This is a genomic window from Streptomyces sp. NPDC029674 (assembly GCF_044903205.1).
Classification (GTDB): Bacteria; Actinomycetota; Actinomycetes; order Streptomycetales; family Streptomycetaceae; genus Streptomyces.
This window is the reverse complement of the sequence record NZ_JBJDPY010000007.1, coordinates 1-42,322: the sequence shown is the minus strand read 5'-3', so window position 1 is coordinate 42,322 and position 42,322 is coordinate 1. Positions and strand designations below refer to the sequence as shown.

The 42,322-nt window shown below is 72.9% G+C and carries 40 protein-coding genes; 19 read left to right on the top strand and 21 right to left on the bottom strand.

Features of this window, described 5'->3' with window-relative positions; all coding sequences use genetic code 11:
* Positions 1–113 precede the first annotated feature (113 nt).
* From ACI2L3_RS18165 to ACI2L3_RS18155, 3 genes are all read right to left on the bottom strand, one after another.
* The gene (locus ACI2L3_RS18165; protein ID WP_404753354.1) at positions 114–569 is read right to left on the bottom strand and encodes a hypothetical protein; all 456 of its coding nucleotides are present in this window, start codon (positions 567–569) and stop codon (positions 114–116) included.
* A gap of 26 nt (positions 570–595) precedes the next feature.
* Positions 596–1,759 carry a hypothetical protein gene (locus ACI2L3_RS18160; RefSeq protein WP_404753353.1) on the bottom strand — a complete coding sequence of 388 codons (1,164 nt, stop codon included), beginning with the start codon at positions 1,757–1,759 and terminating at the stop codon, positions 596–598.
* Positions 1,760–1,825: 66 nt separating this feature from the next.
* Positions 1,826–2,131 (bottom strand): hypothetical protein, encoded by a 306-nt coding sequence (locus ACI2L3_RS18155; protein WP_404753352.1) that lies wholly within the window; start codon positions 2,129–2,131, stop codon positions 1,826–1,828.
* 226 nt (positions 2,132–2,357) lie between these two features.
* Between ACI2L3_RS18155 and ACI2L3_RS18150 the strand changes: the two genes are divergently transcribed.
* Positions 2,358–3,815 carry an alkaline phosphatase PhoX gene (locus ACI2L3_RS18150; protein ID WP_404753351.1) on the top strand — a complete coding sequence of 486 codons (1,458 nt, stop codon included), beginning with the start codon at positions 2,358–2,360 and terminating at the stop codon, positions 3,813–3,815.
* Here the strand turns inward: ACI2L3_RS18150 and ACI2L3_RS18145 are convergent.
* Positions 3,784–6,714, bottom strand: a complete 2,931-nt coding sequence (locus ACI2L3_RS18145) for a protein kinase (RefSeq protein WP_404753350.1) — start codon at positions 6,712–6,714, stop codon at positions 3,784–3,786. The two genes, ACI2L3_RS18150 and ACI2L3_RS18145, sit on opposite strands and share 32 nt — an antisense overlap.
* Before the next feature lie 73 nt (positions 6,715–6,787).
* Positions 6,788–9,226, bottom strand: coding sequence for a protein kinase (locus tag ACI2L3_RS18140; protein WP_404753349.1), 2,439 nt, complete (start codon positions 9,224–9,226; stop codon positions 6,788–6,790).
* Between the two features lie 607 nt (positions 9,227–9,833).
* Between ACI2L3_RS18140 and ACI2L3_RS18135 the strand changes: the two genes are divergently transcribed.
* Entirely contained in the window at positions 9,834–11,417 is a 1,584-nt protein-coding gene (locus ACI2L3_RS18135; RefSeq protein WP_404753348.1) for a TROVE domain-containing protein, read from the top strand.
* Between the two features lie 160 nt (positions 11,418–11,577).
* Positions 11,578–11,805 (top strand): CarD family transcriptional regulator, encoded by a 228-nt coding sequence (locus ACI2L3_RS18130; protein WP_030784272.1) that lies wholly within the window; start codon positions 11,578–11,580, stop codon positions 11,803–11,805.
* 158 nt (positions 11,806–11,963) lie between these two features.
* On the opposite strand, the gene ACI2L3_RS18125 is transcribed toward ACI2L3_RS18130, so the two are convergent.
* The 8 genes from ACI2L3_RS18125 to ACI2L3_RS18090 all read right to left on the bottom strand — a co-directional run bounded on the left by ACI2L3_RS18125 (position 11,964) and on the right by ACI2L3_RS18090 (position 19,591).
* On the bottom strand, positions 11,964–13,184 hold the full coding sequence (locus ACI2L3_RS18125) for a TerD family protein (protein ID WP_404753347.1): 1,221 nt from the start codon (positions 13,182–13,184) through the stop codon (positions 11,964–11,966).
* A gap of 74 nt (positions 13,185–13,258) precedes the next feature.
* Positions 13,259–13,480, bottom strand: coding sequence for a hypothetical protein (locus tag ACI2L3_RS18120; protein WP_404753346.1), 222 nt, complete (start codon positions 13,478–13,480; stop codon positions 13,259–13,261).
* 40 nt (positions 13,481–13,520) lie between these two features.
* Complete coding sequence (locus ACI2L3_RS18115; RefSeq protein WP_404753345.1) at positions 13,521–14,510, bottom strand: zinc-dependent alcohol dehydrogenase family protein; 990 nt, start codon at positions 14,508–14,510, stop codon at positions 13,521–13,523.
* A gap of 16 nt (positions 14,511–14,526) precedes the next feature.
* Positions 14,527–15,357: a carbohydrate ABC transporter permease gene (locus ACI2L3_RS18110; RefSeq protein ID WP_404753344.1), complete on the bottom strand. Its 831-nt coding sequence runs from the start codon at positions 15,355–15,357 to the stop codon at positions 14,527–14,529.
* The gene (locus ACI2L3_RS18105; RefSeq protein ID WP_404753343.1) at positions 15,357–16,310 is read right to left on the bottom strand and encodes a carbohydrate ABC transporter permease; all 954 of its coding nucleotides are present in this window, start codon (positions 16,308–16,310) and stop codon (positions 15,357–15,359) included. The genes ACI2L3_RS18110 and ACI2L3_RS18105 overlap by 1 nt, the downstream gene beginning before the upstream one ends.
* Positions 16,307–17,689 carry an ABC transporter substrate-binding protein gene (locus ACI2L3_RS18100; RefSeq protein ID WP_404753342.1) on the bottom strand — a complete coding sequence of 461 codons (1,383 nt, stop codon included), beginning with the start codon at positions 17,687–17,689 and terminating at the stop codon, positions 16,307–16,309. Before ACI2L3_RS18100 ends, ACI2L3_RS18105 begins: the two co-directional genes overlap by 4 nt.
* 105 nt (positions 17,690–17,794) lie before the next feature.
* Complete coding sequence (locus ACI2L3_RS18095; RefSeq protein ID WP_404753341.1) at positions 17,795–18,565, bottom strand: DeoR/GlpR family DNA-binding transcription regulator; 771 nt, start codon at positions 18,563–18,565, stop codon at positions 17,795–17,797.
* 216 nt (positions 18,566–18,781) lie between these two features.
* On the bottom strand, positions 18,782–19,591 hold the full coding sequence (locus ACI2L3_RS18090) for an NAD-dependent epimerase/dehydratase family protein (protein WP_404753340.1): 810 nt from the start codon (positions 19,589–19,591) through the stop codon (positions 18,782–18,784).
* A gap of 243 nt (positions 19,592–19,834) precedes the next feature.
* Here ACI2L3_RS18090 and ACI2L3_RS18085 point away from each other — a divergent pair, with 243 nt between their 5' ends.
* The 3 genes from ACI2L3_RS18085 (at position 19,835) to ACI2L3_RS18075 (ending at position 23,403) form a co-directional block, all read left to right on the top strand.
* Positions 19,835–20,800, top strand: a complete 966-nt coding sequence (locus ACI2L3_RS18085; protein ID WP_404753339.1) for a 5-dehydro-4-deoxyglucarate dehydratase — start codon at positions 19,835–19,837, stop codon at positions 20,798–20,800.
* A complete protein-coding gene (locus ACI2L3_RS18080) occupies positions 20,797–21,975 on the top strand; it encodes a hypothetical protein (protein WP_404753338.1) in 1,179 nt (392 codons plus the stop codon). Before ACI2L3_RS18085 ends, ACI2L3_RS18080 begins: the two co-directional genes overlap by 4 nt.
* An 81-nt stretch (positions 21,976–22,056) precedes the next feature.
* Positions 22,057–23,403 carry a S28 family serine protease gene (locus ACI2L3_RS18075; RefSeq protein ID WP_404753337.1) on the top strand — a complete coding sequence of 449 codons (1,347 nt, stop codon included), beginning with the start codon at positions 22,057–22,059 and terminating at the stop codon, positions 23,401–23,403.
* Here ACI2L3_RS18075 and ACI2L3_RS18070 read toward each other — a convergent pair.
* Entirely contained in the window at positions 23,378–24,598 is a 1,221-nt protein-coding gene (locus ACI2L3_RS18070; RefSeq protein ID WP_404753336.1) for an MFS transporter, read from the bottom strand. The two genes, ACI2L3_RS18075 and ACI2L3_RS18070, sit on opposite strands and share 26 nt — an antisense overlap.
* 134 nt (positions 24,599–24,732) lie before the next feature.
* Here ACI2L3_RS18070 and ACI2L3_RS18065 point away from each other — a divergent pair, with 134 nt between their 5' ends.
* The 5 genes from ACI2L3_RS18065 (at position 24,733) to ACI2L3_RS18045 (ending at position 28,291) form a co-directional block, all read left to right on the top strand.
* Complete coding sequence (locus tag ACI2L3_RS18065) at positions 24,733–25,323, top strand: TIGR03086 family metal-binding protein (protein WP_404753335.1); 591 nt, start codon at positions 24,733–24,735, stop codon at positions 25,321–25,323.
* Positions 25,324–25,436: 113 nt separating this feature from the next.
* Positions 25,437–26,228: an HAD family acid phosphatase gene (locus tag ACI2L3_RS18060; RefSeq protein ID WP_404753334.1), complete on the top strand. Its 792-nt coding sequence runs from the start codon at positions 25,437–25,439 to the stop codon at positions 26,226–26,228.
* 144 nt (positions 26,229–26,372) lie between these two features.
* Positions 26,373–27,116, top strand: a complete 744-nt coding sequence (locus ACI2L3_RS18055) for a CPBP family intramembrane glutamic endopeptidase (protein WP_404753333.1) — start codon at positions 26,373–26,375, stop codon at positions 27,114–27,116.
* A gap of 27 nt (positions 27,117–27,143) precedes the next feature.
* On the top strand, positions 27,144–27,485 hold the full coding sequence (locus ACI2L3_RS18050; protein WP_404753332.1) for a PadR family transcriptional regulator: 342 nt from the start codon (positions 27,144–27,146) through the stop codon (positions 27,483–27,485).
* Positions 27,482–28,291, top strand: a complete 810-nt coding sequence (locus tag ACI2L3_RS18045; RefSeq protein WP_404753331.1) for a hypothetical protein — start codon at positions 27,482–27,484, stop codon at positions 28,289–28,291. Before ACI2L3_RS18050 ends, ACI2L3_RS18045 begins: the two co-directional genes overlap by 4 nt.
* Positions 28,292–28,298: 7 nt before the next feature.
* On the opposite strand, the gene ACI2L3_RS18040 is transcribed toward ACI2L3_RS18045, so the two are convergent.
* From ACI2L3_RS18040 to ACI2L3_RS18015, 6 genes are all read right to left on the bottom strand, one after another.
* Positions 28,299–29,747: a peptidoglycan D,D-transpeptidase FtsI family protein gene (locus tag ACI2L3_RS18040; RefSeq protein ID WP_404753330.1), complete on the bottom strand. Its 1,449-nt coding sequence runs from the start codon at positions 29,745–29,747 to the stop codon at positions 28,299–28,301.
* 63 nt (positions 29,748–29,810) lie between these two features.
* Entirely contained in the window at positions 29,811–30,470 is a 660-nt protein-coding gene (locus tag ACI2L3_RS18035) for a response regulator (protein ID WP_404753329.1), read from the bottom strand.
* Entirely contained in the window at positions 30,467–31,723 is a 1,257-nt protein-coding gene (locus ACI2L3_RS18030) for a sensor histidine kinase (RefSeq protein WP_404753328.1), read from the bottom strand. The genes ACI2L3_RS18035 and ACI2L3_RS18030 overlap by 4 nt, the downstream gene beginning before the upstream one ends.
* Positions 31,720–32,718 carry a hypothetical protein gene (locus ACI2L3_RS18025; RefSeq protein WP_404753327.1) on the bottom strand — a complete coding sequence of 333 codons (999 nt, stop codon included), beginning with the start codon at positions 32,716–32,718 and terminating at the stop codon, positions 31,720–31,722. Before ACI2L3_RS18025 ends, ACI2L3_RS18030 begins: the two co-directional genes overlap by 4 nt.
* Positions 32,719–32,809: 91 nt before the next feature.
* Positions 32,810–33,286, bottom strand: coding sequence for a GNAT family N-acetyltransferase (locus tag ACI2L3_RS18020; RefSeq protein ID WP_404753326.1), 477 nt, complete (start codon positions 33,284–33,286; stop codon positions 32,810–32,812).
* Between the two features lie 3 nt (positions 33,287–33,289).
* Positions 33,290–34,063 (bottom strand): IclR family transcriptional regulator, encoded by a 774-nt coding sequence (locus ACI2L3_RS18015; protein ID WP_404753325.1) that lies wholly within the window; start codon positions 34,061–34,063, stop codon positions 33,290–33,292.
* A 122-nt stretch (positions 34,064–34,185) separates the two neighbouring features.
* Here ACI2L3_RS18015 and ACI2L3_RS18010 point away from each other — a divergent pair, with 122 nt between their 5' ends.
* Together ACI2L3_RS18010 and ACI2L3_RS18005 are read left to right on the top strand one after the other, a co-directional pair.
* Positions 34,186–35,718 carry an aldehyde dehydrogenase (NADP(+)) gene (locus tag ACI2L3_RS18010; RefSeq protein WP_404753324.1) on the top strand — a complete coding sequence of 511 codons (1,533 nt, stop codon included), beginning with the start codon at positions 34,186–34,188 and terminating at the stop codon, positions 35,716–35,718.
* A gap of 4 nt (positions 35,719–35,722) precedes the next feature.
* Positions 35,723–36,331 carry a DUF1349 domain-containing protein gene (locus ACI2L3_RS18005; protein ID WP_404753323.1) on the top strand — a complete coding sequence of 203 codons (609 nt, stop codon included), beginning with the start codon at positions 35,723–35,725 and terminating at the stop codon, positions 36,329–36,331.
* Here ACI2L3_RS18005 and ACI2L3_RS18000 read toward each other — a convergent pair.
* Positions 36,328–37,452: a Gfo/Idh/MocA family protein gene (locus tag ACI2L3_RS18000; protein ID WP_404753322.1), complete on the bottom strand. Its 1,125-nt coding sequence runs from the start codon at positions 37,450–37,452 to the stop codon at positions 36,328–36,330. The genes ACI2L3_RS18005 and ACI2L3_RS18000 overlap by 4 nt on opposite strands.
* A gap of 63 nt (positions 37,453–37,515) precedes the next feature.
* Between ACI2L3_RS18000 and ACI2L3_RS17995 the strand changes: the two genes are divergently transcribed.
* The 6 genes from ACI2L3_RS17995 to ACI2L3_RS17970 all read left to right on the top strand — a co-directional run bounded on the left by ACI2L3_RS17995 (position 37,516) and on the right by ACI2L3_RS17970 (position 41,914).
* Positions 37,516–37,896 (top strand): winged helix-turn-helix transcriptional regulator, encoded by a 381-nt coding sequence (locus ACI2L3_RS17995; RefSeq protein WP_404753321.1) that lies wholly within the window; start codon positions 37,516–37,518, stop codon positions 37,894–37,896.
* 48 nt (positions 37,897–37,944) lie between these two features.
* The gene (locus tag ACI2L3_RS17990) at positions 37,945–38,226 is read left to right on the top strand and encodes a peptidylprolyl isomerase (RefSeq protein ID WP_365356868.1); all 282 of its coding nucleotides are present in this window, start codon (positions 37,945–37,947) and stop codon (positions 38,224–38,226) included.
* A 144-nt stretch (positions 38,227–38,370) separates the two neighbouring features.
* Positions 38,371–39,087 carry a DsbA family oxidoreductase gene (locus ACI2L3_RS17985; protein WP_404753320.1) on the top strand — a complete coding sequence of 239 codons (717 nt, stop codon included), beginning with the start codon at positions 38,371–38,373 and terminating at the stop codon, positions 39,085–39,087.
* Positions 39,088–39,109: 22 nt separating this feature from the next.
* Positions 39,110–40,165, top strand: a complete 1,056-nt coding sequence (locus ACI2L3_RS17980) for an aminotransferase class V-fold PLP-dependent enzyme (RefSeq protein ID WP_404753319.1) — start codon at positions 39,110–39,112, stop codon at positions 40,163–40,165.
* A gap of 136 nt (positions 40,166–40,301) precedes the next feature.
* Positions 40,302–40,892 carry an RNA polymerase sigma factor gene (locus tag ACI2L3_RS17975; protein ID WP_404753679.1) on the top strand — a complete coding sequence of 197 codons (591 nt, stop codon included), beginning with the start codon at positions 40,302–40,304 and terminating at the stop codon, positions 40,890–40,892.
* Complete coding sequence (locus ACI2L3_RS17970) at positions 40,889–41,914, top strand: maleylpyruvate isomerase family mycothiol-dependent enzyme (RefSeq protein WP_404753318.1); 1,026 nt, start codon at positions 40,889–40,891, stop codon at positions 41,912–41,914. Before ACI2L3_RS17975 ends, ACI2L3_RS17970 begins: the two co-directional genes overlap by 4 nt.
* The last annotated feature ends 408 nt before the right edge of the window (positions 41,915–42,322 follow it).

Below are 42,322 nucleotides of genomic sequence, written 5' to 3'. Positions count from 1 at the left end.
TGGCTTGGTCGCCCCGCTGGGGGGTTTACTGGGGTTGGCGGCTGCGGGGGGGGGGCGGGGTTTGGGGGGGGGGGGGGGGGGGGGCGCCGCCCCCCCCCCCCCCCACGCTCACCTCAACACTCGTACCGCGTCGTGTGCTTGAACGACGAAGACGCCCCGTCGAACCCATAGGTCCCCCGGTAAGCCGGAGGATTCTGGTACTCGCCGACGATCGTGATCGTCGTCGCGCACGACCCCTGCCCGGCGCGCTTGGCGTCGAGCCGGATCGTCTCGCCGATCGTGCCGCCCGTGATGTCCCACGGCGCGCCACAGATGCCGGACGTGATCTGCCCACCGGTCACCACGTGCGGGTAGGTGGTGGGGTTGTACTTCACCTCGATGCCGAACGTGACGGCGCCGCTGTGCAGCGTCAGTTTGCACGCCGTCGACAGGGCCTCGGCCGACACGTCGGCGGCCGGCGCGGCGAACGCCTCGTCGCGCGTCTTGACCTCGGCGCCCTGCGGATTGTGGAAGCGGTGCTCCGACATCCGCGGCTGGCCGCCCTTCTGCTTACGTGCCTGAGTGGTCATGGGAAACCCTCCTTCCGTCCTGACCGTCAGGCCAGCAGCTCGGCGATCTCCACACGCAGCAGCGCGCGGACGTGCTCGATGTGGTTGACGATGGTCGCGACCGACGAACCGGCGAAGAGCAGCCCCACCGCGACGTCGTCCTGCGAGGTCACCAGCGAACCGGAGTCGCCGCCCGCCGAGATGTTCGTCGTGACGATCTGGTCCTTGAACCGGGCCGTGCCGGCCGTGCCGTAGTTCACGTCGACCGTCGCGTCGACCGCGATGATCCGGCCGAAGCTGATGTTCGTCGTCCGGCCGCTCTTCTTCACCAGGTCGCCGACGGCCACGTTGGCCTTGCGCCGCCAGGCGCGCGGGGCGCCGCTGAAGTACTGCTCGCGCGTCGCGTCCTGGAAGTCGACCGCGCCGAGCGCCGCGTCCACCACGTTGTTGTGCCGTTCCAGCGGGATCTGCGGGGCGAACTGGATCGTGATGAACCGCTCCAGCGTCGCGATGCGGTCCGCCGGGTCCTGCCCGCCGTCGAACACGCCGGGCTGCACGATCGCGCTGCCCGGCTGCGCCCGGTTGGAGTCGGCGAGCACGTGGTTGTTGGAGAGGATGTAGAACTTCGACGGCACGCCGAGACCGGCGCCCGGCGGGTCGACGGAGGCGCCGGGCAGGAAGTCGTAGACCACGCTGCCGAGCGTGCCCGCGGTCACCCGGACGTTGCCGACCGAGAAGCCGGAGGGGCACGGGCGCATCCGCCGCTTGAGGAGCTGCGGCTCGAACGCGCCGCGCCCGGCGAGCTCCTCGAGCTGCGGCTGCCCGAGGCCCGCGAGCTGTTCGCTGACGCTGCCGTCCGGGCCGTACGTCACCGACGCGCGGTCCTCGGCACGCCGGCCACCGGGCCGGCTCTGCTGGCGCTGCGCCGCGATGTGGCCCACCGCGACGACGTCGGTCGGGGTGCCGTCGTCCATCTGGCGCGGGACGACGTCCCGCTCCGGGAGCATGGACTCCGGGACCTTCTGGGTGACGAACACGATGACGGCGGGCTCGCCGGTGGGCTCGCCGTCGCTCCACTTCACGCCGTGGCCGAAGCCGACCACGTTGGACAGCGGCTGCTGGGGCCGCAGGAAGTCGGCCATCGCCTGCTGGCGGGAGCTGTCGCTCAGCTGACCGCCGGTGGGTCCTCGCATCAGTTCGGGCTGGCTCACCACGCCAGACCACCTCTTCCCCTTTGAAGGGTGGGAGTTCCGGGCCGCGCCCGGGTGGCACTCTCGCTACGTCCCGTCGTTCTCCGCGTCGACCTCGCCGATGGCGAGGACGCGGACGGGGACTCCGTCGAGCGTGTCCGGAACCACGTCTTCGTCACGGAGGCGGTCGCGGGGCACTCGGTGGGTGACAAAGACGACGATGACGTCCTGACCCGAGTGGTCGTCCCTTCCGATGCCGACTCCGGTGACATTGGCCAGCCTCATCAGCCGGCCCTCATGGAGGCTGCGTGCCTGATGTGCGTCCACTCGGCTCGCCTCCCCGTGCGGGTGGTGCGGCACTGCCACGTAGGTGATGTCTATTGCGGTGTGCATCGCGGGTCAAGGTGTTCTGCGGTGATTCTTCGCTTTCCGGGTGATGCGCCCCTGTTGACCTTGTCATGAAAGGAGACAGGGAAGGCGGCAGAAGGCGGCAGGAAGGAGGCAGGAAGGAGGCCCCTCGGCGTCGGAAGGTGTTCAACCGCCGTTTATGCGGGGGCGGGACGGTGGCGCCGACAGCAGCCCGGTCGTCCGTACCGTCTTCGCGTCCTCAGGAGAAACGATGTCGCTCACCCGCAGGGATTTCGCCAGACGCTCCGCGCTCTCCGGTGCGGGGGTCGCCCTGGCCGGCAGCGTCGGCGCGCTCGCCACCGCGCCCGGCGCGCTGGCCGCGACGGAGGTCGAGGCGGCGGACGCCGATGCCCTCGGCCACGGCCACGGCGGCCACCACGGCCCCGGCTACGGCCCCCTCCTCCCCGACCCCGAGGGCCTCCTCGCGCTCCCCGCCGGATTCTCGTACCGCGTCCTCACGCACAGCGGGAAGACCAAGCTGGAGAGCGGCGAGTTCACGCCCTCCAACCACGACGGCACCGCCACCTTCCGCGGCCCGCGCGGCACGACGCTCCTCGTCAACAATCACGAGCTGGGCGGCCCCCGCAGCAAGTGGAAGCACCCCGTCCCCCTCACCGAGGGCCTCGTCTACGACCCCGCCGCGGCCGGCGGCTGCACCGTCGTCGAGGTCCGCCCCGACGGGCGGGTCGCCGAGTGGGTCGGCATCGCGGGCACCGCCACCAACTGCGCGGGCGGCAGCACCCCTTGGGGCACCTGGCTCACCTGCGAGGAGACCGAGGACCGGGCCGGCCAGAACGGCATGACCAAGGACCACGGCTACGTTTTCGAGGTCGACCCCCTGGACCGGCGGGCCAACCGCGCCCCCAAGCCCATCAAGGCGCTGGGCCGCTACGCCCACGAGGCCGTCGTCGTCGACCCCAAGCGCGGTCACCTCTACCTCACCGAGGACGCCTCCCGGCCGAACGGCCTCCTCTACCGCTGGACCCCGCCGCGCGGCTTCGCGCATGGCCGCGGCAAGCTGCGCACCCTCGCCGACGACGCGGGCGTCCTCAAGGCCCCCAAGTGCTTCGACTCCGGCGGCCGCTTCGTCGACGACCTCTCCCGCGCCACGAAGATCGGCACGGTCTACGGCGTCGACTGGGTCGAGGTCCCCGACCGCGACGCGCGGACCGTGCCCGTGCGCGAGCAGTTCGACGACGGCGACATCACGCGCGCCCGCAAGCTCGAAGGCATGTGGTGGGGCGACGGCGGCGTCTACATCGTCGCCTCCTTCGCCCGCGGCGAGAGCCCCGTCCCGCACGACGGACAGGTGTGGTTCTACCACCCCGGCCGCCGCACCCTGACCCTCAAGGTGCTGCTCGGCGTCAACCCGGACCCCGGCAAGGACGGCGCCTTCGACGGCCCCGACAACATCACCGTCTCGCCCTACGGCGGACTCGTCATCGCGGAGGACGGCGACGGCGTCCAGCACCTCTTCGGGGCGACGGAGAGCGGCCGCACGTACCCGATCGCCCGCAACGAACTGAACAACGGCACGGAGGACGACCCGCAGTACAGCGAGTTCGCGGGCGTCACGTTCTCGCCCGACGGCAGGACCCTGTACGCCAGCATCCAGACACCCGGCATCCTGCTCGCCATCACGGGCCCGTGGAAGCGGCAGCGGCGTTGACCGCCCGCAGGGAGGAGGTGCCGACCCTGGCGTACCAGCCGTCGCCGTCGGCGGCGAGCCAGGTCACGGCCTCGTCCACGGGCCACTCCCGCAACATCCTGCCCGTACGCAGACTCAGCGCCCGGCACACCTGCCCCGCGGTGACATAGACCGTGCCGCCGCCGATGGCGGGCGGGCAGCGCGCGATGGCGTCGAACGACGTCCGCCACAACTGCTCCCCGCCACGGCCGTCACCACCGCTCTCGGCGAGGTCGATGGCCTGCAGGGTCCTGGCGTCCAGCCAGTTCAGCAGCACGCCGTCCCGGGCGACCGGGCCCCGCCTGCCGCCGCCGGGCAGCGGCGGCCAGCCGGTGTCGAGCCCGGCGGTCGGGTGGCTCCACAGCCGCTTACCGCTCTCGGGGCTGAACCCGATCAGGTCCTCCCCGGCGGCGAGCAGCAGCCCCGTGCCGGAGGCGTGCCCGAGGGCCGTGGCGCCGCTCCCCGCGGTCAGCCCCAGCGGCTCCTTGCGCAGCCGGTCGCCGGTGCGTGCGTCGATGAGGTGCAGCTCGGCGGTGCCGCTCAGGAGGGCGAAGCGGTCGCCGCCGCGGCCCCCCGGCGCGGGGAGCGTGACCGGCGCGGTCCGCACCTGCTCGTCCTCGCCGAGCGCGGTGTACGTCCACGGTTCGCGGCCCGTGACCGCGTCGAGGCAGAACACGCGCGGATCCAGCGCGCCGGAGTCCGGCACGAGGAGCAGCCGTGCGCCCGAGACCGCGGGCGCCCGCCAGTCGCGTGTGTCCTCCTCGCGGCGCGTGCGGGGTGAGCCGCCGCCCGAGGGCAGCGCGCGAGTGGCCAGCACGCGGTCCTGCGACGACCCGCCGCCGTCGCCCAGCGTGACGAGCCGCCCGCCCGCGACGGCGAACCACTTCACGTTCCCGCGCCACGGCTGCTCCGGCGGCCACGGGTCGCCGCCCTCCAACTCATAGACGTTGTCCATGAGCTCGGGAGCGATCAACAGGCCGTTTGCCACTCCCCAAAGGGGTTCACGGGCGGCGCCAGCGGGAGCCTTCTCGTACTGCCAGCGACTCGTCCCGTCCCTGGCGTCGACGGCCCGCACCACGCCCTGCGTGGTGAACCCGCTCTTGGGCCCGTGCACGAGCACGGTGCCCCCGACGAGCAGCGCGGCCTCGACGCCGCCCGTACCGTCCTCCGCACCGACCAGCGCCCACCGCTCCCGCCCGGCCCGCCCCGACCCCTTCCGCAGCACGGGCCCACCCTCCTCCACACCCGCCCCCGACCGCGCCTTCGGCGCCCGGGCGACAGCCCACCCGGCAATCCCGGCAAGGCTCACACCTCCGGCGGTGAGGAGGGTGCGGCGGGCGAGGGGGGAGGGGTGGAGGCGTTTGGGGCCAGGGGAGGGGACGGTTGGGGGTTCGGGGGTGGGGCGCCGTTGCGGCTGGGCCGCGCCGATATCGGCGTTGGTGCCGCTACCGCTGCCGCTGCCGTCGCGCCCGCCTCTGCCGCTGCGGTCGCGCCCGCCTCTGCTCTTGCTCGCTTCGCGCGCGGCCGCGCTGGTGCTGCTCTCGCTGTTGCTTACCTTGCCGGCTGCCCGGCTGCCGGTGCGTTTGCTGCCGACGCCGCCCCTGCCGCTGTCGGCACCGTTGTTCGTCTCCCCGGCGACCTCGCCGCTGGTGCTGTCGCCGTCGCTCGCCTTGCCGGCGGTCCCGCTATCGGTGCTGCTGCTCGTGCCGACGCCACCACTCCTGCTGTCGCCGTCGGCGCCGCTGCCGCTGCCGCCACCGCGGCTGCCGGTGCGGGCGCTGTCGCTCGCAACGCGCGCGGTTTCCCTGCCCCTGCCGCTGCCGTTGTCCGTCTCTCCGGCGGCCCGGCCATCGCTGCTGCTGCCCGTGCCGATGTCGCCGCCGCGACCGCTCCTGCTGCCGCCGTCAGTTCCGCTACCGGTGCCACGGTCGCTGTCGCTCGCCCCGCGCGCGGTACCGCCGCTGCCGCCCCCACCCGGGCCGGCGCCACCGCCACCACTCTCACCCGCGATCAGCGACCGCAATGGTTCCTCGCGCCACCACAGAGGGGCGTCCCGGGCGGCGGTGCGGGCCAGTACCTCTGTCACCGATGGGCGCCGGTGCGGGTTCTTGTGCAGGCAGTCGGCGACCAGCGCGCGCAGGCCTGCTGTCTGCGGGATGTCGACCAGGCGGGGCTCCTCGTGCGTCGCGCGGTAGAGCAGGACGGCGGCGGGGCCCGAGCCGAAGGGAGGTTCGGCTGTTGCGGTGTAGGCGAGGACCGCGCCCAGTGCGAATACGTCCGCCGCGGGGCCGACGTCGTCCCCGGCGACCTGCTCGGGGGCCATGAAGCCGGGCGTGCCGAGCATCGAGCCGGCCTGGGTGAGGCCGAGGTCCCCGGCGGCACGGGCGATGCCGAAGTCGATGACGCGCGGGCCGTCGGCGGTCAGCAGCACGTTGGACGGTTTGAGGTCGCGGTGCACGATGTCCGCCGCGTGGATGCTGGCCAGGGCCTCGGCGAGACATGCTCCGAGTGACCGTACGGCCGCGGCGCCCAATGGCCCGCCTGTCGCGACCGCGCGGCGCAGCGTGATCCCCGGCAGGAACGCCGTGGCGAGCCAGGGCACGGGCGAGTCGGGGTCGGCGTCGAGCACGGCGGCGGTGTGCGCGCCCGTGACGGCGCGTGCCGCGGTCGCCTCGCGCCGGAACCGTTCGCGGTAGAGCGGGTCGGCGGCCAGATGCTCGTGCACGGTCTTGACGGCGACGAGCCGCCCACCGGGACTGCGCCCCAGATAGACCTGCCCCATCCCCCCGGCCCCGAGCCGCCGCACGATCCGGTGTCCGCCGAGCCGCCGCGGATCACCGGCGAGCAGCGGGGTGCCCGGTATGAGGGGCGCGCCGGTCATGTCACGCCGCCGTGGGGGTGGGCGGCTTCAGCCCCTGCCGCGTGCGCGAGAGGCACGCGCGCGGCCCTGGAGGTCATGACCGCGGAGCCTTCGGGCCACGAAGCGTGTACAGGGTGCGGCCCGCGCAGACGTGGAACAGGCCGCCGTGCCCCGCCGACAGGCTCAGGTCGGACGCGGGGGCCACCGGCGCCGCCCAGGCCGCGTCACCCGTCCGTACGTCCAGCGCGTACACCCCCCACACCCCCTCGCCCGAGCCGCCCGGCTCCGGGCCCGAGACCAGCACCAGGCCGTCCGACACCAGCGGCGCACCGTCCTCGATGGGCAGGAAGCCGGGACGCGACCACCGTTTCCCGCCCGTACGGGCGTCCAGCGCCTCGACGCCGTCCGACGAGGAGGCGAGCACCAGGCCGCCCGTGGCCCGCGGCGCGACGGCCGTGAGCGCGCCCGCGGGCCGGTCCCACACGGTGCGGCGGGCCGCCAGGTCGACCGCCTCGATCCGCTCCTCCGACGCGAAGTAGCCGGTCCCCTCGGCCCCGGGGTGGGCCTGCGGGCGGCGGGCGCCGTTCGCCACCTCCCGTTCCACCGTGCCGTCGGACGCCTTGAGGACGACCAGCGGATCATGTCGCGCGTACCGGTCGGTGCCGGGAGGCCCGGAGCTCCGGGACGCCGTGGCCACCGCTATCCGGCCGCCCGCGTCAGCCACGCCGATCACCCCCGCCGCGCGCCCTTCGTGGAACCAGATCTCGCCCCCCGTACGCGCGTCGAAGCCGTACGCCCTCCAGGGCCGGTCCAGCGTGCCGCGCCGCTCCTGGAGGGTGTCGTACGAGGCGTAGGTGAGGAGGCAGGCGACGTCACCGGTCAGGGTGAACAGGCCGTTGCCGCCCTCCAGTTCGCTCGGGGGCGGGTCGAGCGGCCGGGGCGGCCGGTGCGGGTTGCGCGTCAGGACGCCCGAGGTCCAGGCCTCCCGGCCGCCGGCCACGCGCAGGGCGATCAGCTCGGGCTGGAACAGGCTCTCCCGGAGTACGTAGACCAGGTCGCCGCGCGCGTCGACGCTCCGCAGGTGCTCCTGCGGGTAGGTCCAGCGGAGCGTGTTGGTCGCCGCGTCCAGGCGGGTCAGGCCCTTGTCGTCGAGTACGTAGAGGTCCTTGCCGTTGCGCAGCAGGGCGCCGCCGTACTCCACTTCACCGATCTCGCGGCTCCAGATCACCTCGCCGGCGGGCGGTCGGGGCGTGTGGTCGCGGCGCGCGGCGCCGGGCGTGCCGCCGCTGCCGCCCCCGCCGTTGAGGACGACGGCCGCCGTCGTGCTGCCCACGGCGGCCAGGGCCGCACCACCCCAGGCGAAGAAGCGCCGCCGGGAGGCGCGGCGCGGCGGCGGGGGCGGTGGCGGGGGCGGCGGCGTGTCGCGAGGGGCCGTGGGCGGTGGAGGTGCCGCGTCGGTGGAGTCGGGGTGCGTCGGCCCCGGTGAGGGGCCAGGAGGCGTCGGCCCCTCACCGGGGACGGGAGGCGGAGGCCCGTACCCGGGACCTGGGGACGGGGGCCCGTACCCGGGGCCTGGGGACGAGGGCACGTAGCCGACCGGTGAGGGCGAGCCGTCATCCGGCGGATCCTGCCCCGCCCCCTCGTCACCGGACCCCGCCGCCCCCGCCCCCTCCAGCAGCTCCGCGACCTTGTCCTCCTGGCGGCGGATCAGTCCGGCGATCGGCTCCTGCTCCCACCACGGCTCGTCCGGCGCCCGCTCGGCGCACCAGGCGAGGACCTCCGCGACCGTGGGCCGGCCGGCGGGGTCGCGGGCCAGGCAGCGGGTGAGGAAGGCCTCCCACGCGGGGTCCGGCACGCCGAGCAGGTCCGGGTCGTCGTGCAGCGTGCGGTGCAGGACCTCGGGGGCGCCGCCCGAACCGAAGGGACCGCGCCCCGTGGCCGCCACGGCGAGGACCGCGCCGAGCGCGAAGACGTCGGCGGCGGGGCCCGGCGCGGTGGCGTCCAGGGCCAGTTGTTCGGGGGCGATGAAGCCGGGGGAGCCGATGGCCTCGCCGCTGGCGGTGAGGCTCTCGTCGGCGGCGCTCTTGGCGATGCCGAAGTCGATGATCTTCGGGCCGTCGCGCGTGACGACGACGTTGGACGGCTTCACGTCGCGGTGCACGAGCCCCGCCGCGTGCACCGCCGCCAGCGCCTCGGCCAGCGCGGCGCCCAGCGCGGCGAGCTCGGCGGGTCCGAGCGGGCCGTGCGCGGCCACCGCCTTCGGCAGGCCGGGGCCCGCGCAGAACTCGATGGCCAGCCAGGGCTGTTCGGCGTCGGGGCCGGCGTCGAGCACGGCGGCGGTGTACGGACCGGTGACCGCGCGCACGGCGGCCGTCTCACGGCGGAAGCGCTCGCGGAACTCCGGCTCCGCGGCGAGGTGCGCGTGGACCGTCTTGACGGCGACCGGCCGCCCGGACGCGGACCGCGCGAGGTGGACGCGGCCCATGCCGCCCTCGCCGAGCAGCGCGACGATCCTGTACCCGCCGACCTCCACGAACGCTCCTTCCGGCGGCCCCCGCGGGCCCTTGGGACGACAGGACGAGCTGACGCCGACGGTCTGTGCGACGCCTGTGAGGCATCGTACGGTTGCGGCCGCGGGGAGACCGGGGGGCGCGAAAAACATTTGGCGCCCCGGCAGTTCGCTCTCCTAAAGTGATGCACGTCCAGGTGCGAAGGCAGGACCTACTTCCACTCTTAATGGGGAGGCCGCGGGTTCGATTCCCGCCGCCGGCATCCACAGGCCGGCGTAGCTCAGTGGCAGAGCACCATCGTCGGTTCCGCCGAACTGAACTCTGGACACTATAAATTCATGCGTTTCGCCGCACCTCCCGGTGCGCCGGCAGCGGCTACTTCCTCAAAAGAAATCACGCCGCCGCCACCTTGATCTCGGGAGGCAGCAGCAGGTGTGTGCCCGGTGCGCAGGCAACGGTTACTTCCTGGATCAGACGGTTGCGGGTTCGAGTCCCGTCACCGACTTCGGTCGGTGTAGCTCAATCGGGTAGAGCATCCGACACAAGTCCGTCGCCGCTTCTGAACTCGGGCACACTCCTGCCGCCTGTCTCCCCCTCTCCTTTGTACACAGTGAATTCGGGGGAATTCTCATGGCGCGTTTCAACACCAAGTCCGTCAAGGCGTTTGTCACTTCTCCGGTGAAGTCGACCGGCCGCACCACCCGCACGTATCAGGGCGGCCCCGGACATCTCCGCGATGCCCGCTCCGAACTCTTCCTGCTCGCGGTCGCCAACTTCGTCTCCCAGCAGACCTTCTACGAGACCGGCGACCGTCGCGACGACCGCTTCGCCGCACTCGTCCGCCGTCTCGCCGTCGAGGACCCGCAGTGGACCGCCGGCCTGCTCGGCTGGCTGCGCGGCGACGGCAACATGCGTACGGCGTCGATCGTCGGCGCCGCCGAGTACGTCAAGGCGCGCCTCGACGCGCAGGCCACCGAGGGACCCACGGGCCGCCAGGTCGTCGCGTCCGTGCTGCGCCGGCCCGACGAGCCCGGTGAGCTCCTCGCGTACTGGACGGCGACGTACGGCCGGGCGATCCCCAAGCCCGTAAAGCGCGGCACCGCCGACGCCGTGCGCCGCCTCTACAACGAGAAGGCGCTCCTGAAGTACGACACGGCGGGCAAGGGCTACCGCTTCGGCGACATCCTCAACCTCGTGCACGCGGCGCCGGACCCGGCCAAGCCCTGGCAGGGACCCCTGTTCCAGTACGCGCTGGACCGCCGCCACCACCCCGAGACGGCCGTGCCGCCGGAGGGCGCGCGGATGCTCGCCGCGCACCGTGACTTGATGGCACTGCCCGTCGCGGAGCGGCGTGCCGTGGTCACCGGTGAGGGCGGCGCCGAGCGGCTCGCCGCCGCGGGCATCACCTGGGAGGCGCTCGCAGGATGGCTGCAGGGGCCCATGGACAAGGCTGCCTGGGAGGCCGTCATCCCGTCGATGGGCGCCATGGCGCTCGTCCGCAACCTGCGGAACTTCGACGAGGCGGGCGTCAGCGACGAGGTCGCGGCGACCGTCGCGGCCCGGCTCGCCGACCCGGCAGCCGTCGCGCAGTCGCGGCAGTTCCCCTTCCGCTACCTCGCCGCGTACCAGCACGCGCCGTCGCTGCGCTGGTCGTACCCGCTGGAGCAGGCCCTCGGCCACTCCCTCGGGAACGTGCCGTCGCTGCCGGGCCGGACGCTGATCCTGGTCGACCGGTCCGGTTCGATGTGGTCGCCGCTGTCCGAGCGCTCGCAGCTCAACCGCGCCGACGCGGCGGCGGTCTTCGGCACGGCGCTCGCGCTGCGGGCCGCCGACGCGGACCTGGTCCAGTTCGGCTCCAGCAGCGCGCGGGTGAAGTACCGCGCGGGCGAGTCCGTCCTGAAGATCCTCGGCCGCTTCGGCGACCTCGGCGGCACGAACACCACCGAGGCGGTGCGCCGCTTCTACAAGAAGCACGACCGGGTGCTGATCGTCACCGACGAGCAGGCGTCGTACAGCTACCACGGCGACCCGGCCGAGCAGGTCCCGGCGGACGTCCCCGTCTACACCTGGAACCTGGCGGGCTACCGCACGGGCCACGGCGCGTCCGGCACGGGCAACCGGCACGTCTTCGGCGGCCTCTCGGACGCGGCGTTCCGCATGGTGGCGCTGCTGGAGGCGGGGCGCGACGCGGACTGGCCGTGGGCGGCCGCCTGAGGAGCGTCACCGTACGTTTCCGCGGGGCTGCGGGCCGTCACGGAAGTAACCCGTTCGGGTCGTCCGCGACCGGGGTTTGTGTGTCTGTTCCATACCGATGTGAAAGCGGTGTGAGCTCAGAGCATGGTGCGTCGGGTGTCCGGGGGCGCATACTTCAGATATGACGAGGCCCGCCGGCTCGCGCCGCCACCTGCCGAACAGTCCCTTCAACGTGCCCGCTCCGCCCGCCCCACCCGTAGAGCAGTTCGCCGTGGGCGACCGGGTCTCCCACGACCAGTACGGCCTCGGGAGGATCGTCGGCGTCGAGGGAGAGGACGCGGTCGTCATCGACTTCGCGGGCCGTCAGGGACGGTTCCTGAGTCCCTACCCGAAGCTGGCCAAGCTCTGACGCACGACATCCTGACCTGACATACCTGAGGGGGGGGGGGGGGGGGGGGGGGCGCCGGCCGGCCCCCCGCCCCCCCCCCCCCCCCCCCCCCCCCCCCCCCCCCCCCCCCCCCCCCCACCCCCCCCCCCCCCCCTCACTCATGCCTGCTTCCGCCGCGCTTACAGCGCCTGCGCCGCGGGCTTCACCATGCCGCGCACCGTCCGGGACTTGACGAACTGCCCCATTCCGGTCATTTCCCACTCGCCGGTGAACTGCTTGATCAGCTTCGCCATCATCACGCCGGTCTGCGCCTCGGCGTTGGTCAGGTCGAAGCGGACCAGCTCCTCGCCCGACGCCGCGTCGATCAGACGGCAGTAGGCCTTCGCGACCTCCGTGAACTTCTGGCCGGAGAACGAGTTCACCGTGAAGACCAGGCCCGTGACGTCCTGCGGGAGACGGCCGAGGTCCACGACGATCACCTCGTCGTCACCGCCGCCCTCGCCCGTGAGGTTGTCGCCGGAGTGCTTGATCGCGCCGTTCACGATCGACAGCTTGCCGAAGTAGCAGCTGTCGACGTGGTTGCGCTGCGGGCCGTACGCGATGACGGAGGCGTCCAGGTCGATGTCCTTGCCGCGGAACGCCGGCTCCCAGCCGAGACCCATCTTGACCTGCGAGAGCAGCGGCTTGCCGCCCTTGACCAGGGACACCGTCTGGTTCTTCTGCAGGCTGACGCGGCCCTTGTCCAGGTTGATCTTCCCGGCGCCCGGCGCGGGCGCGGCGGGAGCCGCCGGCGCGGCGGCCGGCGGGGGCGGGCCCTGCACCGGCTGCCCCACCGGAGGTGCCATCGGGGCAGCAGGAGCCGCCGGAGCCGCGGGGGCGGCGGCGGGCGCGGCCGGGGCCGGCGCGGGCTCCTCCACCGAGACGCCGAAGTCCGTCGCGATGCCCGCGAGACCGTTGGAGTACCCCTGGCCGACCGCGCGGGCCTTCCAGGCGCCGTTGCGCAGATAGATCTCGACGATCACCAGGGCCGTCTCGGAGCCGAGCTGCGGCGGGGTGAAGGTGGCGAGGACCGAGCCGTCGTCGGCGTTGCGGATCGTGGCGGTGGGCTCGATGCCCTGGAAGGTCTGGCCGGCCGCGTCCGGGCTCGCGGTCACGACGATCTTCTCGATGCCGGGCGGCACGGCGGCCGTGTCGACGGTGACCTTGTCGGGGGTCGTACCGCCGCCCGACTGGTAGGTCACGCCCGGTCCTGAGGGCTGGTTGAAGAAGATGAAGTCGTCGTCGGAGCGCACCTTGCCGTCGGCGGTGAGCAGCAGGCCCGATACGTCGAGCCGCACCGGAGCGGCGACGTCCACCGCCACGCGAGCGGCGGTCAGCGGGATGTTCGAGCCAGGGGTCATAGCTGTCATGCCAGGGGTAACGAACGATCCCGCTTTGCCGTTCCCTTACCCGCGGAAGGATTTTTTCCGGTCTGTCAGCCGCGGTTGCGCGGGTGCGCGCGGGCCGCCCGTTCGTTGCCGTGCTTGTAGTTGCCGGTCCAGCGGGCCATCACCAGCTGCGGGTCGCCGCCCGTGACCTCGGCGAGGAACCGTTCGGCGCGGGCGCCGCGGAGCGTCCCGGCGGCGCGTCCGCCGTGGGTGATCACGAGCGTGCCGTCGGCGCGCTGTTCGTAGGTGAATCCATGAGGTCTCGGCATGGCCGGAGCGTACGTCCGGCCATGCCGCGCCGGTACCGAATTACGGCACCACGACGATCTTGCGGCCCATCCCCGCGGCGAACCGGTCGAGCGCCCGCGGGTACTCCGCCAGCGGCAGCCGGTCGCTGATGAACACGTCCGGGTCGAGCACGCCGCCCGCGAACAGTTCGGCCGCCCGCTCGTAGCTGTGCAGGACCGCCATCGAACCGGTGATGGTGATCTCCTGGTTGTAGATCCGGTAGGGATCGATCTTCACGCGGGTGGCGTAGTCGGCGACGCCGAACTGGAGGAACGTGCCCGCCTTGGCTACCCGTTCGAGGCCGTCCTGGATCGCGGCGGCGTTGCCCGTCGCGTCGATGACCACGTCCCAGCCCTGCGGACGGTCCAGTTCGTCCGCGTTCGCCGCCGACCCGGTGACGCCGAGGCGGCGCGCGGTGGCGAGCCGGTCCGCGTTCAGGTCCACCACGTCGACGCTCGCCGCGCCGGTGCGCTTGGCGAGCTCCAGCATCATCAGGCCCATCGTCCCGGAGCCGTAGATGAGCACGTGCGAGCCGAGCCGGGCCCGCAGCACGTCGTAGCCGCGCACGGCGCACGACAGCGGTTCGATGAGGGCGGCGTCCTCGGTGCGTACGTGGTCGGGAAGGCGTACGCAGTTGGCGGCGGGCGCCACCGCGTACTGGGCGGCGCCGCCCGCGGTGGTCACGCCGATCGCCGCCCACCGCTCGCAGAGGTTGCCGCGGCCGTCCCGGCAGTAGCGGCACTCGTGGCAGTGCAGCGAGGGGTCCACGGCGACCCGGTCGCCGACGGCGAGCGTGCGGACGTCGCTGCCGAGCGCGACGACCTCCCCGGCGAACTCGTGGCCCGGCACGACCGGCAGGGTGGGCGCGAACTCGCCCTGGAGGATGTGCAGATCGGTGCCGCACAGGCCGCACGCGGCGACCTCGACGACGACGTCGCGGGGGCCGGGGGAGGGGTCGGGCAGCTCCCCGACGACGGCCTTGCCGACGGACTCGATGATGGCGGCCTTCACTTGGCGGCTCCCTGGTTCATTTGACGGCTCCCAACGACAGGCCCTGGACCAGCTTGTCCTGGGCGGCGAACCCCGCGGCGAGCACCGGCAGGGAGATCACGAGCGACGCGGCGCACACCTTCGCCAGGAACAGGCCCTGGCTGGTGATGAAGCCGGTCAGGAAGACGGGCGCGGTCTGGGCGACGACGCCCGTGAGCACCCGCGCGAAGAGGAGTTCGTTCCAGCTGAAGATGAAGCAGATCAGGGAGGTCGCGGCGATCCCGGGGAGGGCGATGGGCGCCACCACGCGCGTGAGGATCGTCGGCAGCCGTGCCCCGTCGATCTGCGCGGCCTCGATGACCGGTTTCGGCACCTCGGCGAGGAACGACTGCATCATCCACACCGCGATCGGCAGGTTCATCGAGGTGTAGAGGAGGACGAGGAGCCAGATGTTGTCCAGCAGGCCGGTGTTCTTGGCGAAAAGGTAGATCGGCAGGAGGCCCGCCACGACCGGCAGCATCTTCGTGGACAGGAAGAAGAAGAGCACGTCCGTCCACTTCTTCACCGGCCTGATGGACAGGGCGTACGCGGCCGGGAGCGCGAGGACGAGGACGAGCAGGGTCGAGGCGACCGAGGCCACCGTCGAGTTGACCAGCGAGGGCCAGGGGCTGGCGCCGCCGCCGGAGCCGAAGAACTCGCGGTAGCCGTCGAGGGTGAGGGACGCGGCGAGCGAGGGCGGGTTGGTCGCGGCGTCCTCCTCCGAGTGGAAGGAGGTCAGTGCCATCCAGGCGATGGGCAGGAAGAACAGGATCCCGGCGAGCCAGGCGACGAGCCCCAGGCCGGCTCCCTTGCCGCGTGCGTTCTTCATCAGCGGGACACCTCCTCACGGAACAGGGACGAGACGACCCGCAGGGCGAACGTCGCGATGATGATCGAGCCGATGACGACGAGCACGCCCGCCGCCGAGGCCAGGCCGTTCTCGTGGGCCTGGTAGAAGCTCTGGTAGACGGTGTAGGGCAGGTTGGCCGTGCCGAGGCCGCCCGAGGTGATGGTGAAGACGGCGTCGAAGTTCTGCACGATGTAGATCGAGCCGAGCAGCGCGCCCAGTTCGAGGTAGCGGCGCAGGTGCGGCAGCGTCAGATGGCGGAAGACCTGCCAGTTGCTCGCGCCGTCCATGCGGGCCGCCTCGATCAGTTCGGGGTCGCGGCTCTGCAGCCCGGCGAGCAGGATCAGCATCATGAAGGGCGTCCACTGCCACACCAGGGACGCCTCAATGGCGAGCAGCGGGGTGTTGGAGATCCAGTCGGGCTGGGCCGCGGAGTCCCCGCCGACCCAGTGCAGCAGGCCGTTGAAGAGGCCGTACTCGGGGTTGTAGAGCACGTGCTTCCACAGCAGCGCGGCCGCGACGGGGACGAGCAGGAACGGCGCGATGAGGAGGGTGCGGACCAGCCCGCGCCCCCGGAACTTCCGGTTCAGGAGCAGCGCGAGAGCGAGCCCGGCGACCAGGCTGGTGAGGACGACGGAGGCCGTCAGGAGGATCGTGGTCAGGACGGACTTGCGCAGGTCGGGGTCGGTGAGGACCTCGTCGTAGTTGGCGAACCCGGTGAAGCTGCGGGCGTCCGGATAGAGGGCGTTCCAGTCGAAGAAGGAGATCACCAGGGTGGCCACGAACGGCAGTTGGGTCACGGCGATCATGAAGATGAGGGCGGGCAGCAGGGGCGCCCTGGTCGCCCAGGCGCGCAGCCGTCCCGTGCCGGGCGTCTTGGCGGCGGGCACGCGCGTGTGCCCCACGGGGGTGGTGGTGCTCGCGGTGGCGGTCATCGTCCCTCGTACTCCTCGGAGATCTTCTCGGCGAGGTCCTGGGACTTGTCCAGGGCCGCGTCGACGGACTGGCGTCCGGCGATGGCCGCGCTGATCTCCTGGGAGACCTTGGTGCCGAGGTCGGTGAACTCGGGGATGCCGACGAACTGGATGCCGGGCGCGGGGCGGGGCTGCACGCCGGGGTCGCGGGGCCGCGCGCCCTCGATGGCGGCGCGGGTGACGTCCTGGAAGGCGGCGGCCTCCTCGCGGTACGCGGGGTGCGCGTAGGTGGAGGCGCGCTTGCCTGCGGGCACGTCGGACCAGCCGACCTTCTCGCCGACCAGCTCCTCGTACTCCTTGCCCGACGCCCAGGAGATGAACTTCCAGGCCTTGTCCGGGTTGTGCGAGGCCTTCTGCATGCCCCAGGCCCACGTGTACAGCCACCCGGAGCTCTCGGTCCTCACCACCGGGGCGGGTACGTAGCCGATCTTTCCCTTGACCGGGGACTTGGCGGACTCCAAAGAACCCGCCGCGGCTGTCGCGTCGTACCACATGGCGGTCTTGCCCTGGGTGAGGTGGTTGAGGCACTCGGCGTAGCCGGACTGGGCGGCGCCTGACTGGCCGTGCTCGCGAACGAGGTCTACGTAGAAGCGGGTTGCCTTTTCGAACTCGGGGGAGTCCAGGCGGGCCTTCCAGCCCTTGTCGAACCACGTGCCTCCGAAGGTGTTGACCACGGTCGTCAGCGGCGCCATCACCTCGCCCCAGCCGGGCAGTCCGCGCAGACAGATGCCCTTCATCCCGGGCTGCGCGCCGTCCACCCGGGCGGCGAGCTTCGCGACCTGCTGCCAGGTGGGCCGCTTCGGCATGGTCAGCCCTGCCTTCTCGAAGACGTCCTTGCGGTACATCAGGAAGGACGACTCTCCGTAGAAGGGCTGTCCGTAGAGCTTGCCGTCGTCGCCCGTGAGGGACTGGCGCATGGGCGGCAGGATGTCCTTCTCGTCGTACGCGGTGTCCTTGCGCGCGTACGAACCGACCTCGTGCAGCCAGCCGTTCCTGGCGTAGATGGGTATCTCGTAGTTGCTGAGCGTCGCGACGTCGTACTGGCCCGCCTGGTTGGCGAAGTCCTGGCTGATCTTGTCGCGGACGTCGTTCTCCGGCAGGACGGTGAAGTTCACCTTGATGCCGGTCTTCTCGGTGAAGTGGGCGGCGGTGAGCTTCCGCAACTCCACCATCTGCGGGTTGTTCACCATGAGGACGTTGAGGGAGTCGCCGCCTGAACCGGTCCCGCCGGCACCGGCCCAGCAGCCGGCGAGCAGCGGGGCGAGCAGCGCCCCTGCGGCGGCCGCGGCGAGCGTGCGCCGCCTCGGCCTCCGTGGCCTCCGTCGGCTCGGGGTTCGCATGAATGCTCCTGGACGTAGAGGGTCATATCGGGGTGATTGGGGTGCCGCAGGGTGTGCGGAAGCCCGCGCCGACCGCAAAAGGGGAGTTGGGGACGGGGGCGGGGGTCAGACGCGCAGGACCTGCGGTCCGAGGAGGGAGTAGCGGTGCGCTTCGGACGAGGGCAGGCGGCTGCTCGTGACGATCGTGTCGAGGTCCCCGATCCCCGCGAACCGGCAGAAGCTCGTCGCCCCGAACTTGGTGTGCACGCCCAGGAACACCGTGCGCCGCGACGCCCTGATGGCCTGCGCCTTCACCTCGCTGACGGCGGGGTCGGGCGTCGTGAGGCCGTGTTCGCGGGAGATGCCGTTGGCGCCGATGTACGCCAGGTCGATGACGAACCCGGCCAGCATGCGGGTCGTCCAGTGGTCGACGGTGGCGAGGGTGCCGGGGCGCACCCGGCCGCCGAGCAGCAGCACGGTGACGTTCTCGGCCTCGGCGAGGGCGCCCGCGGTGGCCAGCGAGGCGGTGACGACGGTCAGCGGGCGGCCCGCGGCGGCCGCCGGCAGCGCCTCGGCGATCAGCTGCGGGGTGAAGCCCTCGTCGACGAAGACGGTCTCGGCGTCGCCGAGGAGTTCGGCTGCGGCGGCCGCGATGCGCCGCTTCTCCGGGACGTGCATGGTCGTGCGGAAGGCGAGGGTGGTCTCGAAGCCCGCGCTCTCCACGGGGTAGGCGCCGCCGTGGGTGCGGCGGACGAGGCCGTGGTCCTCCAGGGCCCGCAGGTCGCGGCGGACGGTCTCCTTGGCGACGCCGAGCTCGTCGGCGAGCGCCGTCACGTCGACGGAGCCGGCGTGCCGCGCCGCGTTGACGATCCGCCGCTGACGTTCTTCCGCGGTCATCGGCGCCACCTGCTTCCCCTGGGTCTCGCGGTGCCCGTTCGGGCCCTGTGGGGAAGTTCTACCGCCCGCGCAAGGGGGTGACCAGGCTCGCAGCGGGCACGATGCTGCCCGTATGTGCCCGCTTGACGGGGCGACGGCCTGTGCGGCGGGCCGCGGGCGTGCCCGTTTCGGGGGTTCGGGCCGCCCGTTCGGTGCCCGGTCGGGCGGGTGGAGCGGTCAGTACGGCCAGACGGGCGGGTTCGTGCAGAAGTGGCCGCCGAGGTGGGCGTGGTCGGGGTTGGCCGGGTCCAGTTCGCCCTGCTCGGCGATGAGCTTCTCCGCGTACCGCTCGGAGTCGTCACGCGGTTCGTAGCCGAGGGCCCGTGCCGAGGAGAGGTCCCACCAGATGCGGGTGTTGGCGGACGAGCCGTAGACCACCGTGTGCCGCACGTCGTCGGCGGTGAGGGCCGCGTGGAAGAGCCGGGCCCCGTCGTCGGGGCTCATCCAGACCGACAGCATGCGCACGCTCGACGGCTCCGGGAAGCACGACCCGATGCGGACCGACACGGTCTCGATGCCGTGCTTGTCCCAGTAGAACTGGGCGAGGTCCTCGCCGAAGGACTTCGAGAGCCCGTAGAAGGTGTCGGGGCGGCGCGGGGTGTCGACGGGGATCAGCGGGTCGTCGCCCTGCGGGCGCGGGGTGAAGCCCACCGCGTGGTTGGAGGAGGCGGAGACGATCCGCCGTACGCCTTCCTCGCGAGCCGCCTCGTAGAGGTTGTACGTCCCTTCGATGTTGGCCTTGAGGATCTTGTCGAAGGTGGACTCCAGGGAAATGCCCGCCAGATGGAGGACCGCGTCGGCCCCGCGTACGGCCTCGCGCAGGGCGTCCTTGTCGGCGAGGTCGGCGGTGACGGCGTCCGGCTCGTCCGCGACCGGGCGCACGTCGAGCAGGCGCAGGTCGTAGCCGTACGCCGGCAGGAGCCCGCGCATCAGGGTGCCGAGGCCGCCGGCGGCGCCGGTGAGCAGGACGGTGCGGGGAGCGGGCATGCGGGTCTCCTCGGGCGGCGTGTGTATGCACGTACAGAATTCACATGCGTGGACACGCTAGGGATCACTGTCGTGTCGCGTCAAGCGTTCCGGGGGCACCCGGACGCGGTAACTCCGCTCCTATGTGAGGAGTTCGCGCGCTTGACCCGGCCCAAGAGCGCGCCTTAGCGTGGACGCGTTCAGGGATATGGACGTGAATCAGAAACATGCACGCAGGTGCGCATGCACGCTAAGGGAGAGCCCGTGACGTCAGCCCCCCTCGCTTCCCGACTCCGCGTCCCCAGCGGGCCGCTGTTCTTCCCGGTCACCGCGTACGGGCCCGACGGCACGCTCGACCTGGACACCTTCCGCACGCACGTGCGCGGCGGCATCGAGGCGGGCGCGGCCGCGGTGTTCGCCTGCTGCGGCACGGGCGAGTTCCACGCCCTGACGCCCGAGGAGTTCCAGGAGTGCGTCGCCGCCGCCGTCGACGAGACGGCGGGCCGGGTGCCGGTGATCGCGGGCGCCGGGTACGGCACCGCGCTCGCCGTGCGGTACGCGCGCCTGGCCGAGGAGGCGGGCGCCGACGGGCTGCTCGCCATGCCGCCCTACCTCGTCGTCGCCGAGCAGGAGGGACTGCTCAGGCACTACACCGAACTGGCCGCCGCCACCTCCCTGGACGTCATCGTCTACCAGCGCGACAACGCCGTCCTCACCCCCGAGACGGTCGTCGAACTCGCGCGCACGGACGGCGTCATCGGCTTCAAGGACGGCCTCGGCGACATGGACCTGATGCAGCGCACCGTCAGCGCCGTGCGCGGCGAAGTGCCGGGCGACTTCCTGTACTTCAACGGCCTGCCGACCGCCGAGCTGACCGCACTCGCCTACCGCGGCATCGGCGTGACCCTCTACTCCTCGGCGGTCTTCTGCTTCGCGCCCGACATCGCGCTCGCCTTCCACCGGGCGTTCAACGCCGGTACGCCGGAGGGGGACGCCACCGCCAACCGCCTCGTCGACGGCTTCTACCGGCCCTTCGTGGAGCTGCGCGCCCTCGGCCGGGGGTACGCCGTCTCCCTCGTCAAGGCGGGCGTCCGGCTCGGCGGTCTGGACGTCGGCCCCGTGCGGCCGCCCCTGCACGAACCGGCCGGTGAACACGTCAAGCGGCTCGCCGAACTCGTGGAACGCGGCCGCGAGCTGATCGGGAGCACGCACCCCGGAGCGGGCGCGTGAAGGCCGCCGCGTTCCTCTACCCCTGGGATGTCGTCGGCGACCCCGACGCGCCCGCCCGCCTCGCCGCCCTCGGCATCCGTCAGGTCACCCTGGCCGCCGCCTACCACTCCACGCGCGCGCTGACCCCGCGCCACCCGCGCCACCGCGTCGTCACGGCCGCGCACGCCGCCGTGCTCTACCCGCCGGGCGACCGCTGGCAGGGCCGCGAGCTGCGCCCGTACGCCGCAGGGGAGTGGGCGCCGGGCGATGCCTACGGAGAGGCGGCCCGGGCCCTGAGCGACGCCGGCCTCGACGTGCACAGCTGGGTCGTCCTCGCCCACAACTCCCGCCTGGGCGACGACCATCCCGCCACCTCGGTGGTCAACGCCTACGGAGACCGCTACCCCTGGGCGCCCTGCATCGCGCAGCCCGCCACGCGCGCGTACCTGGCCGACCTCGCCGCGGAAGCCGCCGTACGCCCCGGGACGGGGACGCGCGGCACCGAACTGGAGTCCTGCGGCTGGTACGGCCTCGCGCACCTGCACGCCCACGACAAGATCACGGGCGTCGCCCCCGGCGAGGCCGGGCAGTACCTGATGTCGCTCTGCTTCTGCGTCTCCTGCCGGGCGGGGTACGCCGAAGAGGGCCTCGACCCGGACGAGTTGGCGGCTGCCGTCCGCCGCGCCCTGGAGCCCGTGTGGCGCGGTGATGACGAGGGCGAGGGGGCGGGCTGGCCGGGCGTCGAGAAGCTCATCGGCGCGGACCGGGCGGCCGCCACGCGCGCGTGGCGCGAGAAAACCGCCCGCACCCTCCAGGAGACCACCGTCGACGCCGTCCGTGCGGCGGCACCCGCCGGTTTCCAGGTGCTGCTCCACGCGGACCCGGTGCCGTACCACTGCGGCGCGAACGCGGGCGTCGACCCGGCGCACATCCTCTCCGTGGCGGACGGCGTGGTCGTGCCCTGCACGGGCGGCGCGCACCTCCTGGAGCCGTTCGCCGCGCAGGACCGGGACGGCGCGGTCCTCGCCGCCAACCTCACCGTGGTGAGCGGCATGGGCGGCAGCCCCGCCACCCTCGCCGCCGACGCGGCACGCGCCGCCGCCCTGGGCGCCACCGAACTGCGGCTCTACCACGCGGGACTGGCCTCGGACGCGGACCTCGCACAGGTCACGGAAGCCCTGTCGCACAGGGAGTGATCGCCGGTACGATCCGCGCACCACAACCGTCGCTCCCTCACCAGGGGGCAGACCCCGTACCAGGGGACAGAGGGGGAACAGGTGCGCCACAAGGGGATATCCGCGCTGGTCTGTGCCGGAGTGATGGCGGGTGCCGCGGTGCTCGGCGGCGCGACACCCGCCGCCGCTCAGCCGGCGGCCGGCGACAGCGGCACGGCGGCCGGCATCCGCGACCGCCTGGAGCGAATACCGGGCATGACGGTGGTCTCCGTGGCGGACAAGGAGGGCCACCCCCTCTACACGCTCACGTACAAGCAGCCCGTCGACCACCGCAAGCCCCACGGCGCCACCTTCACGCAGCGCGCCACGCTCTGGCACAAGGCCACGGACAAGCCGACCGTCCTGTACACCGGCGGCTACACCCTCCCCGGCGGCACCGCCTCCCTCACCAAGCTGATCGACGCCAACCAGGTCGCCGTCGAACACCGCTACTTCGCCGAGTCACGGCCCAAGGGCGCCGCGGGCGACGACTGGTCCAAGATGACCGTCCAGCAGGAGGCCGCCGACGAGCACCGCCTCACCCGCGCCCTGCGCACCGTCGAGAAGGGCAAGTGGCTGGGCACCGGCGGCAGCAAGGGCGGCATGACCGCGACCTACCACGAGCGCTTCTACCCCGAGGACCTCGACGCCGTCGTCGCTTTCGTCGCGCCCAACGACGCGAACAACCGCGACGACTCCGGCTACGAACGCTTCTTCAAGACGGTGGGCACCCAGGAGTGCCGGGACGCGCTGAACGCCGTACAGCGCGAGATGCTCGTACGCAGGGACGCGCTGCTCCCCAAGTTCGAGGCGGACGCGAAGGCCAACGGCGACACGTTCGAGGAGACCCTCGGCACCACCGACCGCGCCTACGAGTTCGCGGTCCTCGACCAGGTGTGGAACTTCTGGCAGTCCGGCACCGCCGCCGACTGCCCGACCGTGCCCGACGCGAAGAAGGCCACCGACGACGAGCTCTACGACTGGTCGAAGAAGCACGGCTTCAGCGTCTACCAGGACGAGACCCTCGGCACCAACGGCTCGGGCCCCTACTACCGCCAGGCCGCCACCCAACTCGGCTGGGCGGGCCTGAAGTTCAAGCACCTCAAGGGCGTCCGCAACCACCCCGACATCTACCAGCCGAACTCGGTGCTCCCCGCCGCCATGCGCGGCACCTACGACAACAGCACCATCGCCGACGTCGACCGCTGGGTGAAGAACCGCGGTCAGCGCATGATGTTCGTCTACGGCGAGAACGACCCGTGGAGCGCCGAGAAGTTCACGCCGAGCCGCCACGACTCGTACCGCTACGTGGTGCCCGGCGCCAACCACGGCGCATCGATCTCCAAGCTGCCCGAGGCGGAGCAGACGCAGGCCGTCAAGACCATCAAGCGCTGGGCCGACGTGAAGTAGCGCGCTCCCCGGGCACCCGCCCCCGGGACCTCAGCAGGGGCGCGGCGATCAGCAGCCGCGCCCCCGCGAGCACCGGCAGGAGGACGCGGAAGCCGACGCTCTCCACAAGGGCGGCGCCCGCCGCGATGCCGAGCGCCGTCGGCGTGAACATCAGCGTGTTGGCCGTCGCCGCCACCCTCCCGACGAGCGCGCCGGGCGTCTCGCGCTGCACCGCCGTGAGCGCCGCGATCAGCGCACAGGGAAGCCCGGCACCGTTCGCGAGACTCCCGGCGAGGACCGCCGCATCGCTCGGCAGCGCGGTCAGCGCCGCGGCCACCCCGGTCAGGGCGATGCCGGCGCCACCGAACCGCCGCGCCCCGAACCGCCGGAGCAGCGCCCCGGACGCCACGCCCACCGCGACGGAGCCGACGCCCTGCGCGGCGTACAGCACCCCGGTGTAGGCGGGAGAGCGGCCGAGTCCGTCGACGACCGCGTAGACCAGCGCGCCGCTGATCCCCGAGGTCAGCATCGTCAGTCCGGCCGCCCCCACGAGCGGCCGCAACCGCTCGTGCCCCCACAGGTACCGCACCCCCTCCGCGGTCCGCGCCCGCAACGGCGTACGGTCGGGGACCGGCACGCTCTCCCGCACCCGCACCAGCGCGAACATGCCCGCCGCGAGGACGAACGTCACCGCGTCCAGCAGAGCCACCCGGGCGCCCCCGTACGCGGCGAACAGGCCCGCCCCCGCGAGCGGCGCCACCAGCTTCAGACCCTCGTTCGCGGACATCCGCAGGCCGTTGAAGTCGCCAAGCAGCTCCTTGTCGACGGCCGTCGCGACCAGCGCGGCCTCCGCCGCGTCGGTGACGACGCCGCACGCCCCGTACACCACGAGCACGGCGAAGAGGATCCACAGCCGTCCCGCGCTGTCGACGGTGAACAGGGACAGGAGCAGCGCGCCGAGCGCGAGGTTGGTGGCGATGAGGAGCGGTCTGCGGCGGGTGCGGTCGGCGAGCGTGCCGAGCAGCGGTCCCGCGAGGGCGGGCGCCCACAGCGCGAACTGGCAGAGCGCGGCGAGCCCGTCGGACCCGGTGAGCTCCTTCACCCAGATCCCGGACGCCAGCCACAGCGCGGAGCTCCCGAAGCCGGAGACCACCACGGCACCCAGAAAGAGCCCCGCGTCGCGGTCCCGCAGGACGCGCCCGATCGTCGATGTCATGCCTGGTGATGCTGGTCCCTGAGGCCCCCGCGCCGGTATCGGGCGGTTTCCCTACCGGCCGGCGATGAGTTCGGGCCGCGCGCCGGGTCTACAAGGGGAGACGTACCGACATCGCCGACTCAGAAGGACCGCTCATGACCGACATCCTCGATCTCGGCCCGCAGACCCGCCTCGTGGCGCGGATCGCCGAAGGCATCACGGACGACCGGCTCGCGGCCGCCACACCCTGTCCCGAGTACGCGGTGCGCAACCTGCTGGGGCATGTGATCGGCCTCTCCCACGCCTTCCGGCTGGCCGCGGGGAAGGAGTTCGGGCCGACGCTCGACCGGGACCCGGGCAGCGGCACGCCGGACATCTCACCGGACTGGCGCGCGGAGCTGCCCGAGGCGCTCGACGACCTCGCCCACGCGTGGCGCGACCCGTCGGCCTGGCAGGGCATGACCCGCGCGGGCGGCGTCGACCTGCCGGGCGAGGTCGCGGGCCTCGTCGCGCTCGACGAACTCGTCGTCCACGGCTGGGACCTGGCCCGCGCGACCGGTCAGGAGTACGCCCCCGACGAGGTGAGCCTGGAGGCCGCGAAGGCGCTGCTCACGCCCACCGGGGACGAGCCGGGGGACGGGGGAGGGCTGTTCGGCCCGCCGGTCGCGGTGCCGGACGGGGCGCCGCTCCTGGACCGGGTGATCGGCCTGAGCGGACGCGACCCCCACTGGAAGGGGCAGGGCTGAGTGTGGACCAGGTATGGATCAGGTAAAGGGTCGGCCCACGGTCTCCCCACCCCCGGGTTGATGCGCGTAGACAGTCCTTGACCTGCCCGAACCCTGATGCGGAGACGCAACACATGCGGAAGTCCCTACGCGTGGCCGGCCTGGCCACCGCCTGCACCGTCGCCGGTGCCGCCCTCTACACCGCCGGTGCCGCCGGCGCCGACCAGGCCCCGCCGCGGCCCACCGAGGAGCCCCACAACATAGGCCTCCTCGTCGGCGAGATCGACGCCTACTACGGCGCGTCCAAGGGCGCGGACGGCGTGTGGAAGTCCTCGCCCGACAGCCCCTACGCCAAGGACCTGGCCCGCATCCAGGCCAAGGCGAAGAAGGACATCAGGAAGGCCGCGCACCACGCCCGGCACGGCAAGAAGCCGGCGATCGTCCTCGACGTCGACGACACGGCGCTGCTCAGCTTCGACTACGAGAAGCGCACCAACTACACGTACGAAAACGACAGTTGGTACGCCTACGTCAAGGAGGCCAAGCGCCCCGCCGTCTTCGGCATGCCCCAGCTGGTGAAGTACGCCAAGAGCAAGGGCGTCGAGGTCTTCTTCCTCACCGGCCTCGCCGAGTCGCTGCGCGAGGGTGCCGTGACCAACCTCGCCAGGGCCGGCTACGACACGCCGCTCGACCGCACGCACGTCTTCACCAAGGACAAGGCGAACCCGCCCGCCTACCTGAAGAACTGCGCGACAGCCACCGCCTGGAACTGCACCACCGTCCAGTTCAAGGAAGGTACGCGGAAGTACATCGAGTCGACCGGCTACAACATCGTCGGCAGCTTCGGCGACCAGGTGTCCGACCTGGAGGGCGGCTACGCGGACAAGACGTACAAGCTCCCGAACCCGACGTATTACGTGGGCTGAGACTCCGAGGGCCCTCTGAGGTTCGTTGAGCTACATAGGTTGCATTACTGACTAGGTCGCCATACGGTCTAGGTAGCTCAGACGCACAGGGGTGCGCGGCATGTGTGAGCACGCGCCGCGCACCCCTTCGGGAAGGGGGATCCCATGACCATCACGACGGACTTCGCGCCGGACTTCTCGGCACCGGCCACCGCCGTCGCGGCCGCGCTCGCCGGCTGTCTGCTGCTCGCCGAGCCCTGGGCCGGCCGCCGCATGTACGGGTCGCTGGCCCGGCGCAGGGACACCGAACCCCGCGCCCTCGTCCGCTACTTCGGGCTCATGCTCGCCCTCTGGTGGGCCTTCGCCGCCCTCACCGTCGCGGCCCTGCTCCTCTCACCCGGCACGACCGCCGCCCACCTCGGCCTCACCGTGCCCGAGCGGCCCGCCTACGTCGTCGCCGGCATCCTCCTCGCCGGCGCGATCGCGGTCGCCTCCGGACGGAACTTCCACGACCTCGCCAAGCGCGGCAGGCACGTGCCGGGGCTCTCCGCCATCGAGGCGATGCTGCCGCGCACCACCGAGGAGCGCCGGCTCGCGATCGCCGTCGCCGTGACCGACGGCCTCTGCGCCGAACTGGTCTACCGCGGCCTCCTCATCGCCTTCGGCGTGGGAGCGCTCGGACTCGACCTCTACGTGGCGGCGGCCCTGTCCGTCCTCGTCTACGCACTCGCCGGCCTCTACCAGGGCCGTCAGGGCGTCCTCGTCTTCGCCCTCTTCGGCGCGGTGTTCACGGGCCTCTACTTCGCCACGGGCAGCCTGCTGCTCCCCGTCGCGGTGCACGTCATCCTCTCCGTACGCGATCTGACGCTGCCCGCGCCGGAGCAGCCGCGGACCGCACCCGTCCTCTGAAAGCCCCCGCCCGAAAGGCGACCTGACATGACCGACCGCCGATCCAGCTGGTTCAAGGGCGTGCTCGACCTGCTCGTGCTGGCCGGCCTCACCGACGGTGAGAGCTACGGCTACGAGATCGCCAAGCTGCTCGGTGCCGCCGGCTTCGGCGAGATCAAGGGCGGCACCCTCTATCCGGTGCTGAACCGCCTGGAGGAGGCGGGCCTCGTCGTCGCGGAGTTCCGCGCCACCGAGAAGGGCCCGGGGCGTCGCTACTACCGGCTCACCGACGCCGGCCGCGAAACCCTCCGCGAACAGGGCGGACTCTGGCTCGCCTTCGACGGATCCGTACGACAGATGCTCGCGAAGGCGGGAGTGGAAGCACGATGACCAGCACGCAGCAGACGCAGCAGACGCAGCAAGCGCAGCAGAGACAGCAGGGGACGGACGTGCGGTACGAGCAGGACGGCTATCTCATCGACCTCGCCGAGCGGCTGCGGGCACGCGGCATGCCCGCCGACCGCGTCGAGGCGACCGTCACGGACCTCGCCGCCCACCTGGAGGAGTCCGGGGCCGACGACGCCGAGGCCGAGTTCGGGCCCGTCGCCGAGTTCGCCGCGCAGCTGGTGCCCGCCACGGGGGAGCAGGCACCGCTGGCACCGGACGAGCGCGCGGAGACGTGGCGCTGGACCGCCGACACGTACGTCGACGAGGAGCTCCTGAACCGCTTCGGCGACGAGGGCTGGGAGGTGGAGCGGGTCGACGCCCTCGGCCGCTTCGTCAGCCACCGGGACGTGGCGCAGCCGCAGCGCTGGGAGTACCGGCGCGAGCTGATCGCGCGCGGGCGCGAGGGGCTGGACGAGCGGCTCGCCCCGGACGGCTGGGAGCCGTGCGGGAGCTGGGCCGTCCACGCCTGGTACAAGCGGCCGAAGGCGGCGAGCCTCGGCCCGGCGGCGCGGGTGGACTCGCCGCCGCCGGCGCCGGACCGCAGCACCTTCCTGAGCCGGAAGTTCTACGCCCTGGCGGCGGCCGTCGTCGCCGCCGTGGTCGTCGGAGGGATCTCCGTCGCGGTCGACGACGGCGAGGCGAGCTCGGGGTTCGGCTACGCGGCGGGCCTGCTGGCGGGCGCGTGCGTGCCGATCGCGCTGGTCGTGTCCGTACAGCTGTGGCGCAACCGCCGCGGCCGGAACGTCTGACCTCGACTCAGCTCTTCAGCGCGGCGGCCATCATCGCCTTGGCGATGGGGGCCGCCAGACCGTTGCCGCTGACCTCGTCGCGGGCCGCGCTCGACGACTCGATCATTGCGGTGACCGCCACCTCCTTGCCGTCGCTGCCCTTCGCGTACGAAGTGAACCAGGCGTAGGGCGTCTTGCTGTTGTTCTCGCCGTGCTGGGCCGTGCCCGTCTTGCCGCCGACGGTCGCGCCGCTGATCTTCGCGTTCGTGCCGGTGCCCTCCTCGACGACGGTCCGCATCGCGGACTGCAGGCCCTCGGCGGTGGACTCGTCCATGACGCGCTGGGAGTCGTCGTCGCCGTACTTCTCCAGGATGTCGCCGTCGGAGTCGCTGATCTGCGAGACCATGTGCGGCTTGGCGAGGACGCCGCCGTTGGCGATGGCCGCCGACACCATCGACATCTGCAGCGGGGTCGCCGTCACGTCGAACTGGCCGATGCCGGTGAGCGCCGTCTGCGCCTTGTCCATGCCGGACGGGTAGACGCTCTTGCCCGCGCGCACCGGTACGTCCAGCTTGTCGGCGTTGAAGCCCATCTTCTCCGCCATCGCCCGGACCTTGTCCTGGCCCAGGTCGACGGCCATCTTCGCGAAGACGTTGTTGCAGGAGTACTGGAGCGCCGTGCGGATGTCGGCGTTCTCGCAGGGGGCCGACCGGTTCTCGTTCTTGAGGACGGTGCGCGTCCCGGGCAGCGTGTACGGGTTCGGGCTGCTCGTCCTGGTGTCCACCGAGCCGTAGAGCCCGTCCTCCAGGGCCGCCGCCGCGACCACCAGCTTGAAGGTCGAGCCGGGCGGCAGCGGCTGCCGCAGCGCGCGGTTGACCATCGGCTTCTCCTTGTCGGTGGTCAGCTTCCGCCACGCCTCGGAGTCCGTGGCGCCGCTGATCTTCGACGGGTCGTACGACGGGGTCGAGACCATGCCGAGGATCTTGCCGGTCTTGGGGTCGACGGCGACCGCCGCGCCCTTCGCGTCACCCAGCGCCTCGTAGCCGGCCTTCTGCACCGCGGGGTCGATCGTCGTGACGACGTCGCCGGGGTCGGCCCGCTTCCTGGTGAGCGTGTCGAGGGGGTTCTTCAGACGGTTGTCGGTGCCGTCGAGCAGGTCCTGGTAGATGCCTTCGAGCTGGGTGGCGCCGTAGACCTGTGAGCTGTAGCCCGTGACGGGCGAGTACAGGTCGCCGTCCTTGTAGGTGCGCTTGTAAGCGAGGTCTCCGCCCTTCGTCCGCTCGGAGCCGGTGATGGCCTCACCGCCCACGATGATGTCGCCCAGCGGGGCCGCGTACTGCTCTATCGCGTTGCGCCGGTTGTGCTTGTCGTCCGCGAGCGCCTTCGAGTCGTGGAACTGCACCCATGTCGCCCGCAGCAGCAGGGCGAGCACGAGCAGCAGCGCGAAGACCGAGGCGTGCCTGATCGTCTTGTTCATCCCGTGGGAGGACGAGCGGAGGGGAGGGTTTCGTTCCCTTGTGGTGTGCTTGCGACCGTTTTCTCATCGAGCCTTCATGAAACCCGCCTCGTACGCCGCGATCACCGCCTGCGTGCGGTCCCGCGCGCCCGTCTTGGCGAGGACCGACGCCACGTGGGTCTTCACCGTCGCCGCGCCCACCCCCATCCGTCCCGCGATCTCCGCGTTGGTCAGGCCCGCCGCCATCAGCCGCAGCACCTCGCTCTCCCGGCCGGTGAGCCGCGCCACCCAGGCGGGCGGCGCGGGCTCGGCGCGGCCGTACTCGGCGGCCAGGGCGCGCACGGCCGCGGGGAAGAGCAGCGAATCGCTGCGCGCCACGAGCCGGACCGCCTGCACGAGCTCGTCGGCGTCCGCCCGCTTGAGGAGGAACCCGGCGGCTCCGGCCCGCAGCGCCTCGTACACGTACGCGTCGTTCTCGAAGGTCGTCACGACGACGACCCGCGGCGGCTCGGTCATGGTCCGCAGGATCTGCTCGGTCGCGCGGATACCGTCGATCTCCGGCATGCGGACGTCCATCAGGACCACGTCCGGCTTCAGCTCCCGTACGACGGCGACCGCCTCGGCGCCCGTCGCCGCCTCGCCCGCCACCTCGACGCCGGGCTCGGCGGAGAGGATCGCGCGCAGGGCGGTGCGCACCATGCGCTCGTCGTCCGCGAGGACGACCCGGATGTCGTTCGCCGTCATTGCTGTCCTTTCAGGGGAAGTCGTACGTGGAGGCGCCACATCCCGTCGGCGGGGCCCGCCTCGGCCGTGCCGCCGAGCAGCCGGGCCCGGTCCGCGACACCGCGCAGGCCGTGGCCGCCGCCGGGCCGGGGCGCGGGGGAGCGGGGCGGCAGCGGGTTCTCCGCGGTGACGGCCAGGGCAGGGCCGTCCAGGGCGATGCGCAGCGTCACGGAGGTGGCGTCGCCGCCGTGCCGCAGCGCGTTGCTGAGGGCCTCCTGCACGATGCGGTAGGCCTCCCGGGAGACCAGCGGGGGCAGGGACTCGGGGTCCGCGGAGACGGTGGCCGTCACCCGGGGCCCGGCCGCCCTGGTGCGGCGCAGCAGGCCGTCCAGGTCGGCGGCGAGGGTGGGCGCGGGAGCCGTCGGTTCCGCGCCGCCCGCTTCCCGCAACACGCCCAGTACGGCGTCGAGTTCGCCCACCGTGCGGCGCGTCGTGTCCTCGATGGCGGCCAGCGCCTCGCGCACGAACTCCGGGTCGTGGTCGAGGACCCGGCGGGCCGCGCTCGCCTGGAGGGTGACGGCGCTCAGCGCGTGACCGACGGAGTCGTGCAGTTCGCGGGCGAGCCGGTTGCGCACGGCGAGGTCGGCGGCGCGCTGCTCGGCGGCGGCGAGCCGGTCGGCGGGCGTGGGCCCGAGCAGGCCGGGCGCCCAGCGCGCGAGCAGCCCGCCGGCGGTGGCCGCGCACGCCGCGAGCGCCACCAGCGAGGCGCAGCCGATGACCGGGGAGAGGGCCAGCAGCCAGGTCTCGCCGAAGACTTCGGGCATCCCGATGCGGCTGTCCGCCAGTACGGAGAAGAAGGGCAGCAGGATCAGGACGCACGCGAAGGGCGGCAGCGCGAGCGACATGCCGCTGATGACGCCGCCGAAGCCGAGGTGCAGCGTGAACCACGCGGCGGTGCGGGTGCGGGCGACCCGGGTGCGCGCGGGCCCCTCGGCGAGGGAGTCGGCCGGCACCCCGCACAGCGTCCGCACGGCGGCCACCGACATCGGCCGGGTCAGCGGGAACAGCGCGGTGACCGCGGCGAGCGGCAGGCCGACCGCGAACGCGGCGAGCTGGGCGCCGAGCGAGCCCAGGACGGCGGTGTCCTCGAAGAACGGCCCGACGACGACGGCGCCGACGAACACGTACGGCATGGCGAGGGCGCCGCCGAGGATCAGATGGATCCAGCGGCGGCGCGCCCGGCGCCCGAACAAGGTGGTGGCGAGTGGCCTCACGCCGTGCTTCCCGACCGCTGCCGGAGGAAGTGCGCCAGGAGGCCGGCGACGAGCGCCCCGATGATCATCTGGACAGCGTAGGTCAGGAACATCGCACCGGTGGGCTGCTTTTCGGCGTCACCGACGGCCGCGAGGGAGCCGAGGAACAGCCAGCCTCCCCAGCAGGCGACCGTGCCCGAGCCGAGCCAGGCCGCCGTGAGCGGCACCTCGAGGGGCAGGGCGCGGCCCCACGACAAGCTGAGGAGCAGCGCGCCCGCGACGGCCACCACGAGGTAGACCGCGTCCAGGGACTCCAGTACGTGGAAGTCGGTCGTACGCCCCCTGACCTGCGCCTCGTTGAGCCCGGCCGCGGAGCCGGTGGCCCACAGCACGTGCAGCGTGCCGGGGACGAGCGCGAGCAGCGCGACGGCACAGGCGACGGCCCGCGGCCCCCGCCGAGCCCCACCGCACGGCACCCGCCCCCGCCACAGGTGTCCCCAGCGGTCCCGCGCGTACAGCGCGAAGAGGGCGCCGAGGGCGACGCCCTGCACGATGAAGCCGGTGTAGACGACGGCGAACACCCAGTCGGCCAGGAACGGTTCGCCCGTGCCGCCGTCCGATCCGCCGCGGACGCTGCCGCCGAGCACCTTGACCACCAGCTGCAGCGGATATCCGGCCATGATCGGCGTCAGGAGACCGGTGGCGACCCACATCGGCACCAGCAGCAGCGGGGCCGGCACGCGCAGCCCCCAGGGCCGGGTCAGGAGCAGCGCCAGCACGATGACGGACGCGTCCATGAGGACGGTCAGCCCGTTGACGAAGATCATCGGCACCCGGTGGTCGAGCAGCGGGCTGCCGTCGGGGATCCCGAGGTGACTCCCGGAGATCCAGGCGGCCTTGAGAGCGAGATACGGCACACAGGCGACCTGCGCGACGATCCGCAGCGAGCGGCGGGAACGGCTGAGGGCGGGCGCGGCGGCCGGCGGGGCGGGAGACGGGAACGCTGTCTGCGGCATACCTCCAAGCTCCCGCCCGGACCGCCCCGACACCTCCTGCGCGAAGACGATCCGCCTCCGCCGCGCGGCGGAGGCCCGGGCGGCGTGAGGTTCAGGCCTCGTGCAGGACGAGGACCACCTCGTCGATTTCCTTGCCGCGGGCCTGGGCGTAACCCCGGTCCGTCGCGGAGACGCGGAAGCCGCACTTCTCCAGGACGCGGATCGAGCCCGCGTTGTCCGCCGCCGCGCGGGCGTAGAGCGGGCGCTCCGGCTCGAGTTCGAGGAGGCCGCGGAGGGCCGCCGTGGCCAGGCCCCGGCCCCAGTACGCGCGGTCGATCCAGTACGTGACCTCGCGCTCGCCGGGCGCCCCGTACACCCCCGCGTTGCCCACCACGTCCCCGTCCGCGAGGACCGTGCGGATCTGGATGTCCGCGGCGGCCCGCATCCTCGTCCAGTGCGCGTCGAAGGCGTCCCGGTCGGCGGGGTCCTCGGAGGTGAACGCGGCCATGTGGGTCGACTCGGGGTCGTTCATCTGCCGGAAGAAGACGGGCAGATCGCTGTCGTGGACTGCGCGCAGGGTGACATCCATGCGTCAGAGCCTACGAGTCGCCAGTGTCAGCCGGTCCCGCGCGTCGAAGAGGGCGTCCTTGACCAGCTGTTCGTGCGCGGGCGTGAGCCGCGCCACCGGCACCGAGCAGCTGATCGCGTCGCGCGCGGGGGTGCGGTAGGGGATGGCGACGCCGAAGCAGCGCAGGCCCAGCGTGTTCTCCTCGCGGTCCACCGCGAAGCCCTGCTCGCGCACCGCGCGCAGCTCCTCGATGAGCTTCTCGCGGTCGGTGATGGTGTGCTCGGTGAGCGCGGGCAGCGTCTCCGGGAGCAGCGCGCGGACCTGTTCGTCGGTGTGCGTGGCGAGCAGCGCCTTGCCGAGCGAGGTGGAGTGCGCGGGGAGGCGGCGGCCGACGCGTGTGAAGGGGCGCAGGTAGTGCTGGGACTGGCGGGTGGCGAGGTAGACGACGTTCGTGCCGTCGAGCCGGGCGAGGTGGATGGTCTCCGTGGTGTCGTCGGAGAGCCGGTCCAGGGTGGGCCGGGCGGCGGCCACGACCTCGTCGCCGTCGATGTACGACGTACCGACGAGCAGGGCGCGCACCCCGATCCCGTACCGCGTGCCGGTGGCGTCCGTCTCGACCCAGCCGAGCTCGACCAGGGTGCGGAGCAACATGTACAGGCTCGACTTGGGGTAGCCGACGGCCTCCTGGACCGCGGCCAGGGAGTGCATTCCGGGGCTGCCCGCGAAGTACTCGAGCAGTTCCACCGTGCGCACGGCGGACTTGACCTGCGCACCGCCTCCGGTCTCGCCAGCCGACATCGCCCTTGACCCCTTTGAACGCCGAGAAATAGTCTCAAGTCCCCGCCGTTCATCAACGGAGACAGTGTTCAGCATATCGAACAGCCCTGGTGAGTGGCATACGTCTGGAAAGGGAATCCGCGGTGGCAGCAGCACCAGTCTGGAGTGTCGACCCCCGAACCGGGAAGCAGCGCGAGCAGGTTGCGGTGGAGGCCACGGCCGAGGAGGTCGACCGCGCGGTCCGCGCCGCCCGCGACGCGGCGCCCGCCCTCGCCGACCGCGCGGTGCGCGCCGCCTTCCTGCGCACCGCGGCCGACCTCCTCGAAGAGTCGAAGGACCACCTCGTCGAGGCCGCGGACGCGGAGACCGCGCTCGGGCCCGTCCGGCTCGCCGGCGAACTCGCCCGCACCTGCTACCAGTTGCGCACCTTCGCCGACATCGTCGACGAGGGCGCCTTCCTCGGTGTCGTCATCGATCACCCCGACGCCACGGCGACTCCGCCCATACCGGACCTGCGCCGCTACAAGATCCCCCTCGGCGTCGTCGCGGTCTACTCCGCCTCCAACTTCCCCTTCGCCTTCTCCGTGCCCGGCGGCGACACCGCGAGCGCGCTCGCCGCGGGCTGCCCCGTGGTCGTCAAGGCCCACCCCGACCACCCGGGCACCTCCGAACTGGTCGCCTCCGTGCTGCGCAGGGCCGCCGCCGCGCACGACATCCCCGAGGGCGTCCTCGGCCTCGTGCACGGCTTCGAGGCGGGCGTCGAACTGGTCAAGCACCCGCTGGTCGCCGGCGCCGGCTTCACCGGCTCCATCCGCGGCGGGCGCGCCCTCTTCGACGCGGCCGCCGCCCGGCCCGTCCCGATCCCCTTCCACGGCGAGCTCGGCTCCCTCAACCCCGTCGTCGTCACCGAGGCCGCGGCCGCCGAGCGCGGCGAGCAGATCGGCACCGGACTCGCGGGCTCCGTGACGCTCGGCGTCGGCCAGTTCTGCGTCAAGCCGGGCCTCGTCCTCGCCCCCGAGGGCGCGGGCGGCGACCGCCTCGTGAAGTCCCTGACCGAAGCGGTGAGCGACACCGAGGCCGGGGTGCTCCTGGACCACCGGATGCGGGACAACTTCGTCGCCGGGGTGCGCGAGCGCGCCGGACTCCCCGACGTCGAGGCCCCCGTGACCCCCGGTGCGGGCAGCGAGCACACCGTCAGCGCGGGCTTCCTGACCGTCCCGGCCGAGCGCCTCGCCGAAGAAGGGGCGTACGACCTGCTCCTGGAGGAGTGCTTCGGCCCGGTCACCGTCGTCGCCCGGTACAGCGACGCGGCGGAGATCACCGCCGTCCTCTCCCGGCTGCCCGGCAACCTCACCGCCACCGTGCAGCTCTCCTCCGAGGAGGCGGCGGGGGAGAGCGGCCGGGGCGCCGAGCTGCTCGCCGAGCTCACCCCGCTCGCGGGGCGCGTCCTCGTCGACGGCTGGCCCACCGGCGTCGCCGTCGCCCCCGCCCAGCACCACGGCGGCCCCTACCCCGCGACCACGTCGACCTCGACGTCCGTGGGCGGCACGGCCGTCGAGCGCTGGCTGCGCCCGGTCGCGTACCAGAACACCCCCGAGGCGCTGCTCCCGCCGGAGCTGCGCGACGACAACCCGCTGGGCCTGCCGCGCCGTTACGACGGGCGCCTGGAACACTGACCGCATGGACGTCACCATCGGGCACCTCCCGTTCTCGCTGCGCACATACGGCCCCGACGGGCACTGGTCGTACGAGGACGGGGTGCTCACCGGCTGGGCGGGCGCCCGGCAGGACCGCTTCGTGCCCCCGACGGGCGAGGCGCTCGAGCCCGCCTCCGACGCGCCCCGCCTGCTCGGCGCCCCCGAGGGCGACTTCCAGCTGATCGCCCGCGTCACGGTCGGCTTCGCCGCCGCCTTCGACGCGGGCGTGCTGTACCTCCACGTGAGCGAGCGGGAGTGGGCCAAGCTCTGCCTGGAGCGCTCCCCGGACGAGCCCACGGTGTGCACGGTCGTCACCCGCGGCCGCTCCGACGACGCCAACGCCTTCGTGGTGGACGGCAGCAGCGCCTGGCTGCGCGTCAGCCGTACGGGGTCGGCGTTCGCGTTCCACGCCTCGACGGACGGCGAGCGGTGGACGTTCGTGCGGATCTTCTCGCTCGGCGACGAGAAGACGGCGGGCGCCGCACTCGTCGGCTTCATGGCCCAGTCACCCGTCGGCGAGGGCTGTGTGGTGACGTACGACCACATCGAGTTCCGCCCCAACTGGCCGGAGGGGCTGCGCGACGGTTCCTAGCTCTCCTGAAGGCCGACGCGGGTGCCGGTGGCCGCCGCGCGTTCGATGGCGTCGAGCAGTCGCTGGCGCCGCACCGCGTGCGCGAAGTCCGGCGCCGACGAGCCGCGTTCGGCCGGTCCGGCGAGCATCCGGGCGTACTGCATCCCCACGTTGTAGGCGGGCAGGCCGCGCACGTCGTCGAGCTCGGGGACGTCGAAGTAGCGGGCGGGCACGGGGAGTTCGGCGGTCTCCGGATCCGTGCCGCGCCCGCCGCGTACGGTCAGGGACGCCTGCTGGAGGTGGCCCGAGTCACCCGTGATCACGAGGTCGCCCTCCGTGCCGTTGATCTCCCAGTGGAAGTTCGTGCCACGGGAGAGACCGCCCCGGAAGTGCACCGAGGCCACGGCCCCCGAGTCGAGCCGCCCGCTCACCGCGATCTGGTCGTCGACGGTCATCGCCGCCGCGCGGCCCGTGCCCTCCTCGCGCACGAGGGGACGCCGGGTCGCCAGGGTCGCCGAGACCTCGGTGAACTCGCCGAGCACCATGGCGACGGCGTCGACGGTGTGCCCGAAGGGGATGGTCAGCATGGTCCCGCCGTTCCGCCGGTCCAGGAGGTACTCCCCGGACGGCTCGAAGACGGGGCCCCAGCGCCGCCCCGACGCGACGAGAGTGGTCGACAGGACCTCACCGGCGTACCCGTCGGCGACGAGATCGCGGACGAACCGCACGGCGGGCGCCGAGCGGGCCTGCAACCCCGCGAACGTCCGCACCCCCGCCCGGTCCGCGGCCGCCGCCAGCTCCTCGGCCTCGGAGAGGCCGTTGCCGAGCGGCCACTCCGAGAGCACCGCCTTGCCCGCGCCGAGCGCGCCGAGGATCACCTCGCGGTGCAGCGGCACCCGCACGCTCACCACGACGAGGTCGACCTCGTCGCTGCGGACGAGCTCGGCGGCCGAGCCGAACGCCAACGGCACCCCGTACTTCTCACCCGCGGCCCGCGCCGACGCAGCACTGGAAGCGGCCAGGGCGCGCAGCTCGTATCCGTCGAGGCGGGCCAGCGCGGGGACGTGGGAGCGGGGCGCCCAGCCGCCGCGGGCGGAGAGACCGACGAGGCCGACACGGACGGGTGCGGTGGTGGAGTTCATGAGCGGGACGGTAGGCGGGAGGCCCTGATCACCCGCAAGGGCACCAACTATATTTTGGAAACCATGACTGGTCAGAGCCGCGAGGGCGCCCGTAACCGGCACGACATCTACGGCCTGCTCTGCCCCGGCCGCGCGGTCTTCGAGCTGCTCGTCCACAAATGGACCGGCCTCGCCATCACCGCCCTCGCGGACGGTCCGCGCCGCTTCGGTGAGCTGCGCCGCAAGCTGGAGGGCGTCAGCCCCAAGGTGCTCACCCAGACCCTGCGCCGCCTGGAGGAGAACGGCCTCGTGACGCGCACCGTCCACGCCGAGGTCCCGCCCCGCGTCGAGTACGAACTCACCGAGCTGGGCCGCGGCGCCCTGGAACCCCTCGCCCACCTGCGCACCTGGGTCAGGGCGAACACGGGCAGGTTCGCGGCCGCGGAGTCACCGACAGGGGAATGAGGTGCTTACCCTTGGCGGCGTTCATGTGTATTCGAGAAGGAGTGAAAAATGGCTAGGGCCACTGCGCGACACATCTTGGTCGCAACCGAGACGGAAGCGCTCCAGCTGAAGGAGCAGATCGAGGGCGGGGCGGACTTCGCCGAGCTGGCCAAGAAGCACTCCTCGTGCCCCTCGTCGAGCGCCGGCGGGGACCTCGGCTCGTTCGGCCCCGGGCAGATGGTGCCCGAGTTCGACCAGGTCGTCTTCTCCGCCCCGGTCGGCGAGGTCCAGGGCCCGGTGAAGACCCAGTTCGGGTCGCACCTCGTCGAGGTCACCAGCCGCCAGGACTGACGCGGTGTACCGGGCCGCGCCGCTGAGGCGCGGCCCGGTTCCGGCGCGAGGGGAATGAGACGCTCCGGGCGTACGTTGACGGACTGAGCGGAGGCAGCCTCCGCACCGACTGCTTCGTACCGTACGACCTGGAAAGAGCCACACATGCGCGTCGAGATCTGGAGCGACATCGCCTGCCCCTGGTGCTACGTGGGCAAGGCCCGCTTCGAGAAGGCCCTCGCCGCCTTCCCGCACCGTGCCGGCGTCGAGGTCGTGCACCGCTCCTTCGAGCTGGACCCGGGGCGCGCCAAGGGCGACACCGGGCTCGTCCTGCCGATGCTCATGCGGAAGTACGGCATGAGCGAGCAGCAGGCCCGCGAGGGCGAGCGGCGGCTCGGGGAGAACGCGGCCGCCGAGGGCCTCGACTACCGCACCGAGGGCCGCGACCACGGCAACACCTTCGACATGCACCGCCTCCTGCACCTCGCCAAGGAGCGGGGCAGGCAGGACGAGCTGATCGGGCTGCTCTACCGCGCGAACTTCGCCGAGGAGCGGTCCGTCTTCACGGACGACGAGCGCGTCGTGGAGCTCGCCGTCGAGGCGGGTCTGGACGAGGGCGAGGTGCGGGCCGTCCTCGCCGACCCGGAGCGGTACGCCGACGACGTCCGCGCCGACGAGCGCGAGGCCGCCGAGCTGGGCGCGAACGGCGTGCCGTTCTTCGTCCTCGACCGCAAGTACGGCATCTCCGGCGCCCAGCCCGCCGAGGTCTTCACGCAGGCCCTGGAGCAGGCGTGGGGCGAGCGTCCGCCGCTCACCACCCTCGCGACGGCCGACGGCGGCGACGCCTGCGGGCCCGACGGATGCGCGGTTCCGCAGGCCTGAGCCGCCGCATAGGTTGATCCCCATGGAGTCCATGGGGATCAACAACGGCAACGAATTCGCTCCCGCTTCGACTTACCTGAACACCGCGAGCTGCGGTCTGCTGCCCCGCCGCGCCGTCGACGCGGTGTGCGCGCTCGCCGCCGAGAACGGCGCGGGACGGCCGGGCGGCGCGGGCGACTTCGAAGTGGTGGACGAGGCCAGAGCCGCCTTCGCCCGGCTCGTCGGCGTCCCGGACGGCCGTGTCGCGACCGGCGGTTCGGTCGCGGTGCACGCCGGGCTGATCGCCGCCTCGCTGCCGCCCGGCGCCGAAGTACTCGCGCCCGAGGGCGAGTTCGCGTCGATCGTGAACCCCTTCGTGCTGCGCGGCGACCTCAAGATGCGGTACGCGCCCCTGGACGAGCTCGCCGCGGCCGTCACCCCGACGACGACGCTCGTCTCCTTCTCGGCCGTCCAGTCGGCCGACGGCCGCGCCGCCGACCTGCCGGCGGTCCGCGCGGCGGCGGCCGCCCACGGCGCGCGCACCCTCCTCGACGCGACGCAGGCGGCGGGCTGGCTGCCCCTCGACGCGGGCGCGTACGACTACACCGTGACCGGCGCCTTCAAGTGGCTGCTGTGCCCGCGCGGCGTGTCGTTCCTGACGGTGCGCGAGGAGGCACAGGAGTCCCTGGTCCCGCTGCACGGAGGCTGGCTCGCGGCGGCCGACACCTGGAACTCCACGTACGGGCCGCTCGCGCAACTCGCCCCGGACGCCCGCCGCTTCGACGAACCGCCCGCCTTCCTCGCCTACCACGGGGCCGCCGCCGCGCTCTCCCTCGTCGAGGAGACGGGGATCGACGCGATCCACGCGCACGACACCGCGCTCGCCGCCCGCTACCGCGCCGGACTCGCCGAGCTGGGCCACACCCCGGTGCCGGGCGGCTCACCCATCGTCTCCGTGCCCGGACTCGGCGACCGCGCCCCCGAACTGGCCCGGGCGGGCATCCTCACCTCGGCACGGGCGGGACACCTGCGAGCCACGTTCCACCTGTACAACACCGAGGCGGATGTGGACCGGATCCTCGACGTGCTGTCCGGCTGAGGCCTGGCGCGGCGGGCCGCGGGACGCCAGGCTTGGCAGGACTACGTGGTCGCGTGGCCGCGCGAGGTGGTGGTGCCGGGTGGAGCCGTCCTTCGAGAGGCCGGAGCCGTCCTTCGAGCGGCCGGGCGCGTCGCGCCTGCCGTCCGGCGCGGGCAGGCCGTCCGCCGACGCCGACCTGCACCGACGCCTTGTCTACGGCGACGAGGCGGCCCTAGCGGAGGTCTACGCCGCGTACGGCGTGCTCGTCCACCGCGTCGCGACCCGCGTCACCCGAGACCACACCGCCGCCGAGGACGTGGCCCAGGAGGTCTTCGCCCACCTGTGGAGCAGGCCCTACGCCTTCGACGCGCGCCGCGGCAGCCTGCGCGGCTGGCTCTCGATGCTCGCCCACCGGCGCGCCGTGGACTGGGTGCGCGGCGAGGAACGGCACCGCAAGGCCGCGCACGCCGACGAGGCGGGGCTGCGGGCGGTCCCGGCGGCCAGCCCCGCCCCGGACGAGGCGATCCTCGAACAGGAGCGCTCCCTGCTCCTGCACTCCGCCCTCGCCCGGCTCCCGCTGCCCCAGCAGCAGGTGGTGCACCTCGCCTACTTCGCGGGGCGCACCTACCGGCAGGCCGCCGTCGAACTGGGCATCCCCGAAGGCACCGCGAAGACCCGCCTGAGAACGGCCCTGCGTACGCTGGCCGAGACGCTCGCGGACCCACCCCTGCGAGGTGAACTCCCTTGACCGGCAACCACGAAGCGGTACGCGAACTCCTCGGCGCCTGGGCCGTCGACGCCCTCATGCCGGGCGACGAGGCCGAGCTCGCCCGGCACCTGCGGCAGTGCGAGAGCTGTGCCGCCGAGGCCGCACGGCTGCGCGCCACGGTGCGGCACCTGGACGGCCCCGCCCTGCCCGACCCGGCACCGGACGGGCACCCCGGGCGGCACGGGCTCTCCCTCGCCCTGCGCAGCCGCGCCCCCGCGCTGCGCACCGCCCCGCACGCCGCGCCCTACGCCGCCGCGGTCACCGGGCTCCAGGCGCTCCTCGCCGAGCTGGACGAGCAGGCACCCTGGGGCACACCGGTCGTGCACGACTGGGACGTCCACGACACCGTCGCCCACCTCATCGCCGCCGACGAGCCGCTCGCCCGGCACCTCGGCCTGCCCGCGCGCGAACCCGCCCCGCACTCGCCGGACGGCAAACCGTGGCGCGCCGCGTGGGAGGCGCGCACCCGCGAGGTGATCCGCCGCGAGCGCACCCGCACACCCGCGCAGACCGTCTCCGCGTGGCGGGTGCAGGCCGCCGGGCTGCTCTCCTCCCGGGCGGCCCACGACCCCGAACTCGCCGCCCGCGCCACGGTGCTGGCCGGGATACGCCTCCCCGTCGCCGACCACTTCCTGGCCCGCGCCTTCGAGACCTGGGTGCACGCCGACGACATCGGCGTCGCCCTCGACCGCACGGTCCCCCCACCCCCCTCCCCCCACCTGTGGCAATTGGTACGCCTCGCCGTCCGCATCCTCGGCCCGGCCCTCGGCCCACAGGCCCCGGCCGTCGCCCTCACCATCACCGGAGACGGCGGCGAAACGGAGTGGGTCCTCGGCAGCTCGGCCGACCCGATCAGCGCCGAACTTGTCCTGGACCCCGTCGACTTCTGCCTCCTGGTAGGCGGCCGCCGCACCCCCGACCAACTACCACGCGGCACATCGGGCGACGAGTCAGCAGTACGCCGAGTCCTGACAAGAGCGGCTTCACTGGCGTGGCTGTAGCCGCCTCCTGAGGCCGGTCCGCGCCCTATCCGGGGCGAGGGGGTGGCTGTGGCGCCGGCAGCGCCCCGTCAGGGGCGCGGGGAACTGCGCGACAAGCCCCCACCGACCCGCGGTGACGTCTGCTGCGGCGGGCTGCACGGCGGGATCCGGGGCCGGCTGTGGCTCCGGCCTGGCGTCGTGGCGCCGGTAGTGCCCCGTCAGGGGCGCGGGGAACTGCGCGACAAGCCCCCACCGGCCGGCGGTGGCATCTGCCGCGCAGGCTCCAGGGCGTGGCCGGGACTGCCCGGAGCGGAAAGGGCGGGGCTACGCCCGCCCCGTGCGCGCCGGGGCGTCCCCCCGCGGCCGTCACAGGGTGGGGGCGACCCGGGGGAGCCCCCCCAGGCGTAGCCCCCCCGCCGCCCCGCGCCC

Bases quoted from the DNA above. Each gene is read 5' to 3' on its own strand.
- ACI2L3_RS18125 (WP_404753347.1), bottom strand. From the start codon at position 13,184: ATGACCCCTGGCTCGAACATCCCGCTGACCGCCGCTCGCGTGGCGGTG.
- ACI2L3_RS17990 (WP_365356868.1), top strand. From the start codon at position 37,945: ATGGCTAGGGCCACTGCGCGACACATCTTGGTCGCAACCGAGACGGAA.
- ACI2L3_RS18050 (WP_404753332.1), top strand. From the start codon at position 27,144: ATGACCGACCGCCGATCCAGCTGGTTCAAGGGCGTGCTCGACCTGCTC.
- ACI2L3_RS18145 (WP_404753350.1), bottom strand. From the start codon at position 6,714: ATGACCGGCGCGCCCCTCATACCGGGCACCCCGCTGCTCGCCGGTGAT.
- ACI2L3_RS18060 (WP_404753334.1), top strand. From the start codon at position 25,437: ATGCGGAAGTCCCTACGCGTGGCCGGCCTGGCCACCGCCTGCACCGTC.
- ACI2L3_RS18045 (WP_404753331.1), top strand. From the start codon at position 27,482: ATGACCAGCACGCAGCAGACGCAGCAGACGCAGCAAGCGCAGCAGAGA.
- ACI2L3_RS18025 (WP_404753327.1), bottom strand. From the start codon at position 32,718: ATGCCGCAGACAGCGTTCCCGTCTCCCGCCCCGCCGGCCGCCGCGCCC.
- ACI2L3_RS18155 (WP_404753352.1), bottom strand. From the start codon at position 2,131: ATGCACACCGCAATAGACATCACCTACGTGGCAGTGCCGCACCACCCG.
- ACI2L3_RS17985 (WP_404753320.1), top strand. From the start codon at position 38,371: ATGCGCGTCGAGATCTGGAGCGACATCGCCTGCCCCTGGTGCTACGTG.
- ACI2L3_RS18120 (WP_404753346.1), bottom strand. From the start codon at position 13,480: ATGCCGAGACCTCATGGATTCACCTACGAACAGCGCGCCGACGGCACG.
- ACI2L3_RS17980 (WP_404753319.1), top strand. From the start codon at position 39,110: ATGGAGTCCATGGGGATCAACAACGGCAACGAATTCGCTCCCGCTTCG.
- ACI2L3_RS18040 (WP_404753330.1), bottom strand. From the start codon at position 29,747: ATGAACAAGACGATCAGGCACGCCTCGGTCTTCGCGCTGCTGCTCGTG.
- ACI2L3_RS18055 (WP_404753333.1), top strand. From the start codon at position 26,373: ATGACCATCACGACGGACTTCGCGCCGGACTTCTCGGCACCGGCCACC.
- ACI2L3_RS18165 (WP_404753354.1), bottom strand. From the start codon at position 569: ATGACCACTCAGGCACGTAAGCAGAAGGGCGGCCAGCCGCGGATGTCG.
- ACI2L3_RS18015 (WP_404753325.1), bottom strand. From the start codon at position 34,063: ATGTCGGCTGGCGAGACCGGAGGCGGTGCGCAGGTCAAGTCCGCCGTG.
- ACI2L3_RS18110 (WP_404753344.1), bottom strand. From the start codon at position 15,357: ATGAAGAACGCACGCGGCAAGGGAGCCGGCCTGGGGCTCGTCGCCTGG.
- ACI2L3_RS18070 (WP_404753336.1), bottom strand. From the start codon at position 24,598: ATGACATCGACGATCGGGCGCGTCCTGCGGGACCGCGACGCGGGGCTC.
- ACI2L3_RS18095 (WP_404753341.1), bottom strand. From the start codon at position 18,565: ATGACCGCGGAAGAACGTCAGCGGCGGATCGTCAACGCGGCGCGGCAC.
- ACI2L3_RS17995 (WP_404753321.1), top strand. From the start codon at position 37,516: ATGACTGGTCAGAGCCGCGAGGGCGCCCGTAACCGGCACGACATCTAC.
- ACI2L3_RS18150 (WP_404753351.1), top strand. From the start codon at position 2,358: ATGTCGCTCACCCGCAGGGATTTCGCCAGACGCTCCGCGCTCTCCGGT.
- ACI2L3_RS18035 (WP_404753329.1), bottom strand. From the start codon at position 30,470: ATGACGGCGAACGACATCCGGGTCGTCCTCGCGGACGACGAGCGCATG.
- ACI2L3_RS18000 (WP_404753322.1), bottom strand. From the start codon at position 37,452: ATGAACTCCACCACCGCACCCGTCCGTGTCGGCCTCGTCGGTCTCTCC.
- ACI2L3_RS18090 (WP_404753340.1), bottom strand. From the start codon at position 19,591: ATGCCCGCTCCCCGCACCGTCCTGCTCACCGGCGCCGCCGGCGGCCTC.
- ACI2L3_RS18065 (WP_404753335.1), top strand. From the start codon at position 24,733: ATGACCGACATCCTCGATCTCGGCCCGCAGACCCGCCTCGTGGCGCGG.
- ACI2L3_RS18135 (WP_404753348.1), top strand. From the start codon at position 9,834: ATGGCGCGTTTCAACACCAAGTCCGTCAAGGCGTTTGTCACTTCTCCG.
- ACI2L3_RS18020 (WP_404753326.1), bottom strand. From the start codon at position 33,286: ATGGATGTCACCCTGCGCGCAGTCCACGACAGCGATCTGCCCGTCTTC.
- ACI2L3_RS18105 (WP_404753343.1), bottom strand. From the start codon at position 16,310: ATGACCGCCACCGCGAGCACCACCACCCCCGTGGGGCACACGCGCGTG.
- ACI2L3_RS18005 (WP_404753323.1), top strand. From the start codon at position 35,723: ATGGACGTCACCATCGGGCACCTCCCGTTCTCGCTGCGCACATACGGC.
- ACI2L3_RS18100 (WP_404753342.1), bottom strand. From the start codon at position 17,689: ATGCGAACCCCGAGCCGACGGAGGCCACGGAGGCCGAGGCGGCGCACG.
- ACI2L3_RS18130 (WP_030784272.1), top strand. From the start codon at position 11,578: ATGACGAGGCCCGCCGGCTCGCGCCGCCACCTGCCGAACAGTCCCTTC.